At 64.3% G+C, this 57671-nt stretch carries 49 protein-coding genes and 1 tRNA gene; 27 read left to right on the top strand and 23 right to left on the bottom strand.

Annotated features, from left to right (window positions below; translation table 11 throughout):
* The first annotated feature begins 1095 nt into the window (after positions 1-1095).
* Complete coding sequence (locus ACQR1W_RS27105) at positions 1096-1386, top strand: helix-turn-helix domain-containing protein (RefSeq protein ID WP_434853669.1); 291 nt, start codon at positions 1096-1098, stop codon at positions 1384-1386.
* A 400-nt stretch (positions 1387-1786) separates the two neighbouring features.
* Here ACQR1W_RS27105 and ACQR1W_RS27100 read toward each other — a convergent pair whose 3' ends face one another.
* Genes ACQR1W_RS27100 through ACQR1W_RS27090 form a run of 3 tightly spaced genes read right to left on the bottom strand, consistent with a single transcriptional unit; the run spans position 1787 to position 4512 of the window.
* Positions 1787-2803 carry an ABC transporter substrate-binding protein gene (locus tag ACQR1W_RS27100; RefSeq protein WP_434853668.1) on the bottom strand — a complete coding sequence of 339 codons (1017 nt, stop codon included), beginning with the start codon at positions 2801-2803 and terminating at the stop codon, positions 1787-1789.
* Positions 2804-2853: 50 nt separating this feature from the next.
* Positions 2854-3720 carry an ABC transporter permease gene (locus ACQR1W_RS27095; protein ID WP_434853667.1) on the bottom strand — a complete coding sequence of 289 codons (867 nt, stop codon included), beginning with the start codon at positions 3718-3720 and terminating at the stop codon, positions 2854-2856.
* A 12-nt stretch (positions 3721-3732) separates the two neighbouring features.
* A complete protein-coding gene (locus ACQR1W_RS27090) occupies positions 3733-4512 on the bottom strand; it encodes an ABC transporter ATP-binding protein (RefSeq protein ID WP_434853666.1) in 780 nt (259 codons plus the stop codon).
* A gap of 113 nt (positions 4513-4625) precedes the next feature.
* Here ACQR1W_RS27090 and ACQR1W_RS27085 point away from each other — a divergent pair, with 113 nt between their 5' ends.
* Both ACQR1W_RS27085 and ACQR1W_RS27080 read left to right on the top strand, forming a co-directional pair.
* Positions 4626-5291 (top strand): response regulator, encoded by a 666-nt coding sequence (locus tag ACQR1W_RS27085; protein ID WP_434853665.1) that lies wholly within the window; start codon positions 4626-4628, stop codon positions 5289-5291.
* A complete protein-coding gene (locus tag ACQR1W_RS27080; protein WP_434853664.1) occupies positions 5266-6705 on the top strand; it encodes a sensor histidine kinase in 1440 nt (479 codons plus the stop codon). Before ACQR1W_RS27085 ends, ACQR1W_RS27080 begins: the two co-directional genes overlap by 26 nt.
* Positions 6706-6712: 7 nt before the next feature.
* Here ACQR1W_RS27080 and ACQR1W_RS27075 read toward each other — a convergent pair whose 3' ends face one another.
* The 4 genes from ACQR1W_RS27075 to ACQR1W_RS27060 form a co-directional block, all read right to left on the bottom strand.
* Complete coding sequence (locus ACQR1W_RS27075) at positions 6713-9049, bottom strand: xanthine dehydrogenase family protein molybdopterin-binding subunit (RefSeq protein WP_434853663.1); 2337 nt, start codon at positions 9047-9049, stop codon at positions 6713-6715.
* Between the two features lie 253 nt (positions 9050-9302).
* Positions 9303-10178: a dihydrodipicolinate synthase family protein gene (locus tag ACQR1W_RS27070; RefSeq protein ID WP_434853662.1), complete on the bottom strand. Its 876-nt coding sequence runs from the start codon at positions 10176-10178 to the stop codon at positions 9303-9305.
* A gap of 70 nt (positions 10179-10248) precedes the next feature.
* A complete protein-coding gene (locus ACQR1W_RS27065) occupies positions 10249-12999 on the bottom strand; it encodes a M1 family metallopeptidase (protein WP_434853661.1) in 2751 nt (916 codons plus the stop codon).
* Entirely contained in the window at positions 12996-13334 is a 339-nt protein-coding gene (locus tag ACQR1W_RS27060) for an HAD family acid phosphatase (protein WP_434853660.1), read from the bottom strand. The genes ACQR1W_RS27065 and ACQR1W_RS27060 overlap by 4 nt, the downstream gene beginning before the upstream one ends.
* A 495-nt stretch (positions 13335-13829) precedes the next feature.
* Here ACQR1W_RS27060 and ACQR1W_RS27055 point away from each other — a divergent pair, with 495 nt between their 5' ends.
* From ACQR1W_RS27055 to ACQR1W_RS27045, 3 genes are all read left to right on the top strand, one after another.
* Complete coding sequence (locus ACQR1W_RS27055; protein ID WP_434853659.1) at positions 13830-14804, top strand: DnaJ domain-containing protein; 975 nt, start codon at positions 13830-13832, stop codon at positions 14802-14804.
* A gap of 116 nt (positions 14805-14920) precedes the next feature.
* On the top strand, positions 14921-16069 hold the full coding sequence (locus tag ACQR1W_RS27050) for a diguanylate cyclase domain-containing protein (RefSeq protein ID WP_434853658.1): 1149 nt from the start codon (positions 14921-14923) through the stop codon (positions 16067-16069).
* Positions 16070-16247: 178 nt separating this feature from the next.
* Positions 16248-17471 carry an ABC transporter substrate-binding protein gene (locus ACQR1W_RS27045; protein WP_434853657.1) on the top strand — a complete coding sequence of 408 codons (1224 nt, stop codon included), beginning with the start codon at positions 16248-16250 and terminating at the stop codon, positions 17469-17471.
* Positions 17472-17684: 213 nt separating this feature from the next.
* On the opposite strand, the gene ACQR1W_RS27040 is transcribed toward ACQR1W_RS27045, so the two are convergent.
* From ACQR1W_RS27040 to ACQR1W_RS27015, 6 genes are all read right to left on the bottom strand, one after another.
* Positions 17685-18614 carry a CobW family GTP-binding protein gene (locus ACQR1W_RS27040; RefSeq protein ID WP_434853656.1) on the bottom strand — a complete coding sequence of 310 codons (930 nt, stop codon included), beginning with the start codon at positions 18612-18614 and terminating at the stop codon, positions 17685-17687.
* Positions 18611-20104: an amidohydrolase family protein gene (locus ACQR1W_RS27035; protein ID WP_434853738.1), complete on the bottom strand. Its 1494-nt coding sequence runs from the start codon at positions 20102-20104 to the stop codon at positions 18611-18613. Before ACQR1W_RS27035 ends, ACQR1W_RS27040 begins: the two co-directional genes overlap by 4 nt.
* 142 nt (positions 20105-20246) lie before the next feature.
* A complete protein-coding gene (locus tag ACQR1W_RS27030) occupies positions 20247-21899 on the bottom strand; it encodes a tannase/feruloyl esterase family alpha/beta hydrolase (protein WP_434853655.1) in 1653 nt (550 codons plus the stop codon).
* Positions 21900-21949: 50 nt separating this feature from the next.
* A complete protein-coding gene (locus ACQR1W_RS27025) occupies positions 21950-22270 on the bottom strand; it encodes an AtuA-related protein (RefSeq protein ID WP_434853654.1) in 321 nt (106 codons plus the stop codon).
* Between the two features lie 2 nt (positions 22271-22272).
* Positions 22273-23607, bottom strand: a complete 1335-nt coding sequence (locus tag ACQR1W_RS27020; protein ID WP_434853653.1) for an acyclic terpene utilization AtuA family protein — start codon at positions 23605-23607, stop codon at positions 22273-22275.
* Between the two features lie 14 nt (positions 23608-23621).
* Positions 23622-24923 carry a CitMHS family transporter gene (locus ACQR1W_RS27015; protein WP_434853652.1) on the bottom strand — a complete coding sequence of 434 codons (1302 nt, stop codon included), beginning with the start codon at positions 24921-24923 and terminating at the stop codon, positions 23622-23624.
* 118 nt (positions 24924-25041) lie between these two features.
* Between ACQR1W_RS27015 and ACQR1W_RS27010 the strand changes: the two genes are divergently transcribed.
* The 5 genes from ACQR1W_RS27010 to ACQR1W_RS26990 all read left to right on the top strand — a co-directional run bounded on the left by ACQR1W_RS27010 (position 25042) and on the right by ACQR1W_RS26990 (position 31192).
* Positions 25042-25986 (top strand): LysR family transcriptional regulator, encoded by a 945-nt coding sequence (locus ACQR1W_RS27010; RefSeq protein WP_434853651.1) that lies wholly within the window; start codon positions 25042-25044, stop codon positions 25984-25986.
* 9 nt (positions 25987-25995) lie between these two features.
* Complete coding sequence (gene xylB, locus ACQR1W_RS27005; protein WP_434853650.1) at positions 25996-27441, top strand: xylulokinase; 1446 nt, start codon at positions 25996-25998, stop codon at positions 27439-27441.
* A gap of 156 nt (positions 27442-27597) precedes the next feature.
* Positions 27598-29121 carry a sugar ABC transporter ATP-binding protein gene (locus ACQR1W_RS27000; RefSeq protein ID WP_434853649.1) on the top strand — a complete coding sequence of 508 codons (1524 nt, stop codon included), beginning with the start codon at positions 27598-27600 and terminating at the stop codon, positions 29119-29121.
* The gene (locus ACQR1W_RS26995) at positions 29114-30154 is read left to right on the top strand and encodes an ABC transporter permease subunit (RefSeq protein ID WP_008970433.1); all 1041 of its coding nucleotides are present in this window, start codon (positions 29114-29116) and stop codon (positions 30152-30154) included. Before ACQR1W_RS27000 ends, ACQR1W_RS26995 begins: the two co-directional genes overlap by 8 nt.
* A gap of 90 nt (positions 30155-30244) precedes the next feature.
* Positions 30245-31192, top strand: a complete 948-nt coding sequence (locus ACQR1W_RS26990) for an ABC transporter substrate-binding protein (RefSeq protein ID WP_434853648.1) — start codon at positions 30245-30247, stop codon at positions 31190-31192.
* A gap of 163 nt (positions 31193-31355) precedes the next feature.
* On the opposite strand, the gene ACQR1W_RS26985 is transcribed toward ACQR1W_RS26990, so the two are convergent.
* Positions 31356-32141, bottom strand: a complete 786-nt coding sequence (locus ACQR1W_RS26985; protein ID WP_434853647.1) for an IclR family transcriptional regulator domain-containing protein — start codon at positions 32139-32141, stop codon at positions 31356-31358.
* A 124-nt stretch (positions 32142-32265) separates the two neighbouring features.
* Here ACQR1W_RS26985 and ACQR1W_RS26980 point away from each other — a divergent pair, with 124 nt between their 5' ends.
* The 6 genes from ACQR1W_RS26980 to ACQR1W_RS26955 all read left to right on the top strand — a co-directional run bounded on the left by ACQR1W_RS26980 (position 32266) and on the right by ACQR1W_RS26955 (position 40355).
* A complete protein-coding gene (locus ACQR1W_RS26980) occupies positions 32266-33624 on the top strand; it encodes a Rieske 2Fe-2S domain-containing protein (RefSeq protein WP_434853646.1) in 1359 nt (452 codons plus the stop codon).
* Between the two features lie 191 nt (positions 33625-33815).
* A complete protein-coding gene (locus tag ACQR1W_RS26975; protein WP_434853645.1) occupies positions 33816-35252 on the top strand; it encodes a glutamine synthetase family protein in 1437 nt (478 codons plus the stop codon).
* A gap of 130 nt (positions 35253-35382) precedes the next feature.
* A complete protein-coding gene (locus ACQR1W_RS26970) occupies positions 35383-35991 on the top strand; it encodes a hypothetical protein (RefSeq protein WP_434853644.1) in 609 nt (202 codons plus the stop codon).
* Between the two features lie 271 nt (positions 35992-36262).
* The gene (locus ACQR1W_RS26965; protein WP_434853643.1) at positions 36263-38107 is read left to right on the top strand and encodes a tetratricopeptide repeat protein; all 1845 of its coding nucleotides are present in this window, start codon (positions 36263-36265) and stop codon (positions 38105-38107) included.
* A 329-nt stretch (positions 38108-38436) separates the two neighbouring features.
* Positions 38437-38661: a hypothetical protein gene (locus ACQR1W_RS26960; RefSeq protein WP_008972741.1), complete on the top strand. Its 225-nt coding sequence runs from the start codon at positions 38437-38439 to the stop codon at positions 38659-38661.
* Between the two features lie 1550 nt (positions 38662-40211).
* Entirely contained in the window at positions 40212-40355 is a 144-nt protein-coding gene (locus ACQR1W_RS26955; protein WP_434853642.1) for a hypothetical protein, read from the top strand.
* Between the two features lie 157 nt (positions 40356-40512).
* Here the strand turns inward: ACQR1W_RS26955 and ACQR1W_RS26950 are convergent, their stop codons facing one another.
* From ACQR1W_RS26950 to ACQR1W_RS26925, 6 genes are all read right to left on the bottom strand, one after another.
* Positions 40513-40800 (bottom strand): hypothetical protein, encoded by a 288-nt coding sequence (locus tag ACQR1W_RS26950; protein WP_434853641.1) that lies wholly within the window; start codon positions 40798-40800, stop codon positions 40513-40515.
* A 698-nt stretch (positions 40801-41498) separates the two neighbouring features.
* Positions 41499-41711 carry a hypothetical protein gene (locus tag ACQR1W_RS26945; protein ID WP_434853640.1) on the bottom strand — a complete coding sequence of 71 codons (213 nt, stop codon included), beginning with the start codon at positions 41709-41711 and terminating at the stop codon, positions 41499-41501.
* A 147-nt stretch (positions 41712-41858) separates the two neighbouring features.
* Positions 41859-42053: a hypothetical protein gene (locus tag ACQR1W_RS26940; RefSeq protein WP_434853639.1), complete on the bottom strand. Its 195-nt coding sequence runs from the start codon at positions 42051-42053 to the stop codon at positions 41859-41861.
* Between the two features lie 105 nt (positions 42054-42158).
* Positions 42159-42353, bottom strand: coding sequence for a hypothetical protein (locus ACQR1W_RS26935; protein ID WP_008972733.1), 195 nt, complete (start codon positions 42351-42353; stop codon positions 42159-42161).
* Positions 42354-43213: 860 nt separating this feature from the next.
* Positions 43214-44146 (bottom strand): transglycosylase SLT domain-containing protein, encoded by a 933-nt coding sequence (locus ACQR1W_RS26930; RefSeq protein ID WP_434853638.1) that lies wholly within the window; start codon positions 44144-44146, stop codon positions 43214-43216.
* A 446-nt stretch (positions 44147-44592) separates the two neighbouring features.
* Positions 44593-44669 (bottom strand) — tRNA-Met (locus ACQR1W_RS26925).
* A gap of 482 nt (positions 44670-45151) precedes the next feature.
* On the opposite strand from ACQR1W_RS26925, the gene ACQR1W_RS26920 reads away from it, so the two are divergent.
* Complete coding sequence (locus tag ACQR1W_RS26920; RefSeq protein ID WP_434853637.1) at positions 45152-46585, top strand: coniferyl aldehyde dehydrogenase; 1434 nt, start codon at positions 45152-45154, stop codon at positions 46583-46585.
* 105 nt (positions 46586-46690) lie between these two features.
* Here the strand turns inward: ACQR1W_RS26920 and ACQR1W_RS26915 are convergent, their stop codons facing one another.
* Positions 46691-47452 carry an SDR family oxidoreductase gene (locus tag ACQR1W_RS26915; protein ID WP_434853636.1) on the bottom strand — a complete coding sequence of 254 codons (762 nt, stop codon included), beginning with the start codon at positions 47450-47452 and terminating at the stop codon, positions 46691-46693.
* 117 nt (positions 47453-47569) lie between these two features.
* On the opposite strand from ACQR1W_RS26915, the gene ACQR1W_RS26910 reads away from it, so the two are divergent.
* Positions 47570-48085: a CvpA family protein gene (locus ACQR1W_RS26910; protein WP_434853635.1), complete on the top strand. Its 516-nt coding sequence runs from the start codon at positions 47570-47572 to the stop codon at positions 48083-48085.
* 140 nt (positions 48086-48225) lie between these two features.
* Positions 48226-49008 (top strand): SDR family oxidoreductase, encoded by a 783-nt coding sequence (locus tag ACQR1W_RS26905; protein WP_008972726.1) that lies wholly within the window; start codon positions 48226-48228, stop codon positions 49006-49008.
* 192 nt (positions 49009-49200) lie between these two features.
* On the opposite strand, the gene ACQR1W_RS26900 is transcribed toward ACQR1W_RS26905, so the two are convergent.
* Positions 49201-49656 (bottom strand): DUF3775 domain-containing protein, encoded by a 456-nt coding sequence (locus ACQR1W_RS26900; protein ID WP_434853634.1) that lies wholly within the window; start codon positions 49654-49656, stop codon positions 49201-49203.
* Positions 49657-50006: 350 nt separating this feature from the next.
* Here ACQR1W_RS26900 and ACQR1W_RS26895 point away from each other — a divergent pair, with 350 nt between their 5' ends.
* The 3 genes from ACQR1W_RS26895 to ACQR1W_RS26885 all read left to right on the top strand — a co-directional run bounded on the left by ACQR1W_RS26895 (position 50007) and on the right by ACQR1W_RS26885 (position 52493).
* Positions 50007-50849: a fumarylacetoacetate hydrolase family protein gene (locus ACQR1W_RS26895; protein ID WP_434853633.1), complete on the top strand. Its 843-nt coding sequence runs from the start codon at positions 50007-50009 to the stop codon at positions 50847-50849.
* Between the two features lie 144 nt (positions 50850-50993).
* Positions 50994-51608 (top strand): glutathione S-transferase family protein, encoded by a 615-nt coding sequence (locus tag ACQR1W_RS26890; RefSeq protein ID WP_434853632.1) that lies wholly within the window; start codon positions 50994-50996, stop codon positions 51606-51608.
* 15 nt (positions 51609-51623) lie between these two features.
* Positions 51624-52493 (top strand): MBL fold metallo-hydrolase, encoded by an 870-nt coding sequence (locus ACQR1W_RS26885; RefSeq protein ID WP_434853631.1) that lies wholly within the window; start codon positions 51624-51626, stop codon positions 52491-52493.
* A 47-nt stretch (positions 52494-52540) separates the two neighbouring features.
* Here the strand turns inward: ACQR1W_RS26885 and ACQR1W_RS26880 are convergent, their stop codons facing one another.
* Positions 52541-53083 carry a methylated-DNA--[protein]-cysteine S-methyltransferase gene (locus ACQR1W_RS26880; RefSeq protein ID WP_008972720.1) on the bottom strand — a complete coding sequence of 181 codons (543 nt, stop codon included), beginning with the start codon at positions 53081-53083 and terminating at the stop codon, positions 52541-52543.
* Positions 53084-53234: 151 nt separating this feature from the next.
* Between ACQR1W_RS26880 and ACQR1W_RS26875 the strand changes: the two genes are divergently transcribed.
* From ACQR1W_RS26875 to ACQR1W_RS26860, 4 genes are all read left to right on the top strand, one after another.
* Positions 53235-54491 carry a M20/M25/M40 family metallo-hydrolase gene (locus ACQR1W_RS26875; protein WP_434853630.1) on the top strand — a complete coding sequence of 419 codons (1257 nt, stop codon included), beginning with the start codon at positions 53235-53237 and terminating at the stop codon, positions 54489-54491.
* A gap of 138 nt (positions 54492-54629) precedes the next feature.
* A complete protein-coding gene (locus tag ACQR1W_RS26870) occupies positions 54630-55430 on the top strand; it encodes a phytanoyl-CoA dioxygenase family protein (RefSeq protein WP_434853629.1) in 801 nt (266 codons plus the stop codon).
* A 201-nt stretch (positions 55431-55631) separates the two neighbouring features.
* Positions 55632-56945, top strand: coding sequence for an NAD(P)H-dependent oxidoreductase (locus ACQR1W_RS26865; protein ID WP_434853628.1), 1314 nt, complete (start codon positions 55632-55634; stop codon positions 56943-56945).
* A 25-nt stretch (positions 56946-56970) separates the two neighbouring features.
* A complete protein-coding gene (locus tag ACQR1W_RS26860; RefSeq protein ID WP_434853627.1) occupies positions 56971-57576 on the top strand; it encodes a cupin domain-containing protein in 606 nt (201 codons plus the stop codon).
* Positions 57577-57671: the final 95 nt, after the last annotated feature.

The raw sequence follows: 57671 nt of genomic DNA, 5'->3' as shown, positions 1-57671 counted from the left end.
CACACGTTAATGAAGGACTGAAAAATGCCAGTGGTGTTTGTTGAGGCCAGACCAAAGGGCCTCAAGGAAGGCGACCCGATCACTGACTTCGTGCTTGAAGATCATGCCGACCATTGACCGGCCCACGCCATGACCTGTCTGCGCTGCTACGACTGCCGTTGGGTCTGCGAGGTCCATCGGGAGCTGCCCTGGGAAGGCCCGCATGCCTGCGGCTGCGGCGCGGCTGGCGAGCGTTGCCCGGTGTGCAACAAGTCCCAGGAAGGTCAGCCGCCCGAGCCGCCCGAGGGTTCAAAGTCGATTTCGACGATAAGGGATGGCGGCATTAACCCGCGCGCGCCGTATCTGCCGGTGCCAGGGCGTATCTGGGGGCCTATTACCGGGGCCTGGTGAAAATTACCCCATTTTTCTTGGGGATTTTGGCCTTGATTTAAGGACCACACGACTTCACCGTCCGCAAAACACCGTTCGTCCGCACCCAACGAGCGCTGCCGATGTTCGCGGCCACCGCCTCCCCGCCTCGCGTGTCGTGACGATCGCGCGCAACGCCCCTCTCATCGAAGCGGGATGACCGCATCTTGCATGATTTCTGAAAAAACGAAAGCGAAAAATGTCGCTCACTCCGCAGCTCCCGCTCTTCAAGCTTGATTCGGCTCACGAATCGAGTTTTTGCGCGCATACGGATTGTCGCATGCGGCGGCCCAGCCGCGCGTTCGTGCCAGGCAAAATCGGTCAGGTGATTTGCTGGGCGCCGTGCCCGTGGGGACTAGGGCAAATACTCATAGACTTCGTCAATGTGCGGTTGGCCCCGACACCGACCGCCTTAGTGCAACTGCAACAAGTGGCGCGATCCGCAGAAGCGGAACCATCAGTGATCCTCTGTGACTTACTCCGCCGAGTGGGCGGAACTGTCATGGATGGGCTTTTCTTCTTTTACCCGCGAGAGCACCCCTGGCCCAATTGCGACGCCGCTCCCGCAATTGGTTGGGTGTCGGTTCTTCCCAGCCGCCATTCCTTGCGGGTTCACAACCATCTTGATCCCTGCATCGTTTAGATGGAAATTCGGAGGGCCCAGAAAAGCCGACGGGGAGAGTGCGGATGAACCTTCTCTCGATCGCCAAGGCGCTCGGTCAGCGCATTCGGTACTTCAGGAAGCTTCGGAAAATGTCTCAGGCGTTGCTCGGCGCCCTGATGCACGTCAGCCAGCAGGTCATCGCCAGCTACGAAAGCGGTCGCGCGATGCTACCGGCGATCCGCGTGCCATCCCTGTGCGAAGCGCTCGACATTACGACCATCGAGCTGTTCGCTGGCTTACCGCGCTTCAAGCCTGTTCGCGTGGCCCGTCGAGCGCGCCTTACTGCGACCCCGACCCGAGCGGGGCCGACCTAGTGGGACTTCGCGCAAATCTTTGCGAGGCAGGGAACGCGTTGCGATCCTCGTCGTTGGCGGCCTCATCATTCTCCCGCTGCTGCAGTTCGTCGGCGTCACCAGCCGCATGCCTCGCGTCACCAGATAGAAGTGGAACCAGCGATAGACGAATATTTCCCCTTTTTGGGAGGCCGGCTTCGATTGGCTTCGTCGCTCACGCCCAATGTGACGCGAATAGAGCCATTCGGCCGCGCAGGTCCTCCGTTCGCCACAAACCTCTCGCCTGCCCAAATTCAGGCCTGGCAGACCGTAGCGTGGCCTTCACGCCCTTTGCTCCATCTTCGCCGGAATCCCGGCCAGGACGGCCGGGCAGGCGTGGCGAGCAGGGCACGGTGGCCTTCCCGGGCGCAACGTGAGCCGGTCAGCTGCCGTTGCGTTCGCGCAGCTGCGGCACGAAGAGGTCCTGCCAGTTTGCAGGCTTGACCTTGATCGAGCCGGCACCGTGCATGAAATCGGCGATCTTCAGGACGCCTTCCGGCGTCGCAGAGAACCAGGTGTCCTTGTCCTCCAGCATCTCCGCCACCTCTTCCTTCGTAGTCTTGACCTTGGCGGTGCGGGCATAGATCTCGGCCGCGGCGGCCTTGTCACGGGCGATGAAGGCGTCGGCCTCGTCCAGCGCATCGAGGAAAGCCTGCACGACCTTCGGATTGGCGTCGACGAAACGCTTGGGCGCGAAGGTCACGTCCATGGTCAGGCGCCCCAGGATGTCGACCGAGTTGGCGACGCGGTGGACCTTGGAATCCTTGAGCTCCAGATAGGAAAACGGCGGCGAGGTCAGGTGCGTCGTGATCTCCGTCTTGCCGGAGGTGAGCGCCGCCAGCGCTTCCGGGTGCGGCAGACCCACCGTCATCGGATCAAGCTTGGCGTAGTTCTCGCGACCGAACTCATGAGCGACCATCATCTGCAGCATGACCGCCGACAGCGAGGTCTTGATGCCGGGCAGCGCGATCTTGTCGCTCGGCTTGAAGTCCTTCAGCGATTTGATCTCGGGATTATTGCTGTTCATCCACAACGAGGTCGAGCTCAGGCCGCTGACGCCGACCACCTCGACGCTCGGAATGCCCTTGGCCTTGGCCCAAAGCGTGATGAAGCCCGGCGCGCCGGTGCCGGCGATATCCAGCGAGCCTGCCATCATGGCATCGTTGATGACATTGCCGCCGTCGAGCATCAGCCAGTTGACCTTCAGCGGACCGATCCCGGCCTTCTCGGCCTGCTTCTCCAAAAGCTTCTGGTCCTCCATCACGATCAGCGGCAGATACAGGATGCCGTATCCTTTGGAGATCCGGACTTCCTTGACCTCGGCCTGCGCTGTGCTGCCCGCCCCGAGCAGCGCGGCAAGCCCGAGAGCGGCCGCGCCAAGTGATGCTTTCCAGGACATATTTCCCTCCCTCACGTGATTTGCTTCTTTAGCTGGTTGTTAGGAGCAGGCTAGTGCTGCATGCCCCAGCGCCGGACCGTGTTGCGCTCGATGGTGGCGAAGACGACGTTCTCGACGACGAGGCCGATGATGATCACCGTAAACAGGCCGGCGAACACATTCGCCGTCTCGAGCTGGTTGCGGTTTTCGAAAATGAACCAGCCGAGGCCGCCCGAGCCCGACGACACGCCGAACACCAGCTCAGCCGCGATCAGCGTGCGCCAGGCGAAGGCCCAGCCGACCTTGAGCCCGGTCAGAATGGCGGGAAACGCCGCCGGAATCAGGACGAAGCGCACCAGCTTCAGGCCGCGCAAGCCGTAGTTCAGGCCCACCATGCGCAGCGTGTTGGAGACCGAGCGGAAGCCCGAATGGGTGTTGAGCGCAATCGCCCACAGCACGGAGTGCACGAGCACGAAGATCACGCTGCCCTTGCCGAGCCCGAACCATATCAGCGCCAACGGCAGCAGCGCGATCGCAGGCAACGGGTTGAACATCGAGGTCAGCGCCTCCAACAGATCCGCGCCGAGCCGCGAGCCGATCGCCACCGTGGTCAGCACCGCGGCGAGCACGATGCCGACGCTATAGCCGATCAACAGCGTCTCCAGCGACACCAGCGTGCGCGCGGGGATCACGCCATTGCTGATGTTCTCGAAGAAGGCGGCGAGCGTGTCGGTGAAGGTCGGAAACAGCAGGGGATTGCCGAGCCACAGGCCATAGGCCTGCCATAGGCCCGCCAGCGCCAGCAGAATGAAGGCCTTGCGCACCGCACCGATGCGATAGATGCGCTCGAACCAGGACAGGCTTGCCTCGACCCTGACATCGCCGAGCGGCGTATCGGGGTTGACGATTTCGGGACGCAGCGCCAGCGTTTCGCTCATGGACGTCTCCTCTTAATGATGGCCGAACAGCATGTCGTTGATGCGCCCTTCGAGCGCGACCTGCTGCGGCGACCCCATTGCGCTCGACGGGATGCTGTTCAGCTCGGCGCGGACGCGCCCCGGATGCGGCGATAACAACAGGATGCGCGAGCCGATCTTGATCGCCTCCTCGATCGAATGGGTCACGAACAGCACCGTGAAACGGGTGTCCTCCCACAATTGCAGCAGCTCATCCTGCATCTTGCGGCGGGTCAGTGCATCCAACGCCGCGAACGGCTCGTCCATCAGGAGAACATCGGGCTCCATCGCCATGCCGCGTGCGATGGCAACGCGCTGCTTCATGCCGCCGGACAGGGTGTGCGGATAGCTGTCGATGAACTTCGACAGGCCGACCTTGTCGATATAGGCCCCCGCCCGCTCGCGCGCCTCTGCTGGGCCGACCCGCCCGCTCGCGGTCAGCGCGAAGATGACGTTCTCGCGCACCGTCTTCCAGGGCAGCAGTTGGTCGAATTCCTGGAACACCATCATCCGGTCCGGCCCCGGCTCGGTAACGTCGCGACCTTTCAGCCGAATCCGGCCTTCGGTCGGACGCAAGTAACCGCCGATCGCCTTCAACAGCGTGGATTTGCCGCAGCCGGATGGCCCGAGCAGAACAAAGCGGTCGGAATTGTAGACGTTGAAATCGACGCGATAGGTCGCCGTGACAAGCGTATCGGGCGTCTTGTATTGAAGCGTCACGCCCTCGACAGAGAGCAACGGCTCAAACTGAGCCGGCGACTGGAGCATTGTCATCGATCCCTCCCCATGTTGCAGTGCGAAATTTGCCTGGTGCACTTCGGCAACCTTGCCGGAGATGATAGAGGGACGAACTGACGCGAACCTGACTCAGGAGCCGAGGCACGCCGTTGCGGATTTTGTTGGTCGAGGACACACCAGAGATCGGCAGCGCCGTCGTCAACCGCTTCGAGCGGATCGGCTATGCCGTCGATTGGGAAAAAGACGGCCGCACCGCCAGCGAGCTGGTGGAGGTGCAATCCTACGACCTGATCGTGCTCGACGTGATGCTGCCGAACATGGACGGCTTTGCCGTGCTGAAGCATCTGCGAGGCCGGGGCTTGCGGACGCCGGTGCTCGTGCTCACGGCGCGCTCCGCGGTCGACGACCGCATCAGCGCGCTCGATCTCGGCGCCGACGATTACCTGGTCAAGCCGTTCGATTATCGCGAGCTGGAAGCGCGCGCCCGCGCATTGCTACGCCGCGCCTCCGGGCTGTCGGACAACACCTTGACCATCGGACCGCTTACGATCGACCGCGCCGGCCGGACGGCGAGCGTCGCCGGCCAGCCGCTCGACCTGACCCGCCGCGAGCTCACGGTGCTGGAAATCCTGGCCGCGCGTCAGGGCCGCTATGTGGCCAAGGAAGAACTGGTCGAGCAGCTCTTCAGCTTCGACCAGGACCCGAGCCCCAATGCGGTCGAGCAGTTCGTGGCGCGGCTGCGCCGCAAGCTTGCCGGGACGCAAGTTGAAATCCGAACCGAGCGCGGCCTTGGCTACCAGCTCTCAGCGTCTTGAGCCACGTCCTCGTGAGCTACGTAGCTCGCTGCGGACGCGGCTGCTGGTCGCGATCGGCGCGATCCTTGCGATCGGAGCCATTGTTCTCAGCTTCGCCGCCTGGCAATACGCCGCCACGGCGGCGCGCGACGCCTATGACAAGCTCCTGGTCGGCGGCGCGGTGCAGATCGCCGAGAATGTCTATCTGCAGGGCGGCGTGGTGACGCTGGACCCGCCTGCGGCGGCATTTTCCACGCTCTCCGCCTACGATCTCGTGTTCTACCGGGTCACCGATCCGCGCGGCGTCGTGGTGGCGGGCTATGATGATCTCGCAGCGAATGTGCCGACGGCCGCGTTGCGGACAGGCGTCACACTGAGTGATGGCGTTTACCGCGGCCAGAAGGTGCGCGTCGCGGCCGTAGCCCGCCAGATCGACGGGGCGCCAGGAGATGGCTGGGCCGAGATCGTTCTGGCCCAGACGTTGGCCGCGCGGGACGCGCTGACCTGGGATCTGGCGTCGAAGGCGATCGGCATCATTGCCGCGATGAGCGTGCTCGCGCTCGCAGCCACCGCGCTCTGCCTGCGTATCGTCTTCTCACCGCTGACGCGCATCGAGGCCGAAATCGCGCGGCGCAAGCCCGACGACCTCAGTCCGATCGCGCTGACGCCACCGTCCGAAGTGCGGGCGCTGGTCGGAGCCATCGACGGCTTCATGCAAAGGCTGGATGAGCGTATCACAATCATGCAGCGCTTCATTGCCGATGCCACCCATCAGTTGCGGACGCCGCTCGCCGCCATCGACGCTGAAGCCGAGCTGCTCAGCGCCGGCGGCGACGAGGTGCCGGCGCTCAAGCGCCTGCGCGAGCGGATCAGCGATCTCGGACGGCTGACCAGCCAGCTGCTCGACCACGCGATGGTGCTGCACCGGGCCCAGGCGTCGCGGCTTGCGCCGACCGACATCAATGCGCTCGCCAAGTCCGTTCTGTCGCAAGCGGTGCCGCTGAGCCTGGACCGCGAAGTCTCGATCGGCTTCGTGCCATCAGAGGATGAGGCCATCGTCCCGGCTGATGCGATCAGCGTGCGCGAAGCGCTCGCCAATCTGGTCCACAACGCGCTGGCTCACGGCGCACGGACCCGGCTGATGGTGAAGGTGGAGAAAACGGCGACGCATGTTGCCGTCGTCGTCTGGGACGACGGGCCCGGCATCGCAGCGGACGCGCGCGAGCGCCTGCTGCCTCCCTTCCAGAAAGGTCAGAACTCGCGCGGCTCGGGGCTGGGCCTTGCCATCGCCAACGAGGTGGCGCAGGCCCATGGCGGCAGCTTGCGCTTCAGCGGAGTGGATGGAGATTTCAGCGTGCAGCTGGAGCTGCCAGCAGGCCGTCGGGAGGGAGAGAGCATCCAGCTCTCGTCCCTCCCGCCGCGAACCGACCGGTGAATGTGGGTCAGGCCGTCGCCTGCGCCTTCGCCGCCTTGGCGTCGCGGATCGCCTGCCACACCTTCTCCGGCGTCAGCGGCGTCTGCAGATTGGTGATCCCAAGCTCGAACAGCGCGTCCATCACGCCGTTGGTCACGCAGGGCGGCCCGCCGATCGCGCCGGACTCGCCGCAGCCCTTGGCGCCCAGCGGATTGGTCTTGCACGGCGCGGAATCGTCGAGTGTGACCGTGATCGCCGGCACGTCATCGGCGCGCGGGATGCAGTAGTCCTGATAGGTCGCCGTCAGGAGTTGGCCGTCGGCGTCGTAGGCGACGCCCTCGTAGAGCGCCTGGCCGATGCCCTGGGCGACGCCGCCGTGGATCTGCCCGGACACCAGCATCGGGTTGACGGCGACACCGACGTCATCGACCGTAGTGTAGCGCACCACGCTGACGACGCCGGTCTCCGGATCGATCTCGACCTCGCAGACATGGCTGCCGTTCGGCCAGCTCGGACCATCCACCTCGCCCTCGCTGTCGACAGAGAGCTTCGCGCCCTGCTCCTTCTGCGCGATATCGAACAGGCTGATGCGGCGGTCGGTGCCGACCACGGTCAGGAACCCGTCGCGATATTCGATATCCTCGACCGCGGTCTCGAGCAGGTTGGAGGCCTTCTCGCGCGCCTTGGTGATGAGGTCGTTGGAGGAGACCGCGACCGCGGTGCCGCCGACGAACAGCGAGCGCGAACCGACGCTGCCGAAGCCGGTGGCAAGATCGGTATCACCCTGCACGACATCGATCTTGTCCAGGGCGATGCCGAGCGTGTCCGAGATCATCTGGGTGTAGGTGGTCTGCAGCCCCTGCCCCATCGCCATGGTGCCGGAGTGCAGGATGACGCGGCCTTCGGCGGTCGCATGCAGCGAGACCTTTTCAGTGTGGGCGCGGCCGCCGGTCCATTCGATGTAGCTGGTCAGGCCGCGGCCATAGAGCATGCCGCGCTTCTTGGCCTCGCGCTTGCGCGCATTGAAGCCGTCCCAGTCGGCCAGCTTCGACGCGCGCTCCAGCATGTGCGCGAAGGCGCCGGAGTCATACACCTGCCCGACCGCGTTGGTGTAGGGCAGCTGCGCCGGCTTGATGTAGTTGGTCTTGCGGATCGTGCGGGGATCGATCCCGATCTGCCGCGCGGCCGCATCGAACAGCCGCTCGACGATGAACACGGCCTCAGGCCGGCCCGCGCCGCGATAGGCGCCGACCGGCGCCGTGTGCGTCATGACCGTCTTGACCTCGAAATGCACCAGCGGCAGGTCATAGACGCCGGTCTGCACGAACGGCCCAAGCACCAGCGGAATGATGTTGCCCGTACCCGAGGAGTAGGCGCCGGTGGCGCCGATCGAGCGCACGCGATAGGCCAGCACCTTGCCCTTGGCGTCGAGCGCGAACTCGGCGGTCGATGTGAGATCGCGGCCATGGGTGCCGCCGAGGAATTCATCGGTGCGCTCGGCGCGCCAGCGGATCTTGCGATTCAGCTTGGTGGCGGCATAGGCGACGATGCCGTCTTCCGGATAGAGATTGGTCTTCTGGCCGAAACCGCCGCCGATATCGCCGACCAGCACACGCACGTTCTCCTTCGGCCGCTTCAGGATGTCGGCCAGCACATCGCGGGTCGAAGCCGGGGTCTGCGACTGCACATGCAGGATCAGACGGCCGCTCTTCTTCTCGATCTCGGCAATGGTCGAGCGCGGCTCCATCGCAGATGGAATCAGGCGCTGGCTGACGACGTCGAGCGAGACCCTGTGCGCAGCACCGGCAAAGACCTCCTCGACCTTGGCGGCATCGCCGTAGCTCATCGCGGCCACGATGTTGTCGGGCGCCTCGGCCCACACCGCCGGCGCGCCCGGCTTGATCGCCTCGACGGGATCGACCACGGCCGGCAGAACCTTGTAGTCGACGCTGATGGCTTCGGCCGCACTTTGCGCAATGGCGCGCGAGGTGGCGACAACCGCCGCCACCGGCTCGCCGGTGAAGCGCACGAAGTCATGGGCGAGCAGCCGCCGCGGCGGCACCGTCATCGGCTTGCCGTCGGGCCGCTTGAAGATCGCCAAGGTCGGGATGATGCCGATATTGTCGGCAATCAGATCCTCGCCGGTATAGATCGCCTCGACGCCGGGCATCTCGCGCGCGGCAGCCACATCGATCGCGGCGATCTTCGCATGTGCGTGAGGCGAGCGCAGCACGTAGAGCCAGAGTGCGCCCTCTTCCGGCTTGTCATCGATGAACTGCCCCTTCCCGGTCAGCAGCCTCTGATCCTCCAACCGCTTGACGGGCTGCCCCGCACCGAACCGCATATTGCCGGGAAGAATGTTCATTCGTGATCCTCAGACGCTTCTAATAATATCGCGGAGCGCTTTTTAGCCGATCTGCCGACCGAAACAACAGGTGCCGTCATTCCGGGACATCGCGAAGCAATGGGCCCGGAATCCATAGCCACAGCAGGTCGTTTGTGAGCTCGACATCGCCTCGCCCGCCAATGTCGTCACGGAGTATGGATTCCGGGCTCAGCCCTTCGGGCTGCCCCGGAATGACGGATCGAGAGATCGAGGCGGCAGGTGAGAACAAACGTCAGCACAGACTGTGCAGCACTTCTTCCACCACCTTGCGCTGCTCGGCGGTGAGCGCGGCCTGCGGCGGCACGGGGTCGCCGACATCGTAGCCCTGGATGGAAAGCCCCGCCTTGATGCAGGCGGCGAGATTGAATTTGGCGAACGCCTCGTTGACGCGCCACAGCTTCCGCTGCAACTGGAGCGCATCCTCCCAGCAGGCGGCCTGGCAGAGATTGTAGAGCTCGACGCTCTGCCGCGGGATGATGCAGGCCGGCCCGGCCATCCAGCCGTGACCGCCGATCAGCATCACAGCCGCCGGAATATGCGAGGACGCCGCGAACACCTTGATCGCGTCGCCGCAGCGATTGATGATCGACAGCAGCCGGCCGGTGTTGGTGGACGCGTCCTTGATGTAGCCGATGCGCGGATGGTCGGCGAGCCGGGCGATTACGTCGAGCGACAGATCGGAGCGCTGGAATTGCGGGTTGGTGTAGATGACGACGGGAATGTCGACCGCATCTGCGATCGCGCGGAAATAGGCCTCGACACCGGCATCGCTCAGCGGGAAATAGGCCTCCAGCACCGCGAGAATGCCGTCGGCGCCGCGCGCCTGATAGGCTTTGGCTTGCGCCACCGCATCCGCAATCGCGGTCGAGGCGACGCCGGCCACGACCGGCACGCGCCCCTTGGCCGCCTCGATGGTGGCCTCCACGACCGTCATCCGCTGGGCGCGGTCGAGATAGGCGAACTCGCCGGTCGAGCCGAGTGGGGTCAACCCATGCACGCCGGCATGGATCAGATCGTCGCAGAGCCGCCCCAGCACCTCGGAGCGGATGTTGCCGTCGGCATCGATCGGCGAGACCAGATAGGGAAAGACACCATGGAAATCGGACATGCAGGCTGCTCTCGACGTGACGTCGACAACAGCTAGCTCATCCCGCGCGCCGGCGAAAGCGCGATGCGCTTTATCGCACGCCGTGCTCGCTGATCCAGGCGACACAGGTGGGCAGCGCCCGCGCCTTGAAATCGGCCGAGATCGCGATCGTCTCCAGCGCGCGCGAGGTGGAAATGCGGCCGCCGGCGGTTGCCTGCGACGGCTTGAAATGCGCGAGCTGCAGCGCATGCTCCTCATCGGTAAAATTGGTCATGAGGTTCGGCACCATCTGGTCGCGAAAGCCGGGGCCAAGCCGGGCGGAGAGCGCGTCGAACTTGTCCTGAACGAACCGCCAGACGAGCCCCGGCTGTTCGGCCGAGGAGGCGACCGTACTGAAGACGGGGCCGACAACGGTCACCGGCATCTCGTCGGTCAGCGTCAGCGCGAGCGTGCGCGCGGCGAGCGCCGGGTCGCGCGCATTTGCGGCCGCCAGATAATAACGCACGCGCTCGCTGGTCACGGTGCTCGCACGGGCCAGCCTGAGCAACGTTTCATAGCTGTCCTGGTCGGCGGTGAGCCCCACGAGATGCACGACCGGATCGCGCAGCGCTGGCACAAGTGACTGCGGATCGCCGGCAAAACGGGCAAATCTCGCCCGGGCCTCGGTGAGGATATCGGCATCGCCGAGATCGCCGAGCACACGGATCAGCCGCGCACGCAGCGGCGTCTCATCATCATCGCCATGGCCGGTGCCGTCCCAGCCGAGCCGGTCGAACACCGGGCGCAGCCGCGTCCGCGCATAGGATCGCAAAGCTTCGCGCGCAGGCTCGCCACGCGCCAGGTGATCCAGCGTCGCGAAGCTGGAGATGACCTGGTCCCAGATCGCGCGGCGGTCATCGGGGGCGAGGCGCTCGACCAGCCCGAGATAGGCGGCTGCGTCGGCGCGGCCGGCGGCGACCATCGCCCAGGCATCGTTGAGCATGTTCAGCCGGTCTTCCGGCGTCATCTGGTTGAGCGCGGAGGTCAGCGCCGCGCCGGCGTGCGGACCATAATCCACCCGGTAATAGCCGATGTCGCCGCGATTGACCTTGACCGGGGTGGCGCAGCTGCCGGCGGCAATGCTGGCGACGCCGTCGAGCAGCCACTCCGATGGTGCCGCGGATGCAGCGGCCGGTCCGAACATGACCGGCAGCTTCCACGCGACCGGCGGCAGGCTTTTCGCGTCAGAGAGCCCTGCGAAGCCGCGCGCCGGAATGATCGCAAACCGGTCGAGCCGCAGCGAAAGCTGCTGCACGCCGTCATGGCAGTCGGTCTCGGCGCGCACCAGCGGCACGCCGGCCTGCTCGGTGAAGGGCGCGGCGACTGCCGCGACCGGCTTGCCGGTCGCCTGCTCCAGCGCCTGCCACAGATCGGCGGTGGTCGTGTTGGAGCTGGCGTGCGCGGCCATATAGGCGCGGATTCCGGCCCGAAACGGCTCCTCGCCGAGATAGGCCTCGATCATGCGGATCAGCGCCTGGCCTTTGCTGTAGGTGATGCCGTCGAAGGCGACCATCGCCTCGCTTTCATCGCCGACCTGCTGCTGGATCGGATGCGAGGTGCGGCGGGCGTCGAGCCCCATCGCGAACTGCTTCTGGCCATAGCCGTTCAGCCAGGTATTCCATTGCGGATGGAGCTGGACCGCCGCCTTCTCTTGCATCCAGCTGGCGAAGCCCTCGTTCAGCCAGAGATTGTCCCACCAGCCCATGGTGACGAGATCGCCGAACCATTGATGCGCCATCTCATGGGCGACGATGCTGAAAATGTCCCGCCGCATCACGTCGGAATCGATGGCGGGATCGAACAGCAGCCGGCTTTCGAAGAAGGTGATGCCGCCCCAATTCTCCATGGCGCCGCCGTAGCCGCCGGGAATCGCGATCAGGTCGAGCTTGGGCAGCGGATAGGCCGTGCCGAAATAGTCGTTGTAATAGCCGAGCAGCCTGACGGCTTCGTCCAGCGCAAATCGCCCCTTCGCGCTCTTGCCGGCCGTCGTCACGACGTCGACCGTGACGCCGTTCGCATCGGCGGTGAGCCGCTCCAGCTCGCCCGCGCTCAGCACGAACAGATAGGTCGACATCTTCGGCGTCGGCGCGAAGCTGACCCGCTTCAGGTCCGGCGCGACCGGTTCCTCGCTCGCGACCGGCATATTGGAGACCGCCAGGAAGGAGTTCGGCACGGTCACCGTCAGGGCGAAGCTCGCCTTGAACGCCGGCTCGTCCCAACAGGGAAAAATCCGCCGCGCATCGGCCGGTTCGAGCTGGCTCGAGATCATCCGCCGCGTGCCCTGCCCGCTCGGATAATCGACGAAGAACAGCCCGCGGTCGAATGAATTGATCTGCGACTGAAAGCGCAGATGCAGCCGGTGACGGCCCGCGGGGAGAACTTGCGCAAATTCCAGAGCCACCGTTTCGGCCGCAGTATCGGGCGTGACCACCGCGCGCTCGGGGCCGTCATCCAGGGTCACCTCTGCGATAACGATGTTGACCGCATTGAGCACGATCCGTGCCGTCGGCTCGCGGAGCTCCAGCTCGACCGTCTCCTGACCTGCAGTCGTCAGCCGGGCGAGATCAGGCGTGAGCTCGATCTGATAGCTGATCGGCACTACGGTCTTCGGCAGCTTGCCCGGCATTGCATCGAAGGCAAACAGCGGCTCCGCCGCAAGCCGCAACGGCAGCAGCGTCGTCAGGATCAGTGTCGCCACATGCAGCACGGCGACCGACGCAGATCGTGGCCGGCGGCTGCAGACTGATGGGGGATGATGGTCGTCCGCGCTCGCCGTGATCATCTTGAGAGAATACCGTTTCATGGGATGAAGTAGAACGGATTGGGCAGCTTGAAAGTCATTTCGGCGTGACCACCCGCAAGATTGCTCTTCTGACCGCCGATACTGGCAATGATACTGAAGCCGCGGCTCTCGATATCGACGCGCTTGCTGGTCTCGTAGTGGGCGACGCCGGGCGGTGAATACGCGTCACGCAGATCAATGTTCTCGGGCTCGGCAAAATTGGCCGTGGGCGGCGGCGCCGCTGTGCTGCAGCCGAGCTGCGGATCGACGTCACGAACCGGGACCGCGGTTTCTGCGCGGGCCGCAACCGCCGCGACCGCGCAAACCGCCAGGGCAAGGATCAGTCGCGCGACCAAGGTCGTCTCTCCCAACCGCCGAAACCAGTCGCTCTACGATCCCAAGTTGAAATTTTTACGACAACTCAACCGGCCTGTTCCGACCACGGCGCATCAGCATGAAAATCGTGCCCGCGGGCGTGACCTCGCTGCAACAGATGTTCACGAAAGAGAGCATTAACCCTAATCGTTAGAACCTGCTTCAAACTTTCCATTCACCATGTGGGTAGGCGATGCCTCTCGCGCCGAGAGGCCTTTCCTGATGATGCCTGCCGTCGTGCTTATCGTCGATGAGCCCGATCGCAATAAATCAGCGTGAACGCGAAACGGAACCATTGCGGTCTGGAACACGGACGAAGACGACGAAATGGCCCCCGATCCGCGTAATTCAGTCATTTTTCCGCCGTACTGGATGACCATCTTGGCGTGCGTGAACGAGTTAGTACGAGTGCTCCAGCGTAAATTCGCGGCGGGAATTTCGATCGGAGACGAGGGAGCCCTGCAGCGAGAGCGACGATGACGACGCTTTACGATTTGCTCGGTGCTCTTCCGAACGATGACGCTGAAGAGATCCGGGTTGCGTTCCGCAAGGCGGTGAAGGGCGTACACCCCGACGTCAACCCCGGCGACCCCGAGGCGGCGGCGAAGTTTCGGCAGATCATCCGCGCCCACGACATCCTGAGCGATAGCGAGCAGCGCGCCGCTTACGATCATCTGCTGACGCTCGCCCGCGAAGAGCAGGAGCAGGAATCCAAGCTCGCCGTTGTCGCCAAGGTGCACAAGGTGGCGTCGGGCGTGATGGCGCTGACGGTAGCGTCCGCCGCTGCGGTCGGTGGCTACCTGCTGTTCATGCACATGTCCGCGGCCTCGGTCGCACCGCTCAAGCCGATCGTCGTCACCACCGACCGGATCAAGGGCGGGCCTGGGCTGGGCAAGCCGGTCGAGACCGCAGCCCTCGCACCAGAAGCGGCTTCGTCCACAGATTCGAGTTCGGCCGTTTCCGTCCCGACGATGGCGAGCGCTCCGCCCGAGCAGCTGCCCTTGCCGGTCGAGAAGGTCGATGACGTCTATGCCAGCGATGAGGAGCGTGCGTCCTGTGCGCAGCCGCAGGCGGGTTCGTCGTGCAGCAATGCCGAGGTCACGGGCGCGGTGCCGGCGCAAGCACCGGGGAACGACGCGAAATTCTATCATGAGCGCGCCATGGCGTCGTACCACAAAGGCGACCTGATGGCCGCGATGGGCGACCTGAACCAAGCCATTCAGATCGATCCGCGGCTGAAGCAGGCCTATATCGACCGCGGCATCGTGTTCTATCGGCTGCACAAATTCGATCGCGCCTTCGCCGACGCTGCCGCCGCGAAACGGATCGAGAAGGCCGACCGCGCCGTCATGGATGCGATGGCCAAGAAGCAGCCCTTGCGACCGCTCAAGCTCGACCCGCCCCACGTCACGCGGGTGTCACAACGGCACACGACCGGCGTGGCCGACTAGCAGAGCGAAGCGCGAACCTTAAGCCCGCAAGCCCCGTATTGACGAAGGTTTAAGGTCGTAGCAAACCTTTCCGGGGCGATACCTCCAGCGCCATGTCTTGTTAGGAAAGCTGCCCCATGGTGCGCGCCATGGGACCAAAGTCATTTTTAAAGTTGTTGCCTCCAAATGCGGCCATCCGCCGCGAGCTTGTCGACCTGCTCTACACCTCGTTGCCGCAGGTGACGGCCGTCAACGCCGCATCAATCACCGCATCCGTCGCGCTGGCAGCGGCACATCGTGACCCCGGCTACATCGCGATCTCGTTTGCCATTGTCGTGAATGCGATCGGCCGGACGGTCAGCCTGCTGCGTTACAAGAAGCGAGCTGCACAGCTCTCGGACAAGGATGTCATCCTCTGGGAGCGCATCTATGCCGCGGCCGCGGCCTCGTTCGGGCTGGCGCTCGGAGCGTTATCGTTTCGTGCCTTCCAACTCGACGATGGACCCGGCGCCTGGCTCGCCTTCGGCCTCTCGATGTCCTACTGCGTCGGCATGGTGTCGCGGGCGGCGATCCGGCCCTGGGTGGTGCTGACGACGGCCGCAGTGCTGCTGGCGCCCACCTTGGTCGGCGGCTTGATGCGTCCCGAAATCTCCTACCGGCTCGGCGCCGGCATGCTGGTGCTGTTCTGGTTCACCATTCGCGAAGCCTCGCGCCACCTGAGCAAGGCCTTCATCGAGCGGCTCGAGGCCAAACATGCGCTCGCGCGTCAGGCCAACCATGACTTCCTGACCGGACTGCCCAACCGGGCCGCATTCCTCGACGCGCTGGCAGGCGTTGGCGGCACCGTTGCAGTAGTCGCGATCGATCTCGACGGCTTCAAGCCGGTGAATGATCGCCATGGCCATCATGCCGGAGACGACCTGCTGCGTCAGGTCGCCGAGCGGCTTTCCGACTGCGTCGGAACGGGCGGCATGGCCGCGCGCTTCGGTGGCGACGAGTTCATGCTGCTGAAGCCGGTCGGCAATGCTGCCGAGGGACGCGACCAAGCCCTGGGGCTCGCGCGCGAGGCCGTTCGTACGCTATCGATGCCGTTCCTGCTGTCCGACATTCCCGTTGTGATCGGGGCCAGCGCCGGTCTGCTTGTCAACGACGCACCGCGTTCGGACGGCGCGCTGACACATATTCTCCGGCGGGTCGATGCGGCGCTCTATGCCGCCAAGCGCGCCGGCGGAGGCCATTGCAGCTGGGCGGACCAGCACGACACCACGCTCTGCCAGGTCGGTTGATCGGCTAAGCGCGTCGGCGCGGGCCGTCTTGCGTCTGCCGTCCACGCCTGGACTTGTCACCGCAGACCGGCCATGCTGCCGACGACATTGCCACCTGCGCGCCGATCCTGCAGGTCGGGGTGCACGACAACTCACGACAATCAACTCGAGACAACTAACAAGTATTCCGGGAGGCGAAATGCACGGAGTTGCACGTTCGGCGCTGAGCGTTCTGTTCACGATCGGCTCGGCGATGCTGCTGGCGAGTGCGCCCGCCGATGCCGAAGACGGCGTCCTGCGCGTCGGCATCATCACCGACATGAGCGGCCAGTATTCGGACGGCAACGGCATGGGCTCGGTGATCTCGGCGCAGATGGCCGCCGAAGAGATCGGCGGCACGGTGGCCGGCCGCAGGATCGAGATCATCTCGGCCGATCACCAGAACAAGCCCGACGTCGCCGTCGGCATCGTCCGCAACTGGATCGACAACAAGGGCGTCGACGTGGTCGCAGAGGGCGTCAATTCCGCCGTGGCGCTCGCGATCCAGAACCTGACGCGTGAGCGCAAGAAGATCTTCCTGATCTCCGGCTCGGGTTCGTCCGATCTCACCGGCAAGCAATGTTCGCCGACCTCTGTGCATTGGACCTACGACACCTACGCCTCGTCGAATGCGACGGCGAAGGCTGTGGTCGCACGCGGCGGCACGCCGTGGTTCTTCCTGACCGCCGACTACGCGTTCGGCCAGGCCCTGGAGCGCGACGCGAGCAAGGCGGTGACCGCGGCCGGCGGCAAGGTGCTCGGCGCGGTCAGGCACCCGTTCGATACCGCGGATTTCTCGTCCTTCCTGCTGCAGGCGCAATCCTCGGGCGCCAAGGTGCTGGCGCTCGCCAATGCCGGCTCCGACTTCCGCAATGCGGTGGGACAGGCGGACGAATTCAATGTGCGTCAGAGCATGCAGGTGGTCGCGCTCCAGGTCACGCTCACCGACGTGCCGGCGCTGGGACTTGTGCACGCGCATGATCTCCTGTTCACCGATTCCTTCTACTGGGATCGGACACCGGAGACGCGCGCCTTCGCGGAAGAGTTCTTCAAGCGGCACGGCGCCATGCCGACCGCCTATCAGGCCGGCGTCAACTCGGCGCTGCGCCACTACTTCAAGGCGGTGGCCGCCACCAATTCGGTCGACTCCGAAACCGTGATGGCGCAGATGCGCAAGACGCCGGTGAACGACTTCTTTGCGCAGAACGGCGTCGTGCGCGAGGACGGCCGCATGGTGCACGACATGTATCTGATGCGGATCAAGAAGCCGGAAGAATCCAAGAGCAAGTGGGATCTGTACGAGTATCAGACCACGGTGCCGGGCGATCAGGCGTTCCGGCCGCTGGCCGACGGCGGATGTCCGTATGTCGGGAAGGGACAGTAGTTACAAACGCAAGACGCACCTCTCTCGGTCCCAAACACGTCATTCCGGGGCAAGGCCGCAGGCCTCGAACCCGGAATCCCGAGGTTAGTAAGCACGCAAACCAATCTCGAGATTCCGGGTTCGATGCTTCGCATCGCCCCGGAAGGACGACATTATCAACTTTATCGCTATGGCTGTGCTCCCGCCCTCGGGTGAGATCAAGAGAGCGGCATCTCAAGCCATCACGATCGTCTGCAGCAGGCGATCGATCTCCTCCGCATCGAGCTCGCCTTCCCGCCCGATCAGCACCAGCTGTGCGGTCAGGCCGTCGGGCGGCGGCAGCGGTGATGGGGCGAGGGTGCCGCGGGTGGCGACGGACTGGAACAGGATCGGCTGTCCGGGATGCTCGGTGAACAGCAAAATGCCCTTGATGCGCAGCGTGCGCGGCGCGAGCTGGCCGATCACAGTCTGAAAGCGCGCCAGCGACAGCGGCGCCTGCGAGGTCCAGGTCACGGCCGCGAACGGCTCTGACGCGGTCGGCGTCGGGCGTGGCAGCACGCGTGTGGCGACGAGATCGCGCGAGAACAACAGGTCAGGGGCGACGGTGCCATGGACGACATCGAAGATCGCCGTGTTCGGCTTGTCGCGCCCGATCACGGCTTCGACCTCGGCGCGCTCCCCGTCTTCCAGTAGGTCCGTCTTTGTCAGCAGCACGAAGTCGGCGGCACGCAGCTGCGACCGCCACAGCGCATCCTGCGCAAGAGCCGGCTCATCGAGCACACGGCGCGCATCGACCAGCGTGACAACGGTCTCCAGCGGCGCCACCTTGAAGATGACAGGATCCATCAGGTTGCGGATGATCTCGGCCGGGTCCGAAATGCCCGACGTCTCGATCACGATCGCATCGGGCGCAGGATCGCGCTTGATGACGGACGACAGCGTCCGCAACAGGTCGCCCTGCAACGAGCAGCAGATGCATCCGTTCTTCAGAGAGACGACGCCGTCAGACACGGTGCCCAGAAGCTGCGCGTCGATGTCAACAGAGCCGAAATCATTGACGACAGCAGCGATGCGCCGCCCGCCCGGATTGGCCAGCAGATGGTTGAGCAGGGTGGTCTTGCCGGCGCCGAGAAAGCCGGCCACCAGCAACACCGGGGCGATCATGACGTCTGCTCGCGCCGGACCGGGCGGCCCGGCCGCGCCTCGCGATCAATCGCGCCGTCGGCGATGACGGCCTCGCCATGCACCAGGAGATGCTTCACGCCTTGCGAGGGGCGGTTCATGTTGAGGAAGTCGGCGCGATCCCGCAGCGTCTCGAGGTCGAACACGGTGATATCGGCATCGCAGCCGACCTGCAGCCGGCCCTTCTTGCGCATCACAGGCGTGGAGGCTTCGAGGATCTGCGCCGGGATCAGGGTGCATTTGGCGACACCTTCCATCAGCGGCACCACCTTGCGGTCGATCACCCATTCGCGCAGGAACCTGGTGAAGGTGGCGGATGAGCGTGGATGCGACACCGCATCGTCCGGCAGCGGCCAGGCGTCGCCGGTGTAGGCAGTGCCGTTCGACAGGATCCACGGCATCGCGTCGGAGGCGATCGCGCCGCCGGGATACATCACGGAGATATCGAGCAGATCGCGGTGGCGCTGATTGACCGCGACGTCGAGGAAATGAATCAGGACCAGCGCGCCGGGCTCGCGCTGTTGCCGCTCCAGGAGCTCATTGCGGTCGGCGAGACGGCGGCGCTCGGCAACCATCTCGATGGCATCATAGCCGACGCCCTGGCGCTGGCAAAAGGCGGGATCGGCGAAAAACTCGGCGCCAACGACCGTCGATCCGGTGCCGTAAGGATAGGCTTCGACCGTCACCTTCAGGCCCTGCGCCTGCGCGGTCTTCACGAGCTCAGCGCAGCGTTCGACATCCTGCAGGCTGGTGCTGTTGAAATGGCAGATGTGCATGTGCGCGCCGGTCGCTCCGGCAAGCCCGATCAGCCTGACATAGGCATCCACCGAGCTGCGCGGATCGACATTCGACATATAGGCGATGTGGGTGTAGGTCGGCACGCCCTGCCGTGCCGCGAGGCTGCACAGCTCCGACAATTCCTTGACGCCGGTGCCCGGCGCATAGGCGTTCGGAAACGCGATTCCGATGCCGCCCTGCTCCAGCCCGACCCGCACGCGCCCGACGATCTCGGCGACTTCCGCAGGCGTTGCGACCTCCTCGACCCAGCGCTTGTCGCGCATGGCCTCGCCCATGCCGGCCACGCTCGATGCGGCCTGCTGCGTGGTCATGGTCGCGATGCGCGCGAACACCCAGCCGGCCGAGGCGCCATAGTTCAGCACGCGGCCGAGCGCGGCCTGCTCGTCATACCAGCGCGCGACCGGCAGCACGCCGACCTCGAGCTCGAGTGTCGTGGTGACGCCGTCGAAGGCCTGCATGCGGTCGGCCGGCAGCGACTGGCCGTGAGCATGCAGATCGATGAAGCCCGGGCTGACGATGAGGCCGTCAGCGTCGATCGTTCGCGCGGACGCTCCCTCGACATCACCGATCGCAGCGATCACGCCGTCCTTGATTGCGACATCGGCGATCGCATCGAACCCGGTCTCGGGATCGAGCACGCGCCCGCCCCGGATGATCACGTCATAGTGGTCCATCGTATCCAGCACGCCTCACGCCATCTGCACTTCGTGATTGGGCTATCACGGAACGCATGAGCTTGGAAATGTGCCGGCACGATCGGTGCCCTCCGGCCGGCGCATGCCTGCACCTGAGGCGTGTATTTTCGATCTCCACCGCTCAACGTAAGTAGGCTGTGGCCGGCAGCGGCGTCGCATAGCGATGACCGTCGGCGCAGGTGAAGTTCGCGGCGTCCGCCGGATCGCCCTCCCCTTTGTAGCGCGCAATCTTCGGATAAGGACACAGCGGACGACTCATTTCGATGCCGTCGGATGGTCTATCATTCCGGAACTTGGTTGCCGCGATGGTCTCGGGCGCGATGCCCTTTTCCACCCAGCTCTCCAGCGCCGCCTGCGTATCCAGCACATTCGGCCCCGGTCCCCCTTCGCAATGATAAAGGCCCGGCGCCAGGAACAGCCGGTAGAAATCCGCGCTGGCGTCGGCGCCGATGTCGGCGCTGCCAGCAGCCTGCACCCGCTCGAAATAGTCGATCGAGTCGCGCGGCGGCACGACGGGATCGGCGAGGCCGTGATACTGGATGAGCTTGCCGCCCGCCGCCTTGAACGCGGCGAGATCCGGGTTCATCGCATTGATGACAGGTGCGAGCCGGTCATCGACGGCTTTCATGCCCGACCCGAAATCGAATCTGCGCCAATCCCAGTTCGCCTCCGGAAACGCCCACTCCTTCCAGAAATTGAGCCTGGCAGGCCGATCGGGATGCGTCGGATCGGCCCAATACAGACTCCAGCCCGGAAGCGTGGCAATGACGTGGCCCGAATTCTCGCTGCCCTTGGGCCAGCCATAATAGACCTGCGCGCCGGTGCGTGAATCGCGCGCGCCGCCATACATCGCAGTCAGCGCATCGGCCTGCTCCTGCGTCAGGCAATCATCGCCCTCGCCCTGTTTGCACAGCATCTGTTCGGGGCGGAAGTCGCAGGCTTCGGGGTCAGTCAGGAAATTGTCGGTCGAAAGACCACCATCCTTGCCCCGGCATGTCCTCACGACGGCCTCGGTGACCGCGGCGAGCTTCGCCGGCGGAATGATCAGACTGAGATCGGGGCGATGATTCCTGACGAACTGCCACAGAAAGCCGGCATTGAGATGGGTACGGTTGTTGCCGGGATCACCGGCGATGATGCCGTCGAAATCGGTGGGATAACGCTGCGCTTCCATCAGCGCCTGATGACCGCCGGTCGAGCAGCCCGCGAAATAGCTGTGCTTCGGCTTCTCGCCGTAGAACTCGGCGACCACGGATTTCGCCACGGCGATCGAGACATGTACCGCGCGGTGGCCCCAGTCGACGATCGCCTCAGGGCGATCGATCGCAAAGCCGGGATCGTCGCCGGTGTGGCCGGTGTCCGTGGCGATCGCCGCATAGCCGCGGCGGAGCAACGGTCCCATCGCCTTGTAGGCGATGGCCGAGCTGTAGCCGCCATTGCCGACCATCTCGATCTTGCCGTTCCAGCCAGCCTGCGGCAGCCACAACTCGACGCCGACCCGCGAGCCCGGGACCGGTGAGACGACGCCGCGCACGCGGCAGAATGCAGGGAGGTCCGAAATCTCGGCCCCGGTTGGCGGAGCGAACGATCCGGCCGGTCGCGCCTCGGCGCCTGAGATCATCGTATTTTCGATCTGCAGCGTCAGCAGCTGCTCACAGGACGCGGCCGCGCCTGGCGAGGACGACAGCAGCATTGCAATGGCGGCAAAGAAAGCCGCACCGCATGCGCTGTGAACACGAGGTATCCTGCCCGGCAGTGCTCCCGCGGTCGTCATCATCAAACCTCCCAAAATTTTCTTTTTTGTGCGTAACTACATAGAGGTCGTCACGAGCCGTCGTCAGGAGACGGAATCTCCAGATCGAGCAGGCGCGAGCTCAGCGACTTGCCGTGTGCATCAAGCCGCAACGATCGTGTGACGCCGCCACCGAGCGCATCCTTCAGGACAAAGTTGAGCGCAGCAAGGCCGGGCAGCTCGTAGCGGAGGATCTCGCCCTGCACGATGTCAGCAAAATGCGCCTTCACGCGGGCGGCCGTGACGGCCTCACACAGCAACGCGTAGTCCTCGGGACGATAGGCGATCACCGAGATGTTGCAGAGGTCGCCCTTGTCGCCGGTGCGGGAATGGGCGATGTCGCGCAGCTTCATCTCTAGGCCTCCAGCACCGCCACATGCATTTGCGTCGCGCTCTCAGGGACGAGGCAGGAGGCGACCGCGACGACCTCGCGCGCCGACTTCCAAGCCCCGCCGCCACCGGCCGGTCCGTTGGTGTAGAGCGTCTCGACCTCGTTGCCGATCTTGACCGCTTCCGCCAGCGTCTCAGTGCGGCCGACCACGCGAACGCGCACCTCATAGGGCTCGCCAGCTTGCGGTGTCACGTCTCCGTGCAGCGCGTTCACCCCGATCAGGTCGAAGCGCAGCTCGCTGGTCTGCACGCCCGTGAGGGCAAGCCGCTCGCGCACGATCTCGAGCGCGAGCCGGCCGCGCGCCACAGCACCGGGCCCGGCATAGGAGATCTGGCCCTCGCCGACATAGCTGTCGACATAGCCGATCGATGTCTTGAGCAGGCCGGTCTTCGGCTTGCCCCGCCCGCCCATGACATGGACGCGATCGGGGCCGGCCTCTTCCACCCTCACCTGCGAGAAATCCGCGACCACATCGGGCTGAAAATATTGCGCGGGGTCGTGGATCTCATAGAGCAACTGCTCCTTCACCGTCGCGAGCGTGACGCAGCCGCCGGAGCCCGCGGCCTTGGTGACGACGAGATTGCCATCCTCGCGCACCTCCCCGATCGGAAAGCCGAGCCGCGCGAGATCCGGCACATCCTTCACGCCGGGATCAGCGAAATAGCCGCCCGTGATCTGTCCGGCGCATTCCAGCAGATGCCCGACCACGGTGCCCTGCCCGAGCCGATCCCAATCATCCATCGCCCAGCCGAACTCGTGCACGAGGCAGCCGAGAAACAAAGCGGGATCGGCGGCGCGGCCGGTGATCACGACATCGGCGCCGGCCGCGAGCGCATCTGCGATCGCACGCGCGCCGATATAGGCGTTGGCGGAGACGATGCGATTGCCGAGACCTTTGACGGTGTCACCGTTGTCGAGCGCGAGATTGGCCTGCTTCGCTTCCGCCAGCACGTCGTCGCCGGTCACAGCCGCGATCTTCAGTCCTGTCAGGCCGAGCTTGCGCGCGATGGTTCGCGTCGCCTCCGCGGCACCGAGCGGGTTGGCCGCACCCATATTGGTGACGACACGGATGTTCTTGGCCTTGCAGATCGGCAGCACGGCCTGCATGCGGGCCGCGAGCAGCGGATCGAAACCGCCGGCCGGGTCCTTCATGCGCGCCTGTTGCGCCAGCGCGATAGTGCGCTCAGCGAGGCATTCGAACACGAGATAATCGAGCTCACCTTTTTCAGCGAGCTCGACCGCGGGCTCGATGCGATCGCCGGAATAGCCGGCGCCGGCGCCGATCCTGATGGTCCGCATCGCGGTCCTCCGGCTCAAATGGGAAACAATCCGAATAACACGCAGGCGATGGTCATGACCACCGATGCGCCGAACAGGAAGGGTATCGTGAACTTCTGGTGATCCGCCAGATCGATGCCCGAAAGTCCGACCACCAGGAAGGTCGCAGGCGTCAGCGGGCTGACCGGAAAGCCCGTGGTCATCTGGCCGAGCAAGGCGGCCTGGGCCACCTGAACCTTCTGTACGCCAAGCTGCGATCCGACCTCGGCCACGACCGGCAGCACGCCGAAATAGAAGGAGTCCGGGTCAAACAGCAGGCTCAGCGGCATCGAGACGATGCCGAGCGCGATCGGAATGAACTTCGCCGCCTCCGCGGGTACGAAGCTGACCGCGGTCTGCGCCATCGCCTTCAACATGCCGGTGCCCTGCATGATGCCGGTGAAGACGCCGGCAGCGATCAGGATCGAGGCCATCAGCAGCGCAGCCTTCGCATGCGCGTCAATGCGGCGGCGCTGCATGTCGACATTGGGATAGTTGATGAGCAGCGCCACGCAGGTGCCGACCATGAAGACGATCGCGGGCGCGAGCTTCTCGCCCAGGATCACCATGCTGCCGAGCACGATCACGGTCAGCACGATGTTGATCCAGAAATTCTGCGGCCGGCGCAGCTCCTTGTCGGCGTCGGTGATGACGCGCTGCGGCGCCTCGACTGTTGCGCCTCCGGCCAGGCCGAGCCGTCGTTCCTCGCGCCGGCCGAGCCACCAGGACACGGCAAAGATGAAGACGAGGCCGACAATCTGCACCGGCACCAAGGGATTGAAAATTTCCGGGATCGGCAACTTCAGCGAGGCCGAGGCACGGATCATCGGCCCGGTCCAGGGCAGGAAGTTCACGCCGGCGGCCATCGACGCCGCGCAGGCCAGGATGCGCTTGTCGATGCCGAGCCGCTCATAGAGCGGCAGCATCGCAGGGATCGTGACCAGGAAGGTCACGGCACCGGAACCGTCGAGGTGAATGAGCAGCGCCAGCAAGGTGGTGCCCATCACGATCCGGGTCGGACGCGTGCCGACCGTACGCAGGATGCGATCGATGATGGGATCGAGCATGCCGGCGTCGCTGACGATGCCGAAGAACAGGATCGCGAACACGAACATGCCGACGACAGGGGCGAGGCTCTGCAGGCCGGAGACGATGAACTTGGAGGTGTCCCAGCCGAAGCCGCCGATCAGCGCCGCCAGGATCGGAATGACGATCAGGGCGATCAGAGGTGACATCCGCTTCGTCATGATGACGACGAGCAGGATTGCGATGGTGATGAGGCCGAGCAGCGCCAGCATGTTTCCTCCCGGCGCGATTGAGCTCGCGCTGGCATTTAAGTTCCGTTTTGCCGCTGCTTGCCATCGGGTTTGCGATTAAACAATTGAAATGATTTTATCGCAGCAATAGCATAGGATTATGGACGTCGCCCTCGCCCAGATGCGCTCCTTCGTCACCGTCGCGCGGCTCAAGAGCTTCACGCGCGCGGCCAAGCTCCTGCATCTGTCGCAGCCGGCGCTGACCGTGCAGATCCGGCGGCTGGAAGAGACGTTGAACGCGCGGCTGCTCGATCGCACCAGCCGCTCGGTCGAATTGACGCGCACCGGCGCCGACGTGCTGCCGGGTTTCGAGAGGTTGCTGCAGGAGATTGAGACCCTGGTGCTCGACGTGCGCGGCGGCAATGCCGCGCAGCGCAGCATCGTGCGCCTCGCCGCGCTGCCCTCGATCGCCTCCGGCATCCTGCCCGACGCGATCCAATCGTTTCGCAATGAGAGGTCGAACGTCTATTTCGCGCTGCGCGACGTGGTGGCGAAACAGGTGCTCGATCTCGTGCGCAACGAGGAGGTCGATTTCGGCGTCGCCGGCGACGAGGTCGCACAGCCCGGGATCGAGATCATCTTCAGCCTGCAGGACCAGATGCATGTCATCTATCCCGCCCGCCATCGGATCGGGCGGGAAGCAACCGTCACGCCCGAGCATCTGACGCAGTACCCGCTGATCATGATGGCGGCCGATACCAGCGTGCGCGCCGTGGTCGAGCGCGCCTTCCATCGGCGCGGCCTGATCCCGCATCCCGCCTGCGAGGCGACCTACATGATGACCGCGGTCGCGATGGTCCGCGCCGGCCTGGGGCTTGCGATCCTGCCGGGCTCGGCACGCGAGATCAGGGCGGAACGCGACGTCCGCTCGCGGCCGATCGACGATCCCGCCTTCGCGCGCCAGCTCAGCGTCATCAAGCGCACCGGGCGCACCCTGCCGCCGCTCAGCGAGGCCTTCGCCACCCATCTGATCGGGGAGTTGAAGGCGAGCTTGGGCACGAGCAAGATCAAACCGCGCAACGATCGCGCAAGAGCGAAAGCGTAGAGCAGGCCCATGTATCTCGGCATCGATCTCGGCACCTCGGCGGTCAAGACCATCCTGGTCGATGATGCGCAGCGGGTGGTCGCGAGCCGCAGCCAGGCCTTGACGATCGCCTCTCCAAAGCCCGGCTATGCGGAACAGCATCCCCTGCAATGGATTGACGCGACCTTCGCGACGCTGGATGCCTTGAAGGCGGATCATCCGCACGACATGGCAGAGGTCGACGGCATCGGGCTGTCGGGCCAGATGCACGGCCCCGTCCTGCTCGATGCTGACTTGAAACCGTTGCGGCCCTGCATTCTCTGGAACGACGGCCGCTCCGCGGCCGAATGCAAACTGCTGGAGCAGCGCTGGCCGGGCTTGCGCAAGATCACCGGCAACAAGGCAATGCCGGGTTTTGCCGCACCGAAGCTGTTGTGGATCGCCGCGCACGAGCCCGAGATCTTCGCCGCGGCCAGGCTCGTGCTGCTGCCGAAGGCCTATCTTCGCCTGGTTCTGTCGGGCGAAGCGATCGAGGATGTCTCCGACGCCTCCGGCTCCCTGTGGCTCGACGTCGTCGGGCGGGACTGGTCGGATGACGGGCTTGCGGCCACCGGCCTGTCGCGCGCGCAGATGCCGCGCCTGGTCGAGGGCACGGCGCGCGCGGGCCGGCTGCGCGGCGAACTGGCCCAACGCTGGGGCCTGCACAAGCGTCCCATCATCGCCGGTGGCGGCGGCGACAATCCGGCCGGCGCGGTCGGCATTGGCGCGATCGCGCCCGGCGCCGCGTTCATCACGCTCGGAACCTCCGGCGCCGTGCTGGCGCCGACCGATACCGTCGCCGCCAATCCCGAGCGCGTCGTTCACACCTTCTGTCACGCGATCCCGAACATGTGGATCCAGGCCGGCGCGATCCTCTCGGCGGCCTCGTGCCTGGCCTGGACTGCGCGGCTGTTCGGCGCTTCCGAAGCGGAGCTGCTGGCGCCGCTTGGCGCGCGCCCCGAGAAGCTCTCGCCCGTCAGCTTCCTGCCTTATCTGGCCGGCGAACGGACGCCGCATGATGATCCGGATGCGCGCGGCCTGCTCGACGGACTCAGCGACGCCACCGATCGGTCCGCGATCGTGCAGGCCGTGCTCGAAGGCGTCGCCTTTGCGCTGGCCGACTGCCGGGATGCGCTCGCGAGCGCCGGCATCACGATCGCTGAAGCAGATGCGATCGGCGGCGGTTCGCGCTCGCCGTTCTGGCTATCGGTACTGGCGAACGTGCTCGATGTTCCCATCCATCGCTTCGCCGAGGGCGAGACCGGCGCCGCCTTCGGTGCGGCGCGGCTGGGCCGCCTGGCTGTGACCGGCGAAGCGGTCGGTACGGTCTGCACGCCACCGCAGCGCACCGAGACCTTCCGACCCGAGCCCGCACTCGCGAGAGCCTATGCCGAGCGACTGCCGCATTGGCGCAAGCTCTATCGGCGCAGTCGTTAACGTTTCTCGGGAACGCGGCGGGCCTGCACGGCCCAAACGTTGGACGCACGCTGTTCAGTATTGCCCTCCGCGACAGCCTCTAGTTTAATGTCCGTCCCGCGTCGACAGCAACGAGACGCGGATAAGCAAGAAAGTGTGCGTGCGCCGGGAGGCACGATGAGTGGTCCGATCCTTGAGATGCGCGGGGTCTCAAAATCCTTCTTCGGCATCAAGGCGCTGCACAAGGTCGACCTGACCGTCTATGCCGGCGAGATCCACGCGCTGATGGGGGAAAACGGCGCCGGCAAATCCACCTTGATGAAGATCCTGTCGGGCGCCTACCGGCCTGACCCAGGCGGCGAGATCCGCATCGAGGGCCACCCCGTTCGCATCGAAGGCCCGCTCGGCGGCCGCGCCGCCGGCATCTCGATCATCTATCAGGAGTTGTCGCTCGCGCCGAACCTGACGGTGGCGGAGAATATCTATCTCGGCCGCGAGGTCTCGCAGTCCGGCCTGCTGGCGCGCGGCGCCATGCGCGAGCGCGTCGGCCCCATCCTCGAGCGGCTCGGCGCCGATTTCACGCCGCAGACCCTGGTCGCGGAGCTCTCGATGGGCCAGCGCCAGCTCGTGGAGATCGCCCGGGCGCTGCACGCGCGGTCGAAGATCCTGATCATGGACGAGCCGACCACCTCGCTCTCGGCGGCCGAGAGCGAGCGGCTGTTCGCGCTGATCCGGCAACTGCGCGCCGAGGGTCTCGCCATCATCTACATCTCGCATCGCATGGATGAGGTCTATGCGCTCGGCGACAGGGTCACGGTGCTGCGCGACGGCCGCCTGGTCGGCTCGCTCGACAAACCGGAGATCCGCGCCGACACCATCGTGCGGCTGATGGTGGGACGCGAAGTGTCGTCTTTCTACAAGAAGGAGCACGATCCGAACGCGACATCGGGGCGTCCGGTTCTTACCGCAACCGACATGGCGGACGGGCAGCGCGTCAAGGGCTGTTCGCTCACGATCCATGCCGGCGAGGTGGTCGGGCTGGCCGGCCTCATCGGCGCCGGCCGCACCGAGCTTGCGCATCTCATCATCGGCGCGGCACCGAAGATTTCGGGCCATGTCGAGCTCGACCGCCAACCCATAGACATCCGCACCCCCGGCGAGGCGCTGGATGCCGGGATCGCCTATCTCACCGAAGACAGGAAAGCGCTCGGCCTGTTCCTGGATATGTCATGCCTCGACAACATCAATCTCGCCGTGATCGGGCGCGATGCGAAGCTCGGCGGCTTTCTCGATCGGGACAAGGGGCGCGACCGGGCCGAGCGGGCGTTTGCCGCGCTCGGCATTCGTGCGCCGAATGTCGGCGTTCCCGTCGGCGGGCTGTCCGGCGGCAATCAGCAGAAGGTATTGCTGTCGCGGCTCCTGGCCACCACGCCGAAAGTGCTGATCCTGGACGAGCCGACGCGCGGCGTCGATGTCGGTGCGAAGTCCGAGATCTACGCGATCATCGACAATCTCGCCAAATCCGGCACCGCGATCCTCGTCATCTCGTCCGATCTGCCGGAGATCATCGGCATCTGCGACCGCGTGCTGGTAATGCGCTCAGGCCACATCGCCGGCGAGATCCGGCGCAACGCAACATCACATTTCAGCCAGGAAGAGATCATGGCCCTGGCCACCGGAACGGAGCATGTCGATGCCTGATAACAGTTCGGTTCAGGCGAAGGCCAGCCCTACCTCGAGCCTCGCATCCGCGCAGGAGACCAAGCGCCAGCGCGTCCGCATGATCATCCGCGCCGCCGGCATGCTGCCGGTGCTGTTGATCCTCTGCATCGGCTTTCACTTCCTCTCCGAGGGCCGCTTCTTCACCGGGCAGAATCTCGGCATCGTGCTGCAGCAGGCCGCCGTCAACACCGTGCTCGCGGCGGGCATGACCTTCGTCATCCTGACCGGCGGCATCGACCTGTCGGTCGGCTCGATCCTCGCAGCGGCCGCAATGGCCGGCCTGACGCTCTCGAAGCTGCCTGATCTCGGCTCGCTGTGGCTGCCGGCCGCCGTGCTCACCGGCCTCGGCCTCGGGATCATCAATGGCGCGCTGATCGCGCTGTTGCGCCTGCCGCCCTTCATCGTCACCCTGGGCTCACTGACGGCCGTGCGCGGGCTCGCGCGCCTGATGGGCGCCGACACCACCGTGTTCAATCCGTCGATTCCCTTTGCCTTTATCGGCAACGCCTCGCTGCCGCTCATTCCCGGCGTGATCTCGCTTCCCTGGCTGTCGGTGATCGCGCTGCTCGTGATCTTCGGGTCCTGGCTGATCCTGCGCAGGACCGTGCTCGGCGTGCACATTTATGCGGTCGGCGGCAATGAAAGCGCAGCCCGACTCGCCGGCATCAAGGTCTGGGCGGTGCTGATCTTCGTCTACGGCATGTCGGGGCTGCTGGCGGGCCTGGGCGGCGGCATGCAGGCGGCGCGGCTCTATGCGGCCAACGGGCTGCAGCTCGGCCAGTCCTACGAGCTCGACGCGATCACCGCCGTGATCCTCGGCGGCACGTCGTTCGTCGGCGGCATCGGCTCGATCTGGGGCACGCTGGTCGGCGCGCTGATCATCGCCGTGTTGTCGAACGGCCTTATTCTCATCGGCGTGTCCGACATCTGGCAATATGTGATCAAGGGGCTCGTGATCATCGGCGCCGTCGCGCTCGACCGCTATCGCCTGCAGGGCTCGGCACGCACTTGAACAAGGAGCGGCGGTTGCGCCGCTCCAATGAAGTCTGAGACGGCATCTGGTCGGCCGTAACGGGACATGAAAGGACCAGGGAGGAAACCTATGAAGACTGTATTGCTTGCCAGCGTTGCTGCCGTCGCGCTCGCGCTGACCTCTGCGCCGTCATCGGCCAAGGAGCTGAAATCGATCGGCGTCTCGCTGGGCTCGCTCGGCAACCCGTTCTTCGTCGCGCTGTCGAAGGGCGCCGAGTTCGAGGCCAAGAAGACCAATCCGAACGTCAAGATTACCACCGTCGGCTTCGAATATGATCTCGGCAAGCAGGTGACCCAGATCGACAATTTCATCGCCGCCGGCGTCGACCTGATCCTCTTGAACCCCGGCGATCCCAAGGCCATCGGGCCTGCGATCAAGAAGGCGCAAGCGGCCGGCATCATCGTCGTCGCGGTCGACACCGCGGCCGAAGGCGCTGACGCCACCGTCACCACCAACAACGTCCAGGCCGGCGAGATCTCCTGCCAATACATCGTCGACAAGCTCGGCGGCAAAGGCGACGTCATCATCGAGAACGGGCCGCAGGTCTCGGCGGTGATCGACCGTGTCACCGGCTGCAAGAACGTGTTCGGCAAGGCGCCCGGCATCAAGGTCCTGTCCAGCGACCAGGACGGCAAGGGATCGCGCGAGGGCGGCCTCACCGTGGCGCAAGGCTATCTGACCCGCTTCCCGAAGATCGACGCAATCTTCGCCATCAACGATCCGCAGGCAATCGGCACCGATCTCGCCGCGCGTCAGCAGCAGCGCACCGGCATCATCATCACCGCGGTCGACGGCGCGCCCGACATTGAAGCCGCCCTGAAGGACCCGGCGTCGGCCCAGATCCAGGCCTCTGCCTCGCAGGATCCGTTCTTCATGGCGCGCCGCGCCGTGCAGGTCGGCGTCGGCATCCTCAACGGCCGGAAGCCGGCCTCCACCGTCGAGCTGCTGCCGTCGAAGCTCATCACCCGCGACAATGTCGCCGAGTACAAGGGCTGGACGTCGGAGCGGAAGGAGTAGTCGGGCGAGCGTCGGTCAACACGCACCACTATTTCGGCGAGCGCCGCTCTCTCCCGGGAGCGGCGCTCGTACTTTTTGGAGTCCCGCTGAGGCAAGCGACCAGGGAAATGTGGAGCGAGACGGATCGGATGCTGCCGATATGCCGCCAGAACCATCCTCACCTCTACAATAACTGCGACCGCACCGACGCCGCGGCGTCCTGCAGCAGCGGCAGGAAGCGCGTGGTCATCTCATCCGTCGAGATGCGGTCGACATGGCTGCCGATATTGATGGCCGCGACGATCACGTCGTCATAGCGGCGCACCGGCACCGAGATCGAGCGGAAATGCGGCTCGGCCTCGCGATCGACCAGCGAATAGCCCTTGCGGCGGTCATCGGCGATGACGGCCAGCAGTCGCTTCGGCGCGGTGACGGTTTGTGGTGTCAGCGCCTGCAGCGATGCTGATTTGAGCCGCACGACCAGCTCGGCCTCGCTGAATTGGCCGAGCATTGCACGGCCGACCGAGGTGCAGAACGCCGGCAGGCGATAGCCGATCTCGAGCCCGCCGGAGAACACGCGCACCGGACCGCCGCGCGCAATGAACACGACTTCGTCGCCATCGAGCACCGCGAGCGAGGCGATCTCCTTGGCGCTCTCGGCAACGCGATCCAGCACCGGCTGCAGCACGCTGACGAGCTGGCTCGAGCGCAGGAACGACGAGGCCAGCGTCAGCACCTGCGGCGTGAGCGCGAACAGCTTGCCGTCGCTGGCGACGAAGCCGCCCCGCTGCAAAGTCAGCAGGATGCGCCGCGCGGTCGCGCGCGGCAGCTCCGCGATGCGCGCGACGTCGCTCAGCGTCATTGCGCCGGGCCGCGTGCCGAACAGCTGCAGCAGCCGCAAGCCGCGGTCGAGGCTTTCGACATAGTCGGTGGCGGCCTCGCCGCCCGCATCCCGCTTCAACTTCGGCATTGCCTCGTTCCGCGCCGCAATGCGGTGAAAACTCGTGCTTGCGGCCGCTTCCGGACATGTCATAATTCGCCCATCTGTTCAATAGGCGAACAAGCCAAAGCGAAACACGGAAGGGACGCCCGCCATGATGAGCCAGGAGCAGAACGACCTGATCACCCGCATTGGGCCGAACGACCCCTGCGGCAAGCTGATGCGCCAATATTGGCAACCGGCGGCACTGGTCGATGAACTCCAAGGCGAACGGCCGGTGCGCCCGGTGCGATTGCTTGGTGAAAATCTCGTGCTGTTTCGCGACGAGCAGGGCCGCTACGGCCTGATTGATCGCCACTGCGCCCATCGCGGCGCCGACCTCGCCTTCGGCCGGCTGGAGCATGGCGGCCTGCGCTGCTCATTCCACGGCTGGCTGTTCGACGTCACCGGTCAATGCCTGGACACGCCGGCGGAGCCGAAAGGCTCGAACCTCTGCGCCAACATCCGCCAGCGGTCCTATCCGGTGGTCGAGAAGAGCGGCATCATCTGGGCTTATCTTGGTGAGGGCGCGCCGCCGGCCTTCCCGGAGATCGACTGCTTCACCGCGCCTGCGAGCCACACATTTGCGTTCAAGGGCCACATGGAATGCAACTGGCTGCAGGCGCTCGAGGTCGGCATCGATCCGGCGCACGCCTCCTATCTGCATCGCTTCTTCGAGGACGAAGACACCTCGACCGCCTATGGCAAGCAGTTTCGCGGCGCCTCGGCAGGCAGCGAGCTGCCAATGACCAGGATCCTGCGCGAATATGACCGCCCGATCATCAATGTCGAGCACACCGAATATGGCCTGCGGCTGATTACGCTGCGCGAGATCGACGCGGAGCGCACCCATGTGCGCGTCACCAACCAGCTGTTTCCGCATGGCTTCGTGATTCCGATGAGCACGGAGATGACGATCACGCAGTGGCACGTGCCGGTCGATGACGAGAACTGCTACTGGTATGCGATCTTCACCAGCTATGCGGCGCCGGTCGACAAGGAGAAGATGCGCGAGCAGCGGCTCGCGCTCTACGAGTTGCCGGACTACACATCCCGCAAGAACAAGCGCAATGATTACGGCTTCGATCCGCACGAGCAGCTGAGCGCGACCTATACCGGCATGGGCCATGACATCAACGTCCACGACCAGTGGGCCGTAGAGTCCATGGGGCCGATCCAGGACCGCACCAGGGAGCATCTCGGCCAGAGCGACAAGGCCATCGTGCAATATCGCCGCCTGCTGCGGGCTGAGATCGACAAGGTCGCGCGTGGCGAAAGGCCGATCCTGTTTCTCGATAACGACACCGCGCGCAGCATCCAGGGGCCGGCGACGATGGACGGCATCGGTCCGAGCCAGGGTTGGGAGCTCTATTGGATGGAGGTCGACGTGAAGCGGCGCCGCGGCGCGCCCTGGGCGGTAGCGGTGCCGAAGGAGATCGCCGGCAAGGTGACGCATCTCACCGCGGCGGAGTGAGTTGATTATGCCGGACGTTCGCTCCGTTCCGTCATTGCCGGGCTTGACCCGGCAACCCATCACTTGAAAACTAATTTCCTGATGGATGCGCGGGCCTGCGCCGCGCCGAAGGGGCTTCGGCCCCGCAGGCGGGTCGAGCCAGCGCGTGACGATCCCAAATCCAGTTCGCGATATAGCAAGAGAGAGACAGTGTGACCTTCGTCAGCCGCCATGGCCTGTGGACCGAGGAGCAGCGGGAAGCGGCCGAGAAGCTCGCCCGCATCGTCGAGGAGAGGAACCTCGAGGTCATCAGACTATCGTTTCCCGATCAGCACGGCATCCTGCGCGGCAAGACATTGATCGCCTCCGAGGCTGTCGGCTCGCTCGAAGGCGGCTGCTCCATCACCACCACCATGCTGGCCAAGGACACCGCGCACCGCACGGTGTTTCCGGTGTTCACCAAAGGCGGCGGTTTCGGCATGAGCGAGATGGAAGGCGCCGCCGACGTTGTCATGGTGCCGGATCCCACGACATTCCGAGTGCTGCCGTGGGCGCCGAGCACGGGCTGGGTGCTCTGCGACCTCTATTTCAACGACGGCAGGCCGGTGCCGTTTGCCACCCGGCACATCTATCGCAATGTGCTCGGCGATCTCGCCGCGCGTGGCTACGACTACGTCGCGGGCCTCGAGGTCGAGTTTCACCTCTTCAAGCTCGAGGACGCACGAATGGCGCCGGAGGATGCCGGGCAGCCGGGCCAGCCGCCATCCGTGAGCTTGCTCTCGCATGGCTATCAGTATCTCACCGAGCAGCGCTTCGATCAGATGGAGCCGGTGCTGGAAATCCTGCGCCGCGATATCATGGCGCTCGGCCTGCCCCTGCGCTCGGTCGAAATCGAGTTCGGGCCGAGCCAGTGCGAGTTCACCTTCCAGCCGCGCAAGGGGCTCGAGCCCGCCGACAACATGGTGCTGTTCCGCAGCGCCATCAAGCAGATCGCGCGTCGCCATGGCTATCACGCCACCTTCATGTGCCGGCCGAAGCTGCCGAACGTGTTTGCCTCCGGCTGGCATCTGCATCAGTCGCTGGTCGCGCGCACCGATGGCAGCAACGCCTTCATGGCAAGCGAAAGCGGCGCGCCGCTCTCGGAGCTCGGTCGCAACTTTCTCGCCGGACTTCTCGCGCACGCCCGCGCCTCCACCGTGTTCACGACGCCGACCATCAACGGCTACAAGCGCTATCGCTCCTATTCGCTGGCACCGGACCGCGCGATCTGGGGTCGCGACAACAGAGGCGTGATGATCCGCGTGCTCGGTGGCGCCGGCGATCTCGCAACGCGGTTGGAAAACCGGATCGGCGAGCCGGCCGCAAACCCCTATCTCTACATGGCCTCGCAGATCCTCTCTGGCCTCGACGGCATCGACCGCAAGCTCGATCCGGGCCCATCAGCGGACACGCCCTACGAGACCAAGGCCGAGCTGTTGCCGAAATCATTGCGCGAGGCAGTGTTCGCGCTGCAGGATGACCCATTCTTCCGCGAGAAATTCGGGCCGCAATTCGTCGACTATTACGTCCACATCAAGAGTGCGGAAATCGAGCGCTTCCAGGCCGAAGTCTCCGACTGGGAGCAGCGCGAATATTTCGAGCTGTTCTGAAGGCGGCCGCCGGCTGGAATGAAGGCGGAGCCGATGTCATGAAATCGTCGCACCTTTCCCTTGACTCACGTCAAGATGATACCCCGCCGCTCCGGCAATGATCGGTGGGGATCAACCAGCGGAGGCAACGATGCCTGAGCAAAGCAGCGTGCATGTCTATCTGAACTGGGCCAAGGAGCGCATCGACGAGATGGATGCCGCGTTGGCCTCATTCGAAGCCAAGGCGAGCCAAACAGCCGCCGAGATGAAGCCGAAAGTCGATCAGGTGATTTCGGACCTGAAGCAGCGGCGGGATGAATTCAAGGCCTCGCTGAAGGCGCAGCATGATGCCGGCGAGGCCGCTTGGCAGCAAGCCAAGGCGGATATGGAAACCCAATGGGAGGGTTTTGAGGCGCAGGTCCAGACCTATTTCGAGGGTCTCGGCAAGCAATTGGAACAGCAGCAGGCCACGTTCAAGGATGTCGCCGCGGCGCAAGCGAAGGCCTGGCGCGAGGCCACCGCGACGTTCCACGATGCCGCCTCGAAGTTCGCAGCTACCGGACAAGCCAACGTCGAAGCGGCGATCGCGAAGATGAAGTCGGACGGAGCTGAGGCCGAAGCCCGGCTGCAGAAGTTGAAGCAGACCGGCAGCGGGTCCTGGACGGTGCTGAGTGCCGCCTTGGCGGACACGCGCAAGGCGTTCGATCAAGCCAATCAGGCCGCGTGGAACGCGCTGAAGGGCGCCGGCTCGAAGAACTGACGCGAGCCACGGCGGGTCGGGCGACCGGATCGACATCTTGCTCCGGCGCCCCACCCGCCTGGACGGCGAGCGTGCCTTGGCCAGATAGCGTGCCCTGGCCAAATGAAGTCCAGCGATCACTGCAGAATTTGAGGCGGCGCCACCCCCGCCACCGGTGACGCTTGCCCAAATGCGCCGGCACGCAACCTGAAAACGTCCAGAGGACGAATTCTTTCCGCTCAAGCGAGAATCAAATACCTGTTCCATCTGAAAGCAAAATTCAGGTGGCGCAATGAGCGGTCGCGAGAATGAGAAGGCTCTCGTGCATGACACGGCCGGTCAAAAAGCGCCCGACGGCGTGGTTCAGTTGCATGAGGCCGCCATCGACCACATGCGTGCCGGCCGACATCTCGACGCCCAGCTATGTTGCCAGCGGGCCCTCGCGCTCGACCCCGGTCATGCCGACACGCTGCACCTGATGGGGCTGTTGTGCATCCAGACCGGACAGTTCGATCATGCGGTGGAATGGCTTGCCGGCGCGATCCGGCGCGCGCCGAAGCCGCACTATCTCACAGCGCTCGGGACCGCGCTGCTGCAGCAGGGACGAGGCGCCGAGGCGCTCAAGGCGTTCGAGAAGGCTGTCGAGCTCGAGCCCGACAATGCGGAGCGGTGGCAGAATCTCGGACTGATATTGGCTGAGCTGCAGCGCAATCACGAAGCCATCCTCAGCTTCCAGCACGCGCTTCAACTTGCGCCCGGCTCCTGGGAAGCGGCGAACAAGGCGGCGATCCTTTTGCGTCAGGCGGGGCGTTTCGAGGACGCACTCGTCTACTTGAACATGTGCGCGGAGCTGAAGCCCAACGACATCCAGACGTTCGGGTTGCGCTCGGACGTGCTGCGGAGCTTGGGGCGTTACGCAGAAGCCCTCGCTGACCTTGAACGGGTCCGCTTGCTCGATCCGACCAACGCAGATGCCTGCAATCAAATGGGGAACTGTCTCTCGGCGCTCGGCCGCTACGAAGAGGCGTTGTCCGCCTACGACAAGGCCTTCGCCCTTGGCGACAAGCATGCCCTGAAAAACAAGGCGATTGCGCTCGAACATTTTGGCCGCTTCGACCAGGCCGCGTCCTGTTATCGGCGGGCCCTCGCCGAAGATGCTAACGACGCCAGCGCCGAATGGAATCTGGCCTTGCTTCAGTTACTCACCGGGGATTTCGAAGCCGGCTGGGCGGGTCGTGAGGCCGCGCGCTGGAAAATCCCCATTCTTGTCGAGGGCTATCCGAAGCTGTCCCGGCCGCTCTGGCGAGGAACCGAACCCATCGATGGCAAGACCATCCTGGTGTGCCCGGATGAAGGACTCGGCGACGTCATTCAGTTCGCGCGCTACGTCCCGATGCTGGCGGCGCGCGGCGCGCGCGTGATCCTGCTTGTCCAGGACGAACTCTACCCGCTTCTCTCCAGGCTTCCCGGCGTTGCGCAGTGCCTTCCGAGATCGGCGACGACGGCGCCGCCCTACGACCTCCACTGTCCCCTGACCAGCCTGCCGCTGGCTTTCGGGACCCGCCTCGACACGATCCCGGCCGCAGCCTCCTATCTCCCCGCTCCGGCGCCCGATCGCGTCCAGACGTGGGAGCAGCGTCTCGGCTCCCACGACCGGCCGCGGGTCGGCCTTGTCTGGTCCGGCAATCCGAGGCACCCTCGAGATCGCGCCCGTTCGATGCCGTTCCGGACCATGGTTGGTCTCCTCGATGCTGATGCGACCTTCGTCAGCCTGCAAAAGGACCCGCGAGCGGAAGACAGGCCGGCGCTGCTGGAGCGGACCGACATGATCGACCTGACCGCGCATCTGACCGATTTCGTCGAGACGGCTGCGCTGGTGTCTTGCCTGGATCTCGTGGTCACGGTCGATACCAGCGTGGCGCATCTTTCGGCCGCGCTCGGCTGCCCGACCTGGGTCCTGTTGCCGTACGTGCCGGACTATCGCTGGCTGCTCGATCGCGAGGACAGTCCCTGGTATCCGACCATGCGCCTGTTCCGGCAGGACGAGCGTCGGGACTACACGCCTGTGATCGAGCGCGTTCGCGCCGAGCTGGATGCGGCTCGTGGCCGTGAGTCGTTCCGGAACAAGGGATCCTAAGCGGCTGGGTTGAGGATATGTCTTGCACGTCGGGCCGGCGGAGCAATGGCGGCACTGAGCAGATGCGGTAGAATCCCGAGCATTCCTGACGGCAACGTTTGAGGCGACCTTCCGGCGAATGCAGGTACTTTAACGGATTTCACATCGGGCCATGATGAGAGCATGCTGATAGCCCGTTCTGACATTCGCTTGGGACTGCTCGCGGATGGACTGAAGCGGGATATACTGTCGCGAATGTCAGACACGCCGCATTGGCGGATGGCAAATTGAGCGCATCCTGAAGGGCATGCTAAAGTTCATCAGTTCAGCGATTTTCGTGGGGACACGACGTGTACGAGCTTACTGATCCCATCAAGACCTACATGGAAAGGGCGCTGGAAGAGACCTGCCGGGCGCTGCCGTATGGCGGTGATCACGAGGTTCGCGCCTTCATCGCCCACCGGCTGGCTGATGCCGCCCAGGGCAGAAGGACCACCCTCGGGGAACTCGGAATCGTCGCCCGCAAGGCCCTGGCCGATTATCGCGCTTCCGGCCGGCCGTCCGAGCGCCGCTGAGCTTTCAGCCAAGCTGGGTGCACTGACCGCTTTGCGCCTCAGGACTTGAACCCAGCGCTTGGACCCCCAGCACCTGGGCCGGTCATCGCTGATGGCTGGGCCGAAGAGCTGTCGTGTCTCACGACGCAACTAACGCAGGATGGCCCATTCGAGACCAGTGCCGACGATCGCAGCGACACCGGCGAGCATGATCGAGATGAACAGCATTTCTGCGATGGAGACCTTGTCCCACTGGATCATGTCACGCCTCAGCCCGCCCGAATCATCCTCCTGAGTATGGAGCAGATCGTGGGCAGGCCAACTACATTTTCGCCACAATTCCAGATGGATTCGCAGTTTTGAAACCCGCTGATGCGCTGAGGTACCAGCGCGCCTGCGCGCGGCTCTCACGTGTCTGGACCAGCGGGGCAAGCCGGTCGCCACGAGAGCGTGACACAGCTTCAAGACCATGAAGGCAGCCCGCTAGCAGCAGCGGCGCTTGGTATGGAGATCAGAAATTGCTCAATAGGGCTGGCGAGCGCGGCGGCAATGGCTGCCAAATCAATCCAGAATCAATGCCTTATGACGTCTTCCCAACCGGAAGACGACTTCACAGGGTCGCTCCGAAATAGCGAACGTTGGGGACAGCCGCTGCTACGAGAGCCAGACGGCGACGGCCGGAAGGCCCGATCCGCCGAGTTCGTCCGGACGCTGATCGATCAAGCGACGTTCATGCCCGCCGCGCTGACCTCGCGCTCGTGCCCCGCGGTCCTCCAGCCGAGCGTCTTCTGCATCGCGCTCGGCCTTCCGAACTTCGGCGCGAAGCTTCTTCAGTTCGCGAAGAAGCTCAGCGAGTTCGTGGCAGTTCAACGCTCGCGGCATAACAGATACTCCTTTTGCTCATATCGTTTGTCGCGCCTACGCGCGTCGCGTTCACGGCATGCGTGTTTTTTTCTACCGCTTGATTCCAGACGCTCCGCTGCTAGTGCAGACCCGCTTTCCGCGGGAGCATTAGTTGTCGCTCCAAGCCTACTGGAAGAACCTCACTCGCTTGTGACACTCGACCGCGTCGCGGTGAATGTTCGCGCCGATCATCGCTTCGAGGAAGCTCCACTAAAGACTTAGATCCGCATGTCTGGCTCCGAGCTCAATGTCCTCGCCTCGTCCGGACCTTCGGTATGAAAGCACCCCGGCGCAGCATGAGCACGCCGACCGAAGTCGTGATATGAACCATCTTCCCATCTTCGAGGTTGAGCCCTAGCTCTGTTCCGAGGGAGATGCGTATGCGATTTGCGATTGCAGCAGCCCTGGTATTGGGAATCAATTCATCTGCCGGAGCGCAGACCCAGCCGACGAGGTCGTCAGCGTGGCCCACCATTCCGACCACCCCGGAGGCCTACCCGACGAGCCCCTTAAGTCCATGTGCGCGCTCTTACAATCCGACAAGCTCGTGTTTTGCAGACACGATTTATCCTGCTTTCTCGGCGGTCACGCCTGAGATTGTCCCCAGCCCGAACCCTCAATCGAAAGGCGAAAGCAGGCCTACCGATTCGAACGAGGCCAGTGCCCGTATGAAGGCGAAGGGTTACGACGTCGCCGAGCTCTATCAGGATGATCGCGGCGTCTGGCGAGGCCACGCGACGCTGAAGGACGGGCGTCCCGCAGAAGTGATCCTGGATCTGGACGGCAACATCTATTCGATCCCGAGACGCTAGTTCGTTGGGTGCCGGCGAGCAGCCTCGTGGCCAGGCTCAATCAATGAAGTGCGCCAGGCGACGCAAGCAGGTTTGAGCTGAACACCGGGTGAGCGAAAGCGTCGCGCAGAACACTCGCGTTTGCATCGATGGATGCACGCTTCTGTGCAGACGAGCGCTAACGGACACACCGTAGAACTACGGCTTTGCCGCGCGCACCGACGCGTATTTCGGCGGCAACATTCGCGGAGCAGAACTCCACAAATCCCGTCAGATCGGAACAGGTGCTTATGAAGGCGTTCCCATCAGCGCCGTGACCGAAATTCAACAGGATGAAATCATTTTGCTCTGGGAATGAAACTGGCTTGAAACAGACGACTTCTAGAGTTTCGATGAACGCGTTTTCAAGGGACAAAGCCATGTTCGAATCGATTGCCGCCATCACCGCCCTCTTCAGCGTCAGCATTTTCTTCGTCCACGCGCTTGATGCTTTTGCTCAATCACCCTGGAAGTAGTCATCCTGGATTGATGACGAGCTGCCGATCCGGAGCGGCTGCAAACTTCAAGCAGCGGCGAAGAGCGAACGGCCGAACCTGATCTCAACTTCTCCGCCACCGGTCTGAACGCACTGACGAACGCAAACTTCCGCAACGAGCTATCCTCTACCGAGCCCAACCGGACTTCACCGGGCGGGAAAGATTTCCGCGTGATCTGTCGATGCTGCGCTCAATCTCTCCTCTAGCCTCAGCTCCATCGTCCTGGCGGACATGTTCGGCTGAGCAGGTCGCACTCGCTAATTTCGCGAGAGCAGGTTCGGCAATTGCCGCGCCAGCGCCTCGCATGCGGTCGGTGGGCTGAGCGTTCAGTTGGTACCCGATCCATTGTGAAAACGAAGCACGGTTCTATACTCAACCCGGCATGGATCGTGATTTGAAAGAATTAGCGCTCGGATCAACCGCTCTCGTCGTATTTGGGGCCATGCTGGTGGTCTGGCCGTCATTTGGCGAATTTCTGGAACAGTTCGTTGTCTCGCAGCTCAGGCATTTGGCCCAAGCGGTGCTCAGGCAGAGCTTTTGAAATTCGCTTTGAGTATGGATTTCGAAAATTCGAACGCGTTCGGTGCCCGACGGAGGCCGGGCCGAGTTTGAAGAATGGCCGATCCCGTCAGCCGGGACGATGCTTGTTCATCAGTTCGCAGGATCGTCTGCGATAGTAGCCGCGCTGCTCGACCTGTTCGCGAATGACTTCACTAACAGCGCGCACGCGCTTTCTCTTCGACCAGCTTTCACCCAGTTCGGACGGTACAGGATATCCTCTCGGAACGACCAGGAGATCGTTCCTGCGGTTCAAATATACATCGTAAATGCGAATACTCATTCGACGCACGTTATCCGTGCGCACTCAAACATTGGTTGCGTAGGAGCAACAGTGTTTCGGAATCTTGCCTTCAGATTCTTGATCTCAGATTCTCAGCTTCAGAATCTTGGCGCTTACTGCAGATCGAAATCTTCGAGTGCTCGATGCTCACCCCAGATAACCATCACAAGCATCACCGCTACTTGCGGCGCGCAATTCCTGCGCCCGCGCCAGCCTCTCCCAATCTTCCGCGAGCTTGAGCCAAGCGGCCTTGTCACAGTCATTATTCGCCAAATTGGCGTTGCGGGCACACTCCTCGGCTTTCCGACGGAGTTCCTCAGGGTCGAGCTCGAGCTTGCACATCCACACCTCCACTTCAGGAGTGGTGAACGCTATTCGGCCTGCAAAATCACCTGTGCGCGGCGGAATGGGTCTCGACCGCTTATGCATGGTAGGATGCGCAACTAATTAGGTTGGTAAAATATTACTCGTTCGGCGAACGCGTTCCTCGAGGCAGGCCCGGAACACGGCGTCCGCTTCCTTCATGTGGTTGCGGATCTCGCGTCGCTCAAATGGCGTGACGAGGGGTTCGGCGAGGCGCCGCCACGCCTGCAGCTGCCACCTCTTCAAAGCTTCGATCTTACGATCCAAGGCATCGGCCATGACGGCGTCCAGCAATAATGCGACGAGGCTTCCAACAAAAAATTGGCCCGTTCCGGGCTCAAATATTCAACTCAGGCTGCCATGTTTGCCTGGGACAAAACGACAATCAAGCCCGTAAGCACGCCCAGCGCCCGCGTTGGATGAGCGCGATACCTTTTTCGGCCGATGCTTTCGATTGGCGCGAATTTGCTAACGATCGGTTAGTACCGCCCATCTATAACGAGCTTGCAGAGTGTTTGTCCGACGCCCTTTAGGCGGTGCACATGCTGAAATCAGTCGCAGCAGCCCTCTTTGCGTTCAGTTTTTTAAGCCAGGCCGATCAATTCCTGTCCCAAGGCAGGTATACTGAGGGTCTGATCTTGATCGCGCGTCACGTGGTCCGATCCTTCGTGGGTTAGGCGCCTATCGGCCCCGAGGCGCTCTCGTTGCGCCGCCCGCATCCTTGGACAAGATCTTCGGGCCAAAGGATGCGCTCGCGGATCGACGATCCTCGCCCAAAGCTGGGAACCGCTCCAGCCTCCCGCCGATTACCAGACAGGAGGACAAACCTATGAAGACGGTTCTTACCCTGCTCGCGACCTGGATCGGACCGAACCTTGCGCTTCCGGCTTTCGCCTTGTGGCAGCGCTCACCGATGTTGCGACGCCAACTGATCGATCGCGCTCTCCAGCTCGCGGCGCTTAGCCCACATCCGCGTACTCCTGCCGCGATCACCATCGCTCGCCGGCGACGGTGATCACCACGGCGCGGCCGGCTTGACGGAAGCAACTCGCCCATCCGGCATATCAAACGATCCGGTCGTTGTTACAGACCTGACAATGGCCGCCGGACACATTGAAGCCCGCGCTATCCGGCGTGCCTCATGCGCCCCTGCGCTTCACGAGGCAGGCGCCGCCGGCGCGGTGAATGCGTCGGCAGAGATCGTCGGCTTCGCGGCGCGTGTTGGCGCCAATGCGAACCTGAAAAAACGAGCTGGTGCCGCGAACGCGCAGCAACAATGGATCATCCTGCGGACCAACGACAGCAGTCAGGTTCTTGATCGCGCGCACATACATGGCGAGCGCCTGATCTCGATTGAATCCTGCAGCGAGCTGCACGCCCCACGGCTTGACGACGGCGCGTGTCACCCGCTGCGCAAGCTGGGCGACGAAGCGGTTGGGCGCACGTCTGAGCAACGCGATCAACTCGCGGCAACTGGTGCTCGGCGCGCTCCTGGTTGCTTGGTCGCTCTTGCTCACCTTGGCCCAGTCGTCAATGCTGGTTCCGGTAATCGCAAGCACGTAGTTGCGTGTTTCCTCCGGCATCCCGCCTGACCCCGCGAGCCATTCCTGCACGCGCCTTGGACCGGCGTTATAGGCCGCGGCAGCGAGGCCGAGATTGCCGAACTGCTTGCGCAGCTCGTCCAGAAACTCGGCGGCCTTCGGCAGCGCTTGCACCGGGTCGAGCGGATCAAGCAGCCTGCGCTCCCGCGCCGTCGCCGGCATGAATTGCGCGATGCCAAGCGCACGCTGACCGTTCCTCGTCACCGGCCCGATGGCATCGGCTTGAAAGCGGCTTTCCTGCCATATGACCCGCGCAAAGAATTCGAGCGGCAGATCGCTCGCCCGTGCCGAGGCTTCAATCGTCAGGCACAGCGTCTCTTGAGCATCGTGGTTTTGGATGGCTTCTGCGCCTTGTTGAGTGCCATCCTTGTTGTTGTCGGTGGCACTCGTCTGCTCGCCAGCGCCGGTCGCGCGACCGGCCTCAGCGAGAGCCGGATCGGCGAGTGCCGCCTGCCCCGCAAACAGGAGCATGAGAGAAAAAACCGTCGCAAAGAACTTGGCGGAAAAAGATACTGGCGGCATGTCTTGAGAGTGGCACACGATCCGACGCCCGGCCCGGAAAATTCAGGTCCGCGGTTCAGAATTCGTTCTGCCATAACCCTGGCTGACCGACAATTCGCGCCACCGCGCATATGCGCGCTCGGTTCCGCGAAACACGGCGAGCAGCTTCGTCGCGAAGGTCGTCGTCGCAGCTCGTGCTGTGATCGATCGGGAGACTGTTCCGATCCGACGGTTGATCGTCGTCGATCCACGCCGTCGGAAGCGCCGAACCAGCTCATCGACATGATCGGATCGCAGCGCACCGCGAGGGCGGTCATCAACGAACATTCAGGCTTGGTACGCCCATGGGTCGAACAGGGTGGCCACCGAGCCCGAGCCTCGGCGCTTGTTCAATCCGCTCATAACATCTCGAACTTTGGTTGCGGGGATAGGATTTGAACCTATGACCTTCAGGTTATGAGCCTGACGAGCTACCGGGCTGCTCCACCCCGCGATAAACCGAAGTCGCGCTTGTCAACAAACCAAATAACCGAACGATCCTGGCTGACGCTCCTCGCGCGCCGGTCATCCGTCCATTAAGGCTTCCTGAGAAGGCTTAAACCCCGCTGGCCGGGCCGGCCGTGGGGTGCGGGCGGTATGTACCAACGCCGGGCCGGTTTGGAAAGGCCTCAGGCCAATTTTTTTCCAGATTTGTGACAGCCGAAAGCGGGTCGGCGAAAGGCAAAATTGCATATATAAAACAGAACGTTATTTGCACGCCGCCGTGCTCCTTGGCGGATCGGTCTCGATCGGGGCGGGCAGCACCGCTCTCCGCTTGGCCGGTGCTGCCAGAGCGCGCTGTCGCCGGCCGCTTGTGCCGTCCCTTGCCGCGCCATGCCTTGCCAAGGGTTCCGCAAAGCGCCAGCTTCAGATGGCACATGTCGGCTGCAGGCCGGGAATCAAAACGCGCCGCAGGACACGCCCGGGAAAACGTCCATGGACCAGTCGCTGAAAGAGCCGCCTCTGTCCGCCCTCGATGACGCCTTCCATGCCATGGTCGAGCTGTCGCGCGGTGCGCCGCCGCCGGCTTTGCCAGCGCGGCTGTCGCGATTGAAGCGGTTGCGGGCCGTGCTCGCGGACAATGAGCAGCGTTTCACCCAGGCCATCTCGGCGGATTTCGGCCACCGCTGCGCGATCGAGACCACCATCGCCGAGACGCTGTTTCTGCAAGGCGAGCTCAGGCACGCCATCAAGATGCTGCCGCGCTGGATGAAGACGCGATGGATTTCGACCGCGCTCCAGTTCTGGCCCGCGGCCAACCGGCTGATGCCGCAGCCGCTGGGCGTGGTCGGGATCATCGCGCCCTGGAACTATCCGCTGCAACTGACGCTCGCCCCCGCTCTCGGCGCCATCGCCGCCGGCAATCGCGTCATGATCAAGCCGAGCGAGCTGACGCCGTGCTTTTCTGCGCTGTTGAAGGAGCTGATCGCGGCCAACTTCGAGCCGACCGAGCTCTTCGTCACCGGCATCGAGGAGGGCGTGGCGGAAGCGTTCGCGCGCCTTCCCTTCGATCATCTCGTCTTCACCGGCTCGACCCGGGTCGGCCGCATCGTCGCCGAAGCCGCAGGGAAAAATCTCACCCCGGTCACACTCGAACTCGGCGGCAAGTCGCCGACCATCATCGATGCTTCGGCCGATCTCGACGAAGCCACCCAGCGCATCGCCTATGCCAAGTTGCTCAATGCCGGACAGACCTGCATCGCACCGGACTACGTGTTCGTGCCCGAGGCCCGGCTCGCCGAATGCGCCGACAAGATTCACCGGCACATGCTCACGATGTTCGGCACCGATCCGCAAAACCCGGACTACACCGCGATCATCTCCGACCGCCATTATCAGCGGCTGGAGGCCCTGGCCGAGGACGCAGCCACGAAAGGCGCAAGGCTATTGCGGCCGCCCAATGCCGATGATCCCGGCTGGAGACAGCAGCGCAAATTCCCGCCGACGATCGTCGCCGGCGCCACGCCCGAGATGGCGATCATGCAGGAGGAGATCTTCGGGCCGCTGCTGCCGATCATGGCCTATCGCGACCCGAAGGACGTCATCGCCTACATCAACGCTCATGACCGGCCGCTGGCGCTGTACTGGTTCGGCACCGATGACGCCGCGCGCGACGAGGTGCTGGCGCGCACGGTCTCCGGCGGCGTCACCATCAACGACTGCCTGTTGCACTTCGCGCAGATCAACCAGCCGATGGGCGGCGTCGGTGCCTCCGGCACCGGCTGCTATCATGGCGAATGGGGGTTCAACAGTTTCAGCAAGCTGAAGCCGGTGTTCTATCGGTCACCGCTCAACCGCATGGCCGATCTCTACCCGCCCTATGGCGCCAAGATCGCGCGGCTCGAGAAGCTGCTGCGGTGGTTGAGTTAGCTGCGTCATTCCGGGTCGCGCGCGAGCGGTCCGGCCTCAGGAATTGTGGCGCGGGATTCCGTGTTCAACGCTGATGCGTCGCCCAGGAATGACGGGGGAGACAATTCAGGTCAGCAGGAAACCGCCATCGACGGTGACGACGCTGCCGGTCATGTAGCGCGAGGCGCTGGAGGCCAGCAGCATGATGGCGCCGTCGAGATCGCTCTCTTGGCCGACGCGCCGCTGCGGGATGCGCTTGATGAGCTTCTCGCCCGCCGGCGTTTCCCAGATGTCGTGGTTGATCTCGGTATCAATATAGCCCGGCGCCAGCGCGTTGACGCGGATGTTGCTGGCGGCGAGTTCCAGCGCCAGCGCCTTGGTCGCCTGGATCACGGCCGCCTTGGAGATCGCATAGGGCGAGATGAACTTCACCACGCTGGAGCCGAGCACCGAGGCGATATTGATGATGTTGCCGCCGCTCTTGCGCCCAATCATGCGGCGCGCCACCTCGGTTGCGGCGAAATAAGCGCCCTTCAGGTTGGCGCCGATCACCGCGTCCCAATCGGCCTCGGTCTGTTCGACCGCGAGCTTTTCCACCGCGATGCCGGCGTTATTGACCAGCACCGTGATCGGGCCGAGTGCGGCTTCCGCGGCATCGATGGCCTTGGCAATCGAATCCGTGCTGGTCACGTCCATTGCGACGGCGGCAGCGCGGCCGCCACGGCCGCGGATCTCCTCTTCCAGCGCTTTCAACTTGGCGGTCTGCCGCGCTGCGAGCGCCACGGCCGCGCCATGCGCCGACAGCACCCGCGCGAATTGCCGGCCGAGCCCCTGACTCGCCCCGGTGATGAGGATGGTCTCGTTGGCCACGTCGAACAGATCGGACATGCTGCAATCCCTTAGCGTTTCCTCGTTCCCTTTGCTGGCGTTGATACAGACGATTTGACGCAGCGCAAACCGGAATTGTTTACGGGTTCGGGGCATAGGATCGCCGGGGGAGCAGCCATGAACAGCTTCGATCTCGCCGTCTATGCCGCGCTGCTGATCGCCGTGGTGACCGGCTTCAACACCGGACTGTTGCGCAGCGCGATCACGATCCTTGCTTATCTGTTGGCGATGCCGCTTGCGGTGGCGGCGACGGCGAGCCTGGCGCCGCACCTTCAGCCGCAGCCGGCCTCGCCCATGCTGCAGAACTGGACGCTGTTCTTCGTCACGTTTCTCGTGATCGGCATGATCTGCGGAAAGCTCGGCCGCATGATGCTCGATGAAGCGGTCGGAGCGGAGGCCGGGATCGGCGACCGGCTCGGTGGCGCGGCGCTGGGCGCGCTCCGCGTCAGCATGGTCGCTACGACCGTCGTGCTGGTGTTCGACCAGCTGGTGCCGCCCGAGCGCCAGCCCGGCTTTCTCAACGGCTCGCAGCTGCGGCCGCTGTTCTCGCTTGCAGCCCAGAAGGGCTTTCGGTCGCTGCCGCCGGAAGCTGCCGCAGCGGTCGAGAAGTTGAAACAGGAACGGCGCATCTGATGCCGCGTTGCGGCAGAGCCGAGTGGCGGGACGAGGCATGCAATTCAGCAAGGGCCGTTTGCGCTTATCAGCCGGGCTCGCCCTGGTTAAGATGAGACCTCATCTTCAAGCCGCAATCTGACTTCGTGGAGTGATCAATCGTGGATCTCGGGATTAAGGGCCGCCGCGCCATCGTCTGCGCATCCAGCAAGGGACTGGGCCGCGCCTGCGCCATCGCGCTGGCCAATGAGGGCGTTGACGTGACCATCACCGCGCGCGGCGCCGAGGCGTTGGCCAAGACCGCGGCCGAGATCCGCGCGGCCAACCCTGCTGTCACCGTGACCGAGGTGGCCGGCGACATCACCACGCCCGAGGGCCGTGCTGCGGTCCTGAAGGCCTGTCCGGAGCCGGACATTCTGGTCAACAATGCCGGCGGTCCGCCGCCGGGCGATTTCCGCAACTGGACCCGCGACGATTGGATCAAGGCGCTCGACGCCAACATGCTGACCCCGATCGAGCTGATCAAGGCGACGGTGGACGGCATGATGGCGCGCAAATTCGGCCGTATCGTCAATATCACCTCGGCCGCGGTGAAGGCGCCGATCGACATCCTCGGCCTCTCGAACGGCGCCCGCGCCGGCCTCACCGGCTTCATCGCCGGGCTGTCCCGCAAGACCGTGATCAACAACGTGACGATCAACGCGCTGCTGCCGGGCCCGTTCGAGACCGACCGCCTGATCGGCACGGCGAAGGCGGAATCCGCCAAGCGCGGCATCCCGGCGGAGCAAATTCTCGCTGACCGCGCCAAGACCAACCCCGCAGGCCGCTTCGGCGATCCCGAAGAGTTCGGCCTGTTCTGCGCTTTCCTGTGCGGGGCCAAGGCCGGCTACATCACCGGGCAGAATATCCTGCTCGACGGCGGCTCCTTCCCCGGCACGCTGTGACGTCCGCCACCCTCCTGGAGGGGGAGGGTCGAGCGCGAAGCGATCGGGGTGGGGTGATCGCAAGATATGCGAGTGCGGCGACTTCACCCCACCCGATCTCACATTTCGCTACGCTCATGTGAGCCGGCCCTCCCCCTCCAGGGGAGGGTGAAAGGCCGCATCGCTTATCGTTCACTGCGGTCCGCCGATCGGCTAGCGCTTCGTGATCTCGTCCTCGTCGCGCTCGCTCGGGCTCGAGGAATCCGCGGTGGTCCGTTCCTCGGTCCAGTCGACGCCGAACGCCTCCAGCCCCTCGGCGAGCAGATCACCCAGCATCGGCTCGCCCAGCAGATAGCGGGCGGTATGCCGGTCGCGCTGGCCTGACGCTTCGGCCCGCAGATCGTCCCAGTCCTCGATGTCGCCGTCGCCGCGGCCGAGCCGCATCAAGGCGACGAGATCAGTCTGCTCATCCTCGGTGAGCGCGTTGATGAAGCCGGTGATCTCGCGCACCACCGGATCATTGCCGGAATCCTCGAGCACATCGAGCATGTCGTCATCGGCGGCATTCGACCCGGAGTCCGGATCGGTGGCATCCTCCTTGACTTCGAACTCCCGTGCCTTCTCGATCAGAAACGCGACCTTCTCGGGCGATATCGTCAGCTCTGGCATCTTAATCTCCTCTTCGCCGACAACGCCGGCTGTCAAAAGACGATCCATCGCGCGGGCGAGCGTAGGCCCGCACCGTCCAGGCTCAACGACAAGATGAGATCGAGGCCTCACCCGTGCAATGGAGGGGCGGACAAGTTGAGGGGGATTGTCGGCACCCCGGGCGCCACTGCCGTGCCTTTCGGTCGAGGCCCGAGGCTAATTCCGGCCTCCCCCCCGGAATGCGCAAATGCCGGCGTCGGACCGCCAGCCATGCCTCCCAGCCATGCCTTGCCGCGATTGAAATTCATATCCTCTTGCGCCATGACAATGGCCTCTGGAATGCCAGAGACTGGTCAAGGGAGAGAAACCAGATGAAGCTTGTTCGTTACGGCGACAAGGGCGCGGAAAAGCCGGGCCTGATCGATAAGTCCGGCCAGTTGCGCGACTTGTCGGCCCATATCAAGGACCTCGACGGCGCCGCTTATGCGCCGGAGTCCCTGAAGAAGCTCGCGGCAATCGATCCTGCTTCCCTGCCTGCCGTTTCCGGCAATCCGCGGCTCGGCGCGCCCGTCACCGGCATCTCGAAATTCGTCGCGATCGGCCTGAACTATTCCGACCACGCCAAGGAGACCGGCAATCCGATCCCGGCCGAGCCGATCTTTTTCCTGAAGGCCAATACGGCGCTGTCCGGCCCCAATGATCCGGTCGAGAAGCCGCGCGGCTCGACCAAGCTCGACTGGGAGGTCGAGATCGCCGTCATCATCGGCACGCGCGCCAAATATGTTTCCGAGGCCGAGGCGCTCAATTACGTTGCGGGTTACACGATCTGCAACGACGTTTCCGAGCGCAATTTCCAGATCGAGCGGCTTGGACAGTGGACCAAGGGCAAGTCGCACGACACCTTCGGCCCCGTGGGTCCGTGGCTGGTGACCAAGGACGAAATTCCTGATGTCCAGAAGCTGTCAATGTGGCTCGACGTCAACGGCCAGCGCCGTCAGACCGGAACCACTGCGACCATGATCTTCTCGCTCGCGAAGTGCATCTCCTATGTCTCGCAATTCATGACGCTGCTGCCGGGCGATATCGTCACCACCGGCACGCCGCCCGGCGTCGGCATGGGCATGAAGCCGCCGACCTACCTCAATGTCGGCGACACCGTCACGCTCGGCATCGAAGGCCTCGGCGAGCAGCGCCAGGTGATCGTCGAAGCGTGATTGTCGAAGCGTAGTTGGCGGCCCCCTCGACGTCATGGCCGGGCTTGTCCCGGCCATCCACGCTCGTGATTGCGTCGAGGAAGACGTGAATGCCCGCGACACGCGCGGGCATGACGACGGAAAGAGTCATCGCAGGGCATCACTATGAAACTCACCTTCTCTCCCTCTTCTCCCTTCGCACGCAAGGTGCGCATCGCGGCCATCGAGCTCGGGCTCATCGACCGGATCGAGCTGGTGCCGACCACAGCCACGCCGGGGCAAGCGGACGAGGCCTATTCCCGCATCACCCCGCTGAAGAAACTGCCGGTCCTGATCCTCGACAATGGCGACGTGATCCTGGATTCCTACGTCATCACCGAATATCTCGACGAGCTCGCCGGTGGCGGCAGACTGATCCCCGCCTCCGGGCCTTCGCGCTGGAAGGTCAAGAGCGAGCATTCGATGCTGCAGGGCATGCTCGATTCCATGCTGCTGTGCCGCTACGAGGCGATGGTGCGCCCCGAGGCGCTGCGCTGGACAGCCTGGCGCGACGACCACTGGAACCGGGCCTGGACCGGCATGGCGCGCTTTGCGGGCCAGCCGGATCTTCTGACCCGTCCGTTCGATGTCGCCGCGATCGGCCTGACCTGCGTGCTCGGCTATGCCGATCTGCGCTTTGCCGATTGCGGCTGGCGCAAGGCCTATCCAGCGCTGGAGGCGTTCTATCAGAAGGCGCTTGAGCGGGACTCCGTCAGGGTCTCGGCGCCACCCGCCGCGTAAACGAAGGAACAGCTCGTGACATCGACATTTTCCGTGGGCGATTTCACCATCCGCCGCATCGTCGAGCAGGAAATCCCGTTCTTCGCTGCACGCGAGATGTTCCCCAATTTGACGCCTGAAATGCTCGACGAGAACCGCGAGGGCCTGAAGCAGGCGGGAGCGATCGACGATCGCGATACCTTTATCCTCTGCTTTCAGTCCTATGTGGTGAAGACGCCGCATCACACCATCCTGATCGACAGCTGCATCGGCAACGACAAGCGGCTGCCGAGGTATCCGACCTGGAACATGAAGAGCGACGACAGCTATGCGCGGGCGCTCGCGGCCGCCGGTGTCGGGGTTGCCGACATCGACATCGTGATGTGCTCGCATCTGCATGCCGACCATGTCGGCTGGAATACGAAGGCAGACAACGGCCGCTGGGTGCCAACTTTCCCGAACGCGCGCTATGTGTTCGGCAAACGCGAATACGACCACTGGACGGCGCAGAACGAAGCGGCCGAAGTGCCGCCGTTCGTGGAGAGCGTGCTGCCGGTGGTCGAGGCGGGCCGGGCCGATCTCGTCCGCGATGATTTTGCGATCGGTGATCACGTGCGGATCGTTCCGACCCCTGGTCATACGCCGGGCCATATCGCCATTGCGATCGGCAAAGGCAGGGACGATGCGCTGTTTGCCGGAGACTTGATCCACTCGCCGCTGCAGCTGCGCTATCCGGAGCTGTCGCCGAGATTCGACGTCGACCCGGTGGAATCAGCTGCGACGCGGCGGCGGTTCCTGGAGCGCTGTTGCGACAGCGATGCGCTGTGCTGCCCCGCCCATTTCCCCTCACCCTCGATCAGCAGGATCCGCCGCAAGGGCACTGGGTTCACCTGCGAGTGGGTCTAGTCGCGCCTGCGTCCGGCTGACGACGACACCGGCGCGCCGTCACGACCTCAATCGAACAGGCTCGGCGTATGGTTCACGGCCGCGCCCTCGATGGCGAGCATCTTGAGCTTGGTGTCGACCCCGCCGCGGGCTGAGAAGCCGCCCGGCTTGTTGCCGGCTGCGAGCACGCGATGGCACGGCACCACGATCGGGCACGGGTTGCGGCCGAGCGCCTGGCCGACATCGCGCGACAGTTCCACGCCGCCAAGCTGCTTGGCAATGTCGCCATACGTCATGGTCTTGCCGGGCGGGATCGCCCGCGCGATCTCGTAGACGCCCCGATTAAACGCCGGCACGTCATCGAGATCGAGCGGGATATCGGTGAGATCATCGGCTTCGCCGGCCAAATGGCGCGTGATGCGCGCGATCGCGTGGCTGACCTGCGGCGTCGGCGCAGCCTCGTCGATCTCGCCGAAGCGCTGGCGCATCCGAACGCGGGTCTTTTCCGGGCTCCCCATCGGCAGTTGCACGCCGTTGATGCCGCGCGGACCCCAGGCGATCGCGCAAGCGCCGATCGCCGTCTCGAACAGTGCGAAATGCTCATTTGGCATGGCAGGCTCCATCGTTTGCTGCCCCATATAAATCTTCAGCTGAGTCTAGGCTTGGAGAATGTTGCGATCCACCCGGATTCTGCCAATCTCGGCTGATGGCGTCCTCGCGCCTGGGAGCCGCGCTTTGCGCCGCCTTTGACAGGGATCATTGATGAAAGCTCGCTTCGCTCACCTCACTGCAGCCGCCCTGCTTGCGATCGCCTGTGTCCCTTCGATGGCCCGGGCGGCGCCGGACGAGAAGCTCAAGGCAGCGGCGGAGCAGGCCAAGCCAGCGCTGATCGACACCTTGCGCGACATGGTGCTGATCGAATCCGGCTCGAGCGACGTCGGGGGCTTGCGGAAGATGGCCGACTTCACCGAAGCGCGATTGAAGGCGCTCGGCGCCACCACCGAGCGGCGCAAGACCACGCGCGGCGCCGGCGCCGACATGGTGATCGGAACGTTCGAGGGCACCGGCCATCGGAAGTTGATGCTGATCGCGCATATGGACACGGTGTATCAGCCGGGCATCCTGAAGACGGAGCCCTATCGCGTCGAGGGCGATCTGATCTACGGGCCCGGGATCGCCGACGACAAGAGTGGCATCGCGGTGATCCTGCACAGCCTGCAGATCCTGAAGGACATGGGCTGGCACGACTATTCGAAACTGACGGTCTCCTTCAATCCCGACGAGGAGGTTGGCTCGATCGGCTCCGGCGAATTCATCTCGCAGCTCGCCGATCAGCATGATGTTGTTTTGTCCTGCGAACCGACTGCCGCGCGGCCCGGAGCGCCACACGAGACGCTGCGGTTGGGGGCGAGCGGCACGGCGACGGGAACGATGGAGGTGACGGGGCGCGCGTCGCATGCCGGGGCTGCGCCGGACCGTGGCCGCAACGCGCTGATCGAGCTCGCGCATCAATTGCTGCAGGCCAAGGATGTCGCCAAGTCGATACCAGGCACGCAGCTGAACTGGACCACCGCGAAGGCCGGCACCGTGCGCAACCAGATTCCGGAGAAAGCGAGCGCCGGTGCCGATATCCGGCTCACCATTCCCGACGGGATCGAGAAGCTGCAGGCCGCACTTGACGAAAAGATCAAGAACCATCTGGTCCCCGACACTGAGGTCAAGATCACGATCGAGCCGGGCCGGCCGGCCTTTGTGGCCGGCGAGCGCGGTCGCGCATTGGCGGAAGAGGGAAAGGCGATCTACGCCGAACTCGACCGTCCGCTGGACATCGTCGGCACTACCGGCGGCGCCACCGACGCCGGCTTTGCCAACCGCAGCGGCAAGGCCGTGGTGGTGGAGAGCTTCGGGCTGGCCGGCTTCAATGCGCATGCCCATGATGAATATGTCGACACGACCTCGATCGTGCCGCGCCTCTATCTGATGACGCGGATGCTGATCGAGCAAGGCAAGAAGCCGTAGGGCCGTCTTGCAGACGCGCGCTCCGGCAGCAAGACCGGACGCGCGTCGTGGACGATCGGATGATCGTTCGCCGGAAGATGCGGGAGTGAACAACCACGGCGCACGTCAGTGCGAACCGCTCGACAAGGAGGACGCGCCATGAGATTGGACGACGACCAGGTGCAATTTTTCAACCGCGAGGGCTGGCTGTTCCTGCCCGAGCTGTTCAGCCGTGAAGAGACCGAATTCCTGGCGCGCGAGGCAGAGGCGATCTACGCCGCCAACCGGCCCGAGGTCTGGCGCGAGAAGAGCGGCGCGCCGCGTACCGCCTTTGCCGCCCATCTCTACAACGAGGCGTTCGCGGCGCTGGCCGCGCATCCCCGCATGATCGAGCCGATCGAGCAGATCTTCGGCGAGGGCGTCTACATGCATCAGTTCAAGATCAACGCGAAATCCGCCTTCACCGGCGATGTCTGGCAATGGCACCAGGACTACGGCACCTGGAAGCGTGACGACGGCATGCCGGAGCCGCGGGCGATGAACATCGCGATCTTCCTCGATGAGGTCATGCCGATCAACGGTCCGTTGATGCTGGTGCCGAAGAGCCAGCATGCCGGCGATCTCGAGGCCTCGCACGACCTTCAGACGACGTCCTATCCGCTCTGGACGTTGGATGAAGCGACGGTGACCCGGCTGGTCGATCAGGGCGGCATCGTCGCGCCGACCGGCAAGCCGGGCGGCATGCTGATGTTCCATGGCAATCTCGTGCATGGCTCGGCCGGCAACATCACGCCCTATCCGCGCAAGATCGTGTACCTGACGCTGAATGCGGTCTCGAACTACATCCGGACCCCCACGCGGCCGGACTACATCGCCCATCGCGATTTCACGCCGATCATGGCGACCGATGACGTTGCGCTGCTGCGGCTCGCGCGGGCGCATCGCGAAGCGGCGGAGTAGAACAGGCCATCAGCTTCGAATGAGGTCGTCATGCCCGGGCTTGACCCCGGGCATCCATCCGCCAACTCGTTGCTCTCGTGTGGATGGATGGCCGGGCCTTCGCCGCGCCGAAGGGGCTTCGGCCCCGCAGGCGGGTCAAGCCCGGCCATGACGGGCAAGTGATAATCGCCCAGAGCGAAGCCAAAGTTGAGCTGGATGTCCATGAACCTCTTCTCCCTCCTCCAAGCCCGCAACGCCGCCGGCAAGCCGGTTCGGGTGGCGCTGATCGGCGCCGGCAAGTTCGGTTCGATGTTTCTGTCGCAGGTCCCGCACGTCCCGGGCCTCGAGGTCTCCGTGATCGTCGATCTCGATCCGCAGCGCGCCCGGGATGCATGTAAGACGGTCGGCTGGGACGAGGCCCTGATTGCCGCGACGACGTTCACGCCCGATCCGGCGAAGGCAATGGCTGACGATGTCGAGGTGGTGGTCGAAGCCACCGGCAGCCCGGCTGCCGGCATCCGCCACGCGCGCGCGGCGATCGCTGCGGGCAAGCACATCGTCATGGTGAATGTCGAAGCCGACGTGCTCGCGGGTCCGCTGCTGGCGGCTGAAGCCCGCGAGACCGGCGTGGTCTATTCACTCGCCTATGGCGATCAGCCGGCGCTGACCGCCGAAATGGTGGACTGGGCCCGCGCCACCGGCTTTCGCGTCGTCGCCGCCGGCAAGGGCACCAAGTACCTGCCCACCTATCACGATGTGACGCCCGACAACGTCTGGCAGCATTACGGCCTGACGGCCGCCGAGGCGCAATCCGCCGGCATGAATCCGCAGATGTTCAACTCCTTCCTCGACGGCACCAAATCCGCGATCGAGATGGCGGCGATCGCGAACGCAACCGGGCTCAACGTGCCGTCGGAGGGCCTGTTGTTTCCGCCCTGCGGGGTCGACGATCTGCCGCATGTGCTGCGGCCACGCGCAGCCGGCGGCATCCTGGAGCAAGCGGGACTGGTAGAGGTGGTATCATCGCTCGAACGCGACGGCCGCCCGGTGTTCCGCGACCTGCGCTGGGGCGTCTACGTCGTCCTGGAAGCGCCGAACGATTATGCGGCCGACTGTTTCAGGCAGTACGGACTCAAGACGGACGCCAGCGGCCGCTATGCCGCGATGTACAAGCCCTATCACCTGATCGGCCTCGAGCTGAACATCTCGATCCTGTCGGCCGCGCTGCGCAACGAGGCGACCGGCCAGCCGCGCGGCTTCCGCGGCGATGTGGCCGCGGTGGCGAAGCGCGATCTCGCGACGGGCGAGATGCTCGACGGCGAAGGCGGCTATACGGTGTGGGGCCGCCTGATGCCGGCAGAGACGAGCCTCCGCCTCGGCGCGCTGCCGATCGGGCTCGCCCATCGCGTGAGACTGATCCGGGACGTGGCCCATGGCGCTGTGGTGCGCTGGAGCGACGTCGAGGTCGACGCCAATGATGAGACCGTGAAAGCTCGCAGGGCGATGGAAGCAGCAGCTTCGAAGACGTCGCGCTGAAGCTGCGACCGGGCGGGAAGCGAGCGTGGTTACAGTCGTAACCATTTCGAACGTCGACGACACGCTTCTGCAATCCGTCGCACCGATGACCATCGGCGCAAGGTCTGCCCGCCGGCTGATGTGCATGGTGCCCTTGGACGGCGCTGGCGGCCGATCCGAGAGGGAGTTCATCGTGCGAAAGCTACGAAGTGTTGGGTTTTGGGCGGGAGCCGCAGCAGCGTCACTGGCATTGCTTGGCTTCCCGGCGGCGGCCGAGGAAAAGCCGGCGCTCACGGCCGTTGCGCCGGTCACCGTGACGCAAATCCTGTCGACGCTGGAGACCGCGAGCGGTCAACCGATCGTGATGCCGCAAAAGGATGCGCAGATCGTCGTCTCGACCTTCGAAATCGCACCGGGCGCCAAGCTGCCGGAGCACAAGCATCCCTATCCGCGCTATGGCTACGTCCTCGATGGGACCCTGCGCGTGACCAACACCGAGCTGAACAAGACCGAGACTTACGGCTTCGGCAGCTTCATCGTCGAGGCGGTCGGACAATGGCACAAGGCCGAGAACGTCGGACCGGTCCCGATCAAGCTTCTGGTGATCGACGTGATGGAAAAGGGCGCCAACAACACCGTCCTGAAGCAGTGATCGCGCGTGCCTTCCATCGAGGAGGCATGACGGCGCGATCATCCATGGCCGCAGGCAACGCCCCGATCCTGACCGGGGCGTTGCACGCAACTGTT

Source organism: Bradyrhizobium sp. HKCCYLS1011 (assembly GCF_051167795.1).
Classification (GTDB): Bacteria; Pseudomonadota; Alphaproteobacteria; order Rhizobiales; family Xanthobacteraceae; genus Bradyrhizobium.
This window is presented reverse-complemented; position numbering and strand designations above follow the sequence as displayed.

What these genes read in the sequence shown, in the direction of transcription:
- ACQR1W_RS27000 (WP_434853649.1), top strand. Translation starts at nt 27,598, where the DNA reads ATGAGTGGTCCGATCCTTGAGATGCGCGGGGTCTCAAAATCCTTCTTC.
- ACQR1W_RS27075 (WP_434853663.1), bottom strand. Translation starts at nt 9,049, where the DNA reads ATGAACATTCTTCCCGGCAATATGCGGTTCGGTGCGGGGCAGCCCGTC.
- ACQR1W_RS26900 (WP_434853634.1), bottom strand. Translation starts at nt 49,656, where the DNA reads ATGCCAGAGCTGACGATATCGCCCGAGAAGGTCGCGTTTCTGATCGAG.
- ACQR1W_RS27055 (WP_434853659.1), top strand. Translation starts at nt 13,830, where the DNA reads ATGACGACGCTTTACGATTTGCTCGGTGCTCTTCCGAACGATGACGCT.
- ACQR1W_RS26950 (WP_434853641.1), bottom strand. Translation starts at nt 40,800, where the DNA reads ATGCTGACGCTGAAGAGGGCGGTGATGGCGGCAATCGATTCGAACATG.
- ACQR1W_RS27050 (WP_434853658.1), top strand. Translation starts at nt 14,921, where the DNA reads ATGGTGCGCGCCATGGGACCAAAGTCATTTTTAAAGTTGTTGCCTCCA.
- ACQR1W_RS27105 (WP_434853669.1), top strand. Translation starts at nt 1,096, where the DNA reads ATGAACCTTCTCTCGATCGCCAAGGCGCTCGGTCAGCGCATTCGGTAC.
- ACQR1W_RS26935 (WP_008972733.1), bottom strand. Translation starts at nt 42,353, where the DNA reads ATGGCCGATGCCTTGGATCGTAAGATCGAAGCTTTGAAGAGGTGGCAG.
- ACQR1W_RS26940 (WP_434853639.1), bottom strand. Translation starts at nt 42,053, where the DNA reads ATGTGCAAGCTCGAGCTCGACCCTGAGGAACTCCGTCGGAAAGCCGAG.
- ACQR1W_RS27020 (WP_434853653.1), bottom strand. Translation starts at nt 23,607, where the DNA reads ATGCGGACCATCAGGATCGGCGCCGGCGCCGGCTATTCCGGCGATCGC.
- xylB (WP_434853650.1), top strand. Translation starts at nt 25,996, where the DNA reads ATGTATCTCGGCATCGATCTCGGCACCTCGGCGGTCAAGACCATCCTG.
- ACQR1W_RS27090 (WP_434853666.1), bottom strand. Translation starts at nt 4,512, where the DNA reads ATGACAATGCTCCAGTCGCCGGCTCAGTTTGAGCCGTTGCTCTCTGTC.
- ACQR1W_RS27045 (WP_434853657.1), top strand. Translation starts at nt 16,248, where the DNA reads ATGCACGGAGTTGCACGTTCGGCGCTGAGCGTTCTGTTCACGATCGGC.
- ACQR1W_RS26910 (WP_434853635.1), top strand. Translation starts at nt 47,570, where the DNA reads ATGAACAGCTTCGATCTCGCCGTCTATGCCGCGCTGCTGATCGCCGTG.
- ACQR1W_RS26990 (WP_434853648.1), top strand. Translation starts at nt 30,245, where the DNA reads ATGAAGACTGTATTGCTTGCCAGCGTTGCTGCCGTCGCGCTCGCGCTG.
- ACQR1W_RS26970 (WP_434853644.1), top strand. Translation starts at nt 35,383, where the DNA reads ATGCCTGAGCAAAGCAGCGTGCATGTCTATCTGAACTGGGCCAAGGAG.
- ACQR1W_RS27040 (WP_434853656.1), bottom strand. Translation starts at nt 18,614, where the DNA reads ATGATCGCCCCGGTGTTGCTGGTGGCCGGCTTTCTCGGCGCCGGCAAG.
- ACQR1W_RS26890 (WP_434853632.1), top strand. Translation starts at nt 50,994, where the DNA reads ATGAAACTCACCTTCTCTCCCTCTTCTCCCTTCGCACGCAAGGTGCGC.
- ACQR1W_RS26895 (WP_434853633.1), top strand. Translation starts at nt 50,007, where the DNA reads ATGAAGCTTGTTCGTTACGGCGACAAGGGCGCGGAAAAGCCGGGCCTG.
- ACQR1W_RS26980 (WP_434853646.1), top strand. Translation starts at nt 32,266, where the DNA reads ATGATGAGCCAGGAGCAGAACGACCTGATCACCCGCATTGGGCCGAAC.
- ACQR1W_RS27010 (WP_434853651.1), top strand. Translation starts at nt 25,042, where the DNA reads ATGGACGTCGCCCTCGCCCAGATGCGCTCCTTCGTCACCGTCGCGCGG.
- ACQR1W_RS26875 (WP_434853630.1), top strand. Translation starts at nt 53,235, where the DNA reads ATGAAAGCTCGCTTCGCTCACCTCACTGCAGCCGCCCTGCTTGCGATC.
- ACQR1W_RS26865 (WP_434853628.1), top strand. Translation starts at nt 55,632, where the DNA reads ATGAACCTCTTCTCCCTCCTCCAAGCCCGCAACGCCGCCGGCAAGCCG.
- ACQR1W_RS27065 (WP_434853661.1), bottom strand. Translation starts at nt 12,999, where the DNA reads ATGAAACGGTATTCTCTCAAGATGATCACGGCGAGCGCGGACGACCAT.
- ACQR1W_RS27015 (WP_434853652.1), bottom strand. Translation starts at nt 24,923, where the DNA reads ATGCTGGCGCTGCTCGGCCTCATCACCATCGCAATCCTGCTCGTCGTC.
- ACQR1W_RS27025 (WP_434853654.1), bottom strand. Translation starts at nt 22,270, where the DNA reads ATGAAGCTGCGCGACATCGCCCATTCCCGCACCGGCGACAAGGGCGAC.
- ACQR1W_RS26870 (WP_434853629.1), top strand. Translation starts at nt 54,630, where the DNA reads ATGAGATTGGACGACGACCAGGTGCAATTTTTCAACCGCGAGGGCTGG.
- ACQR1W_RS26965 (WP_434853643.1), top strand. Translation starts at nt 36,263, where the DNA reads ATGAGCGGTCGCGAGAATGAGAAGGCTCTCGTGCATGACACGGCCGGT.
- ACQR1W_RS26955 (WP_434853642.1), top strand. Translation starts at nt 40,212, where the DNA reads ATGAAGGCGAAGGGTTACGACGTCGCCGAGCTCTATCAGGATGATCGC.
- ACQR1W_RS27070 (WP_434853662.1), bottom strand. Translation starts at nt 10,178, where the DNA reads ATGTCCGATTTCCATGGTGTCTTTCCCTATCTGGTCTCGCCGATCGAT.
- ACQR1W_RS26945 (WP_434853640.1), bottom strand. Translation starts at nt 41,711, where the DNA reads ATGAGTATTCGCATTTACGATGTATATTTGAACCGCAGGAACGATCTC.
- ACQR1W_RS27100 (WP_434853668.1), bottom strand. Translation starts at nt 2,803, where the DNA reads ATGTCCTGGAAAGCATCACTTGGCGCGGCCGCTCTCGGGCTTGCCGCG.
- ACQR1W_RS26915 (WP_434853636.1), bottom strand. Translation starts at nt 47,452, where the DNA reads ATGTCCGATCTGTTCGACGTGGCCAACGAGACCATCCTCATCACCGGG.
- ACQR1W_RS26985 (WP_434853647.1), bottom strand. Translation starts at nt 32,141, where the DNA reads ATGCCGAAGTTGAAGCGGGATGCGGGCGGCGAGGCCGCCACCGACTAT.
- ACQR1W_RS26995 (WP_008970433.1), top strand. Translation starts at nt 29,114, where the DNA reads ATGCCTGATAACAGTTCGGTTCAGGCGAAGGCCAGCCCTACCTCGAGC.
- ACQR1W_RS27035 (WP_434853738.1), bottom strand. Translation starts at nt 20,104, where the DNA reads ATGGACCACTATGACGTGATCATCCGGGGCGGGCGCGTGCTCGATCCC.
- ACQR1W_RS26930 (WP_434853638.1), bottom strand. Translation starts at nt 44,146, where the DNA reads ATGCTCCTGTTTGCGGGGCAGGCGGCACTCGCCGATCCGGCTCTCGCT.
- ACQR1W_RS27030 (WP_434853655.1), bottom strand. Translation starts at nt 21,899, where the DNA reads ATGACGACCGCGGGAGCACTGCCGGGCAGGATACCTCGTGTTCACAGC.
- ACQR1W_RS27095 (WP_434853667.1), bottom strand. Translation starts at nt 3,720, where the DNA reads ATGAGCGAAACGCTGGCGCTGCGTCCCGAAATCGTCAACCCCGATACG.
- ACQR1W_RS26920 (WP_434853637.1), top strand. Translation starts at nt 45,152, where the DNA reads ATGGACCAGTCGCTGAAAGAGCCGCCTCTGTCCGCCCTCGATGACGCC.
- ACQR1W_RS26880 (WP_008972720.1), bottom strand. Translation starts at nt 53,083, where the DNA reads ATGCCAAATGAGCATTTCGCACTGTTCGAGACGGCGATCGGCGCTTGC.